The sequence below is a fragment of the Streptomyces sp. AC602_WCS936 genome (assembly GCF_019049125.1).
Lineage (GTDB): Bacteria > Actinomycetota > Actinomycetes > Streptomycetales > Streptomycetaceae > Streptomyces.
On record NZ_JAGMUF010000047.1, the window covers coordinates 1 to 57,671 of the forward strand.

49 protein-coding genes and 1 pseudogene (1 of these 50 running past the window's edge) are annotated in these 57,671 nt (G+C 72.5%); 41 read left to right on the top strand and 9 right to left on the bottom strand.

The window, feature by feature from the left end:
* The 7 genes and pseudogenes from KUM03_RS39240 to KUM03_RS16580 all read left to right on the top strand — a co-directional run.
* Positions 1-91 (top strand): annotated as a pseudogene (locus KUM03_RS39240) (IS5/IS1182 family transposase); the annotation flags it as partial.
* Positions 92-612: 521 nt separating this feature from the next.
* Positions 613-1,851: a CdaR family transcriptional regulator gene (locus tag KUM03_RS16555; RefSeq protein ID WP_217249327.1), complete on the top strand. Its 1,239-nt coding sequence runs from the start codon at positions 613-615 to the stop codon at positions 1,849-1,851.
* 403 nt (positions 1,852-2,254) lie between these two features.
* On the top strand, positions 2,255-3,376 hold the full coding sequence (locus KUM03_RS16560; protein WP_374225328.1) for a tyrosine-type recombinase/integrase: 1,122 nt from the start codon (positions 2,255-2,257) through the stop codon (positions 3,374-3,376).
* A gap of 20 nt (positions 3,377-3,396) precedes the next feature.
* Positions 3,397-4,728: a 4-carboxymuconolactone decarboxylase gene (gene pcaC / locus KUM03_RS16565; protein WP_374225330.1), complete on the top strand. Its 1,332-nt coding sequence runs from the start codon at positions 3,397-3,399 to the stop codon at positions 4,726-4,728.
* A 44-nt stretch (positions 4,729-4,772) separates the two neighbouring features.
* Entirely contained in the window at positions 4,773-5,408 is a 636-nt protein-coding gene (locus KUM03_RS16570) for an MBL fold metallo-hydrolase (protein WP_217249329.1), read from the top strand.
* Positions 5,409-5,505: 97 nt separating this feature from the next.
* On the top strand, positions 5,506-6,285 hold the full coding sequence (locus KUM03_RS16575) for an exodeoxyribonuclease III (RefSeq protein WP_217249330.1): 780 nt from the start codon (positions 5,506-5,508) through the stop codon (positions 6,283-6,285).
* 77 nt (positions 6,286-6,362) lie between these two features.
* Positions 6,363-6,770 carry a DUF6278 family protein gene (locus KUM03_RS16580; protein WP_217249331.1) on the top strand — a complete coding sequence of 136 codons (408 nt, stop codon included), beginning with the start codon at positions 6,363-6,365 and terminating at the stop codon, positions 6,768-6,770.
* Between the two features lie 199 nt (positions 6,771-6,969).
* Here KUM03_RS16580 and KUM03_RS16585 read toward each other — a convergent pair whose 3' ends face one another.
* The gene (locus tag KUM03_RS16585; RefSeq protein WP_217249337.1) at positions 6,970-7,737 is read right to left on the bottom strand and encodes a hypothetical protein; all 768 of its coding nucleotides are present in this window, start codon (positions 7,735-7,737) and stop codon (positions 6,970-6,972) included.
* Between the two features lie 141 nt (positions 7,738-7,878).
* Between KUM03_RS16585 and ggt the strand changes: the two genes are divergently transcribed.
* Positions 7,879-9,687: a gamma-glutamyltransferase gene (gene ggt / locus KUM03_RS16590; RefSeq protein ID WP_217249339.1), complete on the top strand. Its 1,809-nt coding sequence runs from the start codon at positions 7,879-7,881 to the stop codon at positions 9,685-9,687.
* Between the two features lie 6 nt (positions 9,688-9,693).
* Here the strand turns inward: ggt and KUM03_RS16595 are convergent, their stop codons facing one another.
* Together KUM03_RS16595 and map are read right to left on the bottom strand one after the other, a co-directional pair.
* Positions 9,694-12,225 carry an ATP-dependent Clp protease ATP-binding subunit gene (locus KUM03_RS16595; RefSeq protein WP_217249341.1) on the bottom strand — a complete coding sequence of 844 codons (2,532 nt, stop codon included), beginning with the start codon at positions 12,223-12,225 and terminating at the stop codon, positions 9,694-9,696.
* A gap of 943 nt (positions 12,226-13,168) precedes the next feature.
* A complete protein-coding gene (map, locus tag KUM03_RS16600) occupies positions 13,169-13,945 on the bottom strand; it encodes a type I methionyl aminopeptidase (protein WP_217249344.1) in 777 nt (258 codons plus the stop codon).
* 63 nt (positions 13,946-14,008) lie between these two features.
* On the opposite strand from map, the gene KUM03_RS16605 reads away from it, so the two are divergent.
* The 8 genes from KUM03_RS16605 to KUM03_RS16640 all read left to right on the top strand — a co-directional run bounded on the left by KUM03_RS16605 (position 14,009) and on the right by KUM03_RS16640 (position 23,266).
* Positions 14,009-14,263 (top strand): helix-turn-helix domain-containing protein, encoded by a 255-nt coding sequence (locus tag KUM03_RS16605; RefSeq protein ID WP_217249347.1) that lies wholly within the window; start codon positions 14,009-14,011, stop codon positions 14,261-14,263.
* 163 nt (positions 14,264-14,426) lie between these two features.
* Positions 14,427-15,269 (top strand): nitrilase-related carbon-nitrogen hydrolase, encoded by an 843-nt coding sequence (locus KUM03_RS16610; RefSeq protein WP_073730463.1) that lies wholly within the window; start codon positions 14,427-14,429, stop codon positions 15,267-15,269.
* Positions 15,266-16,549: an aspartate aminotransferase family protein gene (locus KUM03_RS16615; protein ID WP_217249349.1), complete on the top strand. Its 1,284-nt coding sequence runs from the start codon at positions 15,266-15,268 to the stop codon at positions 16,547-16,549. Before KUM03_RS16610 ends, KUM03_RS16615 begins: the two co-directional genes overlap by 4 nt.
* A gap of 31 nt (positions 16,550-16,580) precedes the next feature.
* A complete protein-coding gene (locus KUM03_RS16620; RefSeq protein WP_217249351.1) occupies positions 16,581-18,203 on the top strand; it encodes a PucR family transcriptional regulator in 1,623 nt (540 codons plus the stop codon).
* A 114-nt stretch (positions 18,204-18,317) separates the two neighbouring features.
* A complete protein-coding gene (locus tag KUM03_RS16625; RefSeq protein WP_217249353.1) occupies positions 18,318-19,160 on the top strand; it encodes a nitrilase-related carbon-nitrogen hydrolase in 843 nt (280 codons plus the stop codon).
* A 34-nt stretch (positions 19,161-19,194) separates the two neighbouring features.
* Positions 19,195-20,598 (top strand): dihydropyrimidinase, encoded by a 1,404-nt coding sequence (hydA, locus tag KUM03_RS16630; RefSeq protein ID WP_217249355.1) that lies wholly within the window; start codon positions 19,195-19,197, stop codon positions 20,596-20,598.
* Between the two features lie 11 nt (positions 20,599-20,609).
* Positions 20,610-21,632 (top strand): TIGR03842 family LLM class F420-dependent oxidoreductase, encoded by a 1,023-nt coding sequence (locus KUM03_RS16635; protein WP_217249357.1) that lies wholly within the window; start codon positions 20,610-20,612, stop codon positions 21,630-21,632.
* Positions 21,633-21,739: 107 nt separating this feature from the next.
* Positions 21,740-23,266: an NCS1 family nucleobase:cation symporter-1 gene (locus KUM03_RS16640; protein ID WP_217249359.1), complete on the top strand. Its 1,527-nt coding sequence runs from the start codon at positions 21,740-21,742 to the stop codon at positions 23,264-23,266.
* Here the strand turns inward: KUM03_RS16640 and KUM03_RS16645 are convergent.
* From KUM03_RS16645 to KUM03_RS16655, 3 genes are all read right to left on the bottom strand, one after another.
* On the bottom strand, positions 23,263-23,919 hold the full coding sequence (locus KUM03_RS16645; RefSeq protein ID WP_217249360.1) for a hypothetical protein: 657 nt from the start codon (positions 23,917-23,919) through the stop codon (positions 23,263-23,265). The genes KUM03_RS16640 and KUM03_RS16645 overlap by 4 nt on opposite strands.
* Before the next feature lie 180 nt (positions 23,920-24,099).
* A complete protein-coding gene (locus tag KUM03_RS16650) occupies positions 24,100-24,780 on the bottom strand; it encodes a class I SAM-dependent methyltransferase (protein WP_217249361.1) in 681 nt (226 codons plus the stop codon).
* The gene (locus KUM03_RS16655; protein WP_217249366.1) at positions 24,777-25,778 is read right to left on the bottom strand and encodes a carboxymuconolactone decarboxylase family protein; all 1,002 of its coding nucleotides are present in this window, start codon (positions 25,776-25,778) and stop codon (positions 24,777-24,779) included. Before KUM03_RS16655 ends, KUM03_RS16650 begins: the two co-directional genes overlap by 4 nt.
* Here KUM03_RS16655 and KUM03_RS16660 point away from each other — a divergent pair.
* From KUM03_RS16660 to KUM03_RS16670, 3 genes are read left to right on the top strand one after another with little or no spacing between them, the layout of a single operon-like run.
* A complete protein-coding gene (locus tag KUM03_RS16660; protein ID WP_217249368.1) occupies positions 25,777-25,935 on the top strand; it encodes a hypothetical protein in 159 nt (52 codons plus the stop codon). The genes KUM03_RS16655 and KUM03_RS16660 overlap by 2 nt on opposite strands.
* A gap of 9 nt (positions 25,936-25,944) precedes the next feature.
* On the top strand, positions 25,945-27,057 hold the full coding sequence (locus KUM03_RS16665; protein ID WP_217249370.1) for a sensor histidine kinase: 1,113 nt from the start codon (positions 25,945-25,947) through the stop codon (positions 27,055-27,057).
* Positions 27,054-27,728, top strand: a complete 675-nt coding sequence (locus KUM03_RS16670) for a response regulator transcription factor (RefSeq protein ID WP_217249372.1) — start codon at positions 27,054-27,056, stop codon at positions 27,726-27,728. The genes KUM03_RS16665 and KUM03_RS16670 overlap by 4 nt, the downstream gene beginning before the upstream one ends.
* A gap of 20 nt (positions 27,729-27,748) precedes the next feature.
* Here KUM03_RS16670 and KUM03_RS16675 read toward each other — a convergent pair whose 3' ends face one another.
* The gene (locus tag KUM03_RS16675) at positions 27,749-28,813 is read right to left on the bottom strand and encodes a biotin/lipoate A/B protein ligase family protein (RefSeq protein WP_217249374.1); all 1,065 of its coding nucleotides are present in this window, start codon (positions 28,811-28,813) and stop codon (positions 27,749-27,751) included.
* Positions 28,814-28,935: 122 nt separating this feature from the next.
* On the opposite strand from KUM03_RS16675, the gene KUM03_RS16680 reads away from it, so the two are divergent.
* From KUM03_RS16680 to KUM03_RS16720, 9 genes are all read left to right on the top strand, one after another.
* The gene (locus tag KUM03_RS16680; RefSeq protein ID WP_217249376.1) at positions 28,936-29,706 is read left to right on the top strand and encodes a helix-turn-helix domain-containing protein; all 771 of its coding nucleotides are present in this window, start codon (positions 28,936-28,938) and stop codon (positions 29,704-29,706) included.
* Between the two features lie 164 nt (positions 29,707-29,870).
* Positions 29,871-30,923, top strand: coding sequence for an iron-siderophore ABC transporter substrate-binding protein (locus KUM03_RS16685; RefSeq protein ID WP_217249378.1), 1,053 nt, complete (start codon positions 29,871-29,873; stop codon positions 30,921-30,923).
* Complete coding sequence (locus KUM03_RS16690) at positions 30,920-31,963, top strand: iron ABC transporter permease (protein ID WP_217249380.1); 1,044 nt, start codon at positions 30,920-30,922, stop codon at positions 31,961-31,963. The genes KUM03_RS16685 and KUM03_RS16690 overlap by 4 nt, the downstream gene beginning before the upstream one ends.
* The gene (locus tag KUM03_RS16695) at positions 31,960-33,012 is read left to right on the top strand and encodes an iron chelate uptake ABC transporter family permease subunit (protein WP_217249382.1); all 1,053 of its coding nucleotides are present in this window, start codon (positions 31,960-31,962) and stop codon (positions 33,010-33,012) included. The genes KUM03_RS16690 and KUM03_RS16695 overlap by 4 nt, the downstream gene beginning before the upstream one ends.
* Positions 33,009-33,875, top strand: a complete 867-nt coding sequence (locus KUM03_RS16700; RefSeq protein ID WP_217249384.1) for an ABC transporter ATP-binding protein — start codon at positions 33,009-33,011, stop codon at positions 33,873-33,875. Before KUM03_RS16695 ends, KUM03_RS16700 begins: the two co-directional genes overlap by 4 nt.
* 3 nt (positions 33,876-33,878) lie before the next feature.
* Positions 33,879-35,168 carry an MFS transporter gene (locus KUM03_RS16705; protein WP_217249386.1) on the top strand — a complete coding sequence of 430 codons (1,290 nt, stop codon included), beginning with the start codon at positions 33,879-33,881 and terminating at the stop codon, positions 35,166-35,168.
* Between the two features lie 72 nt (positions 35,169-35,240).
* Positions 35,241-37,079: a gamma-glutamyltransferase family protein gene (locus KUM03_RS16710; RefSeq protein WP_217249388.1), complete on the top strand. Its 1,839-nt coding sequence runs from the start codon at positions 35,241-35,243 to the stop codon at positions 37,077-37,079.
* A gap of 84 nt (positions 37,080-37,163) precedes the next feature.
* Complete coding sequence (locus tag KUM03_RS16715; RefSeq protein ID WP_217249390.1) at positions 37,164-38,009, top strand: inositol monophosphatase family protein; 846 nt, start codon at positions 37,164-37,166, stop codon at positions 38,007-38,009.
* 120 nt (positions 38,010-38,129) lie between these two features.
* Positions 38,130-39,020, top strand: a complete 891-nt coding sequence (locus KUM03_RS16720; protein WP_217249393.1) for a GNAT family N-acetyltransferase — start codon at positions 38,130-38,132, stop codon at positions 39,018-39,020.
* Between the two features lie 46 nt (positions 39,021-39,066).
* Here KUM03_RS16720 and KUM03_RS16725 read toward each other — a convergent pair whose 3' ends face one another.
* A complete protein-coding gene (locus tag KUM03_RS16725; protein ID WP_217249395.1) occupies positions 39,067-39,747 on the bottom strand; it encodes an NAD(P)H oxidoreductase in 681 nt (226 codons plus the stop codon).
* A gap of 119 nt (positions 39,748-39,866) precedes the next feature.
* Between KUM03_RS16725 and KUM03_RS16730 the strand changes: the two genes are divergently transcribed.
* The 12 genes from KUM03_RS16730 to KUM03_RS16785 all read left to right on the top strand — a co-directional run bounded on the left by KUM03_RS16730 (position 39,867) and on the right by KUM03_RS16785 (position 55,458).
* Positions 39,867-40,808: an AraC family transcriptional regulator gene (locus KUM03_RS16730; RefSeq protein ID WP_217249397.1), complete on the top strand. Its 942-nt coding sequence runs from the start codon at positions 39,867-39,869 to the stop codon at positions 40,806-40,808.
* 89 nt (positions 40,809-40,897) lie between these two features.
* A complete protein-coding gene (locus tag KUM03_RS16735; RefSeq protein WP_217249398.1) occupies positions 40,898-42,307 on the top strand; it encodes an NAD(P)/FAD-dependent oxidoreductase in 1,410 nt (469 codons plus the stop codon).
* A 47-nt stretch (positions 42,308-42,354) separates the two neighbouring features.
* On the top strand, positions 42,355-42,864 hold the full coding sequence (locus KUM03_RS16740; RefSeq protein WP_217249399.1) for an O-acetyl-ADP-ribose deacetylase: 510 nt from the start codon (positions 42,355-42,357) through the stop codon (positions 42,862-42,864).
* Positions 42,865-42,879: 15 nt separating this feature from the next.
* Complete coding sequence (locus tag KUM03_RS16745) at positions 42,880-43,410, top strand: hypothetical protein (protein WP_217249401.1); 531 nt, start codon at positions 42,880-42,882, stop codon at positions 43,408-43,410.
* A gap of 149 nt (positions 43,411-43,559) precedes the next feature.
* A complete protein-coding gene (locus KUM03_RS16750; protein ID WP_254399437.1) occupies positions 43,560-45,119 on the top strand; it encodes an ABC transporter substrate-binding protein in 1,560 nt (519 codons plus the stop codon).
* A gap of 32 nt (positions 45,120-45,151) precedes the next feature.
* Positions 45,152-46,120, top strand: coding sequence for an ABC transporter permease (locus KUM03_RS16755; RefSeq protein ID WP_217249406.1), 969 nt, complete (start codon positions 45,152-45,154; stop codon positions 46,118-46,120).
* A gap of 5 nt (positions 46,121-46,125) precedes the next feature.
* Positions 46,126-47,043, top strand: a complete 918-nt coding sequence (locus KUM03_RS16760) for an ABC transporter permease (RefSeq protein WP_217249408.1) — start codon at positions 46,126-46,128, stop codon at positions 47,041-47,043.
* The gene (locus KUM03_RS16765) at positions 47,040-48,026 is read left to right on the top strand and encodes an ABC transporter ATP-binding protein (RefSeq protein WP_217249410.1); all 987 of its coding nucleotides are present in this window, start codon (positions 47,040-47,042) and stop codon (positions 48,024-48,026) included. Before KUM03_RS16760 ends, KUM03_RS16765 begins: the two co-directional genes overlap by 4 nt.
* Complete coding sequence (locus KUM03_RS16770) at positions 48,019-48,678, top strand: ABC transporter ATP-binding protein (RefSeq protein ID WP_217249412.1); 660 nt, start codon at positions 48,019-48,021, stop codon at positions 48,676-48,678. The genes KUM03_RS16765 and KUM03_RS16770 overlap by 8 nt, the downstream gene beginning before the upstream one ends.
* A gap of 161 nt (positions 48,679-48,839) precedes the next feature.
* The gene (locus KUM03_RS16775; RefSeq protein WP_217249414.1) at positions 48,840-50,435 is read left to right on the top strand and encodes an alkaline phosphatase; all 1,596 of its coding nucleotides are present in this window, start codon (positions 48,840-48,842) and stop codon (positions 50,433-50,435) included.
* Positions 50,436-50,620: 185 nt separating this feature from the next.
* A complete protein-coding gene (locus KUM03_RS16780) occupies positions 50,621-54,538 on the top strand; it encodes a glycoside hydrolase family 2 TIM barrel-domain containing protein (protein ID WP_217249416.1) in 3,918 nt (1,305 codons plus the stop codon).
* Between the two features lie 38 nt (positions 54,539-54,576).
* On the top strand, positions 54,577-55,458 hold the full coding sequence (locus tag KUM03_RS16785; RefSeq protein WP_217249418.1) for a DUF72 domain-containing protein: 882 nt from the start codon (positions 54,577-54,579) through the stop codon (positions 55,456-55,458).
* Here the strand turns inward: KUM03_RS16785 and KUM03_RS16790 are convergent.
* Positions 55,439-55,801, bottom strand: a complete 363-nt coding sequence (locus KUM03_RS16790; RefSeq protein ID WP_019328613.1) for a metalloregulator ArsR/SmtB family transcription factor — start codon at positions 55,799-55,801, stop codon at positions 55,439-55,441. The two genes, KUM03_RS16785 and KUM03_RS16790, sit on opposite strands and share 20 nt — an antisense overlap.
* A gap of 30 nt (positions 55,802-55,831) precedes the next feature.
* Here KUM03_RS16790 and KUM03_RS16795 point away from each other — a divergent pair, with 30 nt between their 5' ends.
* Positions 55,832-57,671: the 5' portion of a heavy metal translocating P-type ATPase gene (locus KUM03_RS16795; protein WP_254399438.1), read on the top strand. Its footprint extends 98 nt past the window's final position; only the first 1,840 of its 1,938 coding nucleotides appear in the window; it begins with the start codon at positions 55,832-55,834; its stop codon lies beyond the right edge, outside the window.

A 57,671-nucleotide genomic window follows, 5' to 3' on the forward strand; every position in this document is an offset into this window, starting at 1 on the left:
CCGCTGGGAACGACGCGACGACATCCACGAAGCCTTCCTCAGCCTCGCCATCTGCCTGATCACCCACCGCCACGTCCAACGCCTTTGTTAGGACCTCTAAGGCATGCGCGTCACGGGCAGCTGGTGTGCCCCTGCCCGGACAACGGCGCAGAGTCCCTTGCAGCGCCATCGACGACCTGATAGACCTGCCGTCGTTTAGTAACGCTAAACACGTCCACAGTTCTTGGAGCCCATGTGCGCGGTTGTTCTCCGGAGACCCGGCCACGCCTGTCGAGGCGGCGGATGTCGACCTCACGGATCCGCGGACGGGCGAAGTCGGGGTTCACATCACCGTGGCGGGATGTGCCAAGCGGAGCGGGTGCGTCTGAATCGGGGCACGGCCTCGATGAGCACGCGCGCAAGCATGTCATGAGCCAGGTCGATGCCGACCGCTGACGAGCGAAAGAGCGGACGATGAGCATTCAGCTTCTCCGGCCTGCCGAGTGCACGGCAGTCTCGGGCAGCCACTGCCGCACGTTGGGGGCGACCCGATGCCGGCGGCCGGCTACTCCTCTGCCGGTGACACGGCATGTCGGGGGCGTCGGCACCTCGAATTCAGGGGGACACTGAGACATGGACGAGCTGTGGCCGGCGCCCTCCCGCGAGGTCGCTGACGCGATCAGGTCACTGTGCCAGCGCCTGCTGACGGAAACGGACGCCCTGGTCGACACCTTTGCAAGGCCCTCTCTCGTGGCCCAGAACGATCCCGCCCTCCTCGCCGATGCCTCGCTGGTCGAGGAGGATTGGGAACTCAACCGCTCCGATCTCGTCCAATGGCTGACCGCGAATGTCCAGCAACCGGGGCGGCGGGTGGAGCCCTACGTCGGCCCGAGAGCCATGGCGTACATCAACGATCTCGTCTCCCGGGGCATTGCGCCCGACTTCGCCGGCGCGTGGCGTGTGGCGCTGGGGATCGGCTGGCGGCGGTGGCTGGAGGAATGCGTGGCGCGCTGCGCCGACCCCGACCTTCTCGTGGGGGTCCTGGACGTCACGGCGCAGTCGATGGTGCAGTACGCCCTCGACTCGGTCGCAGCCCTGCGCCAAGTCGGCCTGAACGCTGCGGTGGGCAACGCGGATGCCGAGGGGATCGCACTGATCCAGCTGATCGCCAGCGGGGCGCCGATGGCGGAGGATCTCGCCGAGGGGCGCCTGCGTTACCGGATGGCACGGTGGCACACGGGTCTTGTGTTGTGGATCGATGATCCTCAGCAGGTCGATGCTCTGGACGAGGCGACGCTGGCCGTGCGCTCCGCAGCCACCGGCCGAACCGCTCTGGTGGCACGCGCCAGTGCGACGTCGCGGTGGATCTGGCTCTCGGGGGCGGGTGCCGTCCCGGACCTTCACCACGTGGAGCAGGTCATGGCGACTGCTGACGGGGTCCGCGTGGCGGTGGGAAGGCCGGGGCATGGGCTCCAAGGGTTCAGGACCAGCCACCAGGACGCCCTCGCGGCACAGGCGCTGGTCATCCGGCTCGGGTCCGACCGGCGATTCACGGCGTACGCCGACGTCGAGCTGATCGACGCGCTCACGAAGGACCGTGCCGGCGCACGTCGGTTCGTCGTCAACACGTTGGGGTCGTTGGCCGAGGCTGACACGGCACTGCGGGAGGCGCTCCTCACCTACGTGCAGTGCGGATTCAACGCCACCCGGGCGGCCGCCCACCTCTACGCCCACCGAAACACCGTCGAGCGGCGCGTCTCGCGCGCCAACGAACTCTCGGCCGTCAAGGTGGAGGACAACCCGACCCATGTGGCGGCGGCGCTCCTGGTGTTGGACATCGTGCCTGACATCGTGGCGACCAATCCAAGCTGAGCTCCGGGCGCGGCGCTCGGCGATTCCAGGGCAGGACCCCGGCGTGTGCGTCGGCGTCCGCAGCATCGGTCTCAGGGCGCACCTCACGCTGGACCGCTGGCGGATACAGCTCCGGATCAGGTCGAACACGTACACCATGCCGCAGGACACAACCGAGCGGAACATAGACCGTGATCGCCGGTTGGCCAAACCGGCGATCACGGCAACCCTTGGAGTGGTTTGTCAATCTCTGGGCGTGGACGCCCCATCGACTTCTCAGTTCGGGAGAAGCGCCCGGACTGGAGGAAAGCGAGTAGTCCTGTCTTATCCGATCAAGAAGCTCGCCCCCAATGCCAAGGGGAAGGTTCGGTACCGGTTCGTGGTCGATGCGGGCCCCGATCCGGTCACGGGGAAGCGTAAGCAGGTGACCCGTACGTTCGGGACGCTGAGGGAGGCGAAGGCGGAGTACGCGAGCATCGTGCATCGTCGCTACGAGGCAGCGCGCGCACCGCTCAGTCAGGTCACGGTGGACGAGTGGCTCGATCAGTGGCTGTCCATGAAGGCGGAGGATCTGGAAGAGAGCACTGCCTACAGCTACACCATGACCCTGGCCCGGGTCCGCGGAAGGCTCGGGCACATCCGTCTTCCGGACCTCACCGAGGAACATGTGGCGGCATGGATGCGATGGGCGCTCCAGGACGGGCGTGGGCGGGGAGGGAGGCCGGGCACCGGCCTGGGGGCGACCTCGGTCGAGATGTCGCTGGCCCGGTTGAAAGAAGCGCTAGACCGGGCGGTGACACGGGGCCTGGTCGAGGTGAACGTCGCACGTGAGGTGACCGTTCCCCGTAAGGCACGCAAGGCAGAACGCAGGGCCAGGGCGGCAGTGCTGCCGTGGAGCGTCACGGAAGTACGCGCCTTCGTTCGTGCGATCGCAGGTGACCGTCTGCAGGCACCCTTCCTCCTGGCTCTGATGGGTCTTCGGCCGGCGGAGATCTGTGGCATGCGCTGGGCGGACGTCGACCTGGACGAAGCCACGGTGTCCATCACCAACACCCGGACGGTCATGGGGAACGACATCGTGGTGGAGAAGGACGCCAAGTCGCTTGCCGGTGAGCGGCAGCTTCCTCTGCCGGCTCCGGTTGTGGCTGCCTTGACCGCGTTCCGGGATGCTCAGGCAGACGAGAAGACGGCGGCGGGGCAGGGGTACCAAGACAGCGGCTACGTTCTCGTGGACGCTGGGGGCAGGGCGCTCAACGGACGTCAGCTGCGTGAGCGGGCCTACAAGGTCATGGACCGCAGCGGGCTGCGTCGGGTCCGTCTGTACGACGCCCGTGCGAGCTGCCTGACGTACCTGGCGAACCACGGGGTCCCGGACCATCTCCTCGCCCGGTGGGCCGGCCACGCCGACGCCCGGACCACGAAGCGCTGGTACGTGAAGCCGGATGTGGAGGACCTGCGGCCGGCGGCGGACACGTGGGGAGGTCTGGCGAGTGGCTCCGCCCCCGTTCACGAAGAGAATGTGAGATGTGGGAGCGTGAACGGGTGAGTGAGAAGAACGTCGACAGCATGCAATACCGCTTTGACGGGCCGGAACAGGCCCCGGTACTGGTCATGGGGCCGTCCCTCGGTGCTACATGGCACATGTGGGACCGGCAGGTGCCCGAGCTGGCGCAGCAGTGGCGGGTCTTCCGTTTCGACCTGCCCGGGCACGGCGGCGCCCCCGCTCACCCGGCGGGTTCCGTCGCCGACCTCACCTCGCGCCTGCTGGCCACCCTCGACGGGCTCGGCGTGCAGCGCTTCGGGTACGCGGGCTGCGCGTTCGGCGGCGCCGTCGGTATCGAGCTGGCCCTGCGCCACCCCGAGCGCCTCGCCTCCCTCGCGCTGATCGCCGCCTCGCCCCGCTTCGGCACCGCCGACGAGTTCCGCCAGCGCGGCGTGATCGTCCGTACGAACGGGCTCGACCCCATCGCCCGCAGCTCGCCGGAGAGGTGGTTCACCGGAGGCTTCGCCGCCGCCCAGCCCGCGATCACCGAGTGGGCCGTGCAGATGGTGCGGACCACCGACCCCGGCTGCTACATCGCCGCCTGCGAGGCGCTCGCCGCCTTCGACGTGCGCGGCGAGCTCGGGCAGGTCGGTGTGCCCGCCCTGGTCCTCGTCGGCTCCGACGACCAGGTCACCGGCCCCGCCGAGGCCCGGACGCTGGTCGCCGGCATCCCGGACGCCCGCCTCGCCGTCGTCCCGGGCGCCTCCCACCTGGTCCCGGTCGAGCAGCCCGGAGCCGTCACCGACCTGCTGGTGCGGCACTTCTCCACGGCCTGGCAGAGCGCCCACGACGCCTCCACCGGCCAGGTCGCCGTCCCGGCCGCCCACCCGGCCGTTCCCGCCGCCCCCGTGGCCGTGCCGCCCGCCCCCGTGGCCTCCGCCGCCCCCGTCCAGCCGGCCATGGCGCCGCCCCCGCCGCAGGCCGCGCCCATCGCCGAGATCGCCCCGGCCCCCGCGGTACCGGCGCAGGGTCGGCCCGATCCGTACGACGCCGGACTCAAGGTGCGCCGCGAAGTGCTCGGCGACGCGCACGTCGACCAGGCCCTGGCGGAGGCGGACGAGTTCTCGGGAGACTTCCAGGAGTTCCTCACCCGGTACGCCTGGGGCGAGGTCTGGGACCGTCCGGGCCTGGACCGGCGCACCCGCAGCTGCGTCACCCTCACCGCCCTGATCGCCGGCGGTCACCTCGAGGAATTGCCGCACCACATCCGGGCCGCCCTGCGCAACGGCCTCACTCCGGCCGAGATCAAGGAAGTCCTGCTCCAGGCGGCCGTCTACTGTGGCGTACCGGCCGCGAACGGCGCCTTCCGGGTGGCGCAGCAGGTCATCCGGGAGGAGACCACGCCGCCCGAGTGAGTCCCGGCGAGCCGGGGGACGGCGTGCGGCGGCAGGATGGAGTCATGAAGCTCACCAAGAAGTCGCACGCCTGCGTCCGCCTCGAGAAGGACGGGCAGACGCTCGTCCTGGACCCCGGTGGATTCAGCGAGGAGGACGCGGCCCTCGGCGCGGACGCGATCCTCGTCACCCACGAGCACCCCGACCACTTCGACGAGCTGCGGCTGCGCGCCGCGATGGAGAACAACCCGGCAGCCGGGATCTGGACGCTGAAGTCGGTCGCCGAGAAGATCTCCGCGGCCTTCCCCGGCCGCGTGCACACCGTCGGCCACGGCGACACCTTCACCGCCGCCGGCTTCGACGTGCGGGTGCACGGCGAACTGCACGCGGTGATCCACCCGGACATCCCGCGCGTCACCAACATCGGGTTCCTCGTCGACGGCGGCAAGGTCTTCCACCCCGGCGACGCCCTCACCGTCCCCGACCACCCGGTCGAGACGCTGATGCTCCCCGTCATGGCGCCGTGGAACAAGATCTCCGAAGTCATCGACTACGTCCGCGAGGTGAAGCCGCAGCGCGCCTACGACATCCACGACGCGCTCCTCACCGACCTGGCCCGCCCGGTCTACGACCGCCAGATCGGCGAGCTGGGCGGGGCCGAGCACCTGCGGCTGACCCCGGGGGACTCCGCGCGGGTCTGAGGCGCGCGGGTGAGAACCGCGGGTGTGAGAACACCGACGTCCGGGCCGGCCCGGGACCGGGGCCGCGTTGTCAGTCCCGCCCGGTAGGTTGTGGGACATGCGCATCGCGACCTGGAACGTGAACTCGATCACCGCCCGCCTCCCGAGGCTGCTCGCCTGGCTGGAGAGCAGCGGCACCGACGTGCTGTGCCTCCAGGAGGCCAAGGTCGCCGAGGAGCAGTTCCCCTTCGACGAGCTGCGCGAGAAGGGCTACGAGGCGGCCGTCCACGCCACCGGCCGGTGGAACGGGGTGGCGGTGCTCTCCCGCGTCGGCCTCGAGGACGTCGTCAAGGGCCTGCCCGGCGACCCCGGCTACGAAGGCGTCCAGGAGCCCCGCGCGATCTCCGCCACCTGCGGCCCGGTCCGCGTCTGGTCGGTGTACGTGCCCAACGGCCGCGAGGTGGAGCACGCGCACTACGCCTACAAGCTCCAGTGGTTCGAGGCGCTGCGCGCCGCCGTCGAGGGCGACGCGGCCGGCGGCCGCCCGTTCGCGGTGATGGGGGACTACAACGTCGCGCCGACGGACGACGACGTCCACGACCGCGCCGCCTTCGAGGGCTCCACCCATGTCACCCCCGCCGAGCGCGCCGCCCTCGCCTCGTTGCGCGGTGCCGGCCTGTCCGACGTGGTGCCGCGCCCGCTGAAGTACGACCACCCCTTCACCTACTGGGACTACCGCCAGCTCTGCTTCCCCAAGAACCGCGGCATGCGCATCGACCTGGTCTACGGCAACGAGCCCTTCGCCAAGGCCGTCACCGACTCCTACGTCGACCGCGAGGAGCGCAAGGGCAAGGGCGCCTCGGACCACGCACCGGTCGTGGTGGACCTGGAGGTGTAGCCACCCGCCCTGCCCGCCGCCCGGCGTTTCCGCGCGCCCTGTGGTGCGCACCGGGGCACGAATGACAATCTGGAGGTATGAACATCCCCTTCCTCGGCAGACGGCGCGAAGATCCACGGGCTCACGACGCCGAGGGAATCGGCGACCTGCTCGCCGACTGCGACCTGCTGCGCTCGCAGGCGCTGCGGGAGGGTGTCCGACTCGACGACTCCGAGCTTTCCTTGGAGCGTCTCGACCAGATGCTGCCCCGGTGGCGCGGCGACGCCGAGATCCTGGACTGGCTCGGCAACGACGCCGGTCTGTACCTCGGCACCGTGATCGTGCGCACCGTGCCGGGCGCCGCCTGGTCCATCCGGTCCGACGGGCAGCCCGTCGTCCGGCTGGCCTCCGGCCGGGAGTTCGACGTGGTGGCCTCCGGCCACGCCTGGGCGGCGGACGGCGCTCCCGAACTCTCGCAGCTGTACGGCGAAGTCGCGGAAGCGTGAACTGCCGTAAATAGGGCTATTGCCCGGAAGGTGCGTGTCGTCAGCAAAGGTGCCTTTCGTCCCGGTACGTTGCGGTCGTCGGGTCACACACGAACGCACAGGGGCACTCACAAGGTGCAGCCGGAGATCACTGCTCGCGCGCAACGGACACCACGACGGCGTGTCCGCGGCCGAGGAGAAGGTCAGCTGCACACCGGGTTCAGGAAGCCCGGTGGGAGTTGCGGGTCGCCTGCGTCTGTGCCGGCGCCGGCAGGGGGCTCGTCGCCGCCCGGGTCACGTCTCCGACGAGTTCGACGACGTCCGGGCCGTACGCCTGAGAGTTGACCACCTTCAGCAGCAGCACGAAGGAGTTGGTGCCGTGCTTGCGCGCCAGCTTCTCGTGGTGACGGGCGAGATAGCGGGTGGCGGCCTGGTTGGTGATGGCGCGCTGCCCGCAGAACAGGAACGCGGGCCGCGCCTCGCGCCGGTCCCCGGCCGTCAGCCGGGCCAGCAGGACGTACTCGGTGATGCCCGCGTCCATGCGGTAGCGCTCGGCGCCGATCTGGAAGGCGCCGCGGTCCGGACCGGGTTCGGGATCGACGTTGACCCGCACACCGGGCAGCATGGCCGCCATGTGGGCCACCATCCGGCGGTTCGACCCGGGCCCGCCCACGCAGAACTCCGTCCGCTCGCCGAAGCCCTGGTGGACCATGTCCTGGGTCACCACCTGCAGATGCGCGCCGCAGTCCTTGATCAGGGCGGCCAGCTCCAGCAGCGCGAAGACGTCGAAGCGGTGGACCGCCGGTTCGGAGGCGGCCGGGTCCCGGTTGACGACGAGCAGCGACTCGGAGCTGTCCGGCAGCCCGAAGAACGCCTGCTTGCGGCGGAGTCTGCGCTTCCACAGGTAGGTGCGGGCCAGCCAGCCCAGCGCGGCACTGGTGCCCGCCGCGACCACGCCCAGGACGATGTTGCGTACGTCGTCAGTCATGGGCGCGCATGCTAGCGGGCGTCGGCGTACCGGTGTTCGACGGGTCGTGTCGGGACCGTGTCGTACGCGTTCTCCACGCATTCCTGACGCGACCATGACGATCAACTAAGCTGCCCGAACGGCCCTTCCCTGGAGGTGCGGATGCGTCGCCCTGTCGCACGGAATCTGACGGTCCTGGCGGTCTCGGCCGCCGTGGTGTCGGTGGGGGCGGCGGCGCCACCCGCCGCGCAGAGCAGACCCGCCGTGCCCAAGTCCCCGGTCGCCGTCGGGTACGGCGGCGCGGTCGCCAGCGTCGACCCGGACGCGTCCGCCGCCGGCATCGAGGTGCTGCGCAAGGGCGGCAACGCCGTCGACGCGGCCGTGGCCACCGCGGCCGCCCTCGGCGTCACCGAGCCCTACTCCGCCGGCATCGGCGGGGGCGGCTACTTCGTCTACTACGACGCCAAGTCCCGTACCGTACGCACGATCGACGGCCGCGAGACCGCGCCGCTGAGCGCCGGCGAGGACCTCTTCACGGAGAACGGCGAGCCCATCCCCTTCGCCGACGCCGCCAGCAGCGGCCTCGCCGTCGGCACCCCGGGCACGCCCGCCACTTGGCAGACCGCCCTGGACAAGTGGGGCAGCCGGAAGCTGTCCTCGGTGCTCAGGCCCGCCGAGCGCCTGGCCCGGCACGGCTTCACCGTCGACGAGACCTTCCGCTCCCAGACCGCCGCCAACGAGCAGCGGTTCCGCTACTTCCCGGACACCGCCGAGCTTTTCCTCCCCGGCGGCGAACTCCCCGTAGTCGGCTCCACGTTCAAGAACCCGGACCTCGCGCGCACCTACCGGGAACTCGGCCGCGAAGGCGTCGACGCGATCTACCACGGCGAACTCGGCGAGGACATCGTCGAGACCGTCAACGAGCCGCCCGTCGACCCGGAATCCGGCTGGAACGCCCGCCCCGGCGACCTCACCGCCAAGGACCTCGCGGCCTACGAGACCAAGCTCCAGGCGCCCACGCGCACCTCGTACCGCGGCCTGAACGTCTACTCCATCGCACCGTCCTCCTCCGGCGGCACCACGGTCGGCGAGGCCCTCAACATCCTGGAGCGCACCGACCTTTCCAAGGCGAGCAAGGCCCGCTACCTGCACCGCTTCATCGAGGCCAGCCGCATCGCCTTCGCCGACCGCGGCCGCTGGGTCGGCGACCCGGCCTTCGAGGACGTACCGGCGAAGGAGCTGCTGTCGCAGCGGTACGCCGACTCCCGCGCGTGCCTGATCAAGGACGACGCGGTCCTCACCAGCCCCCTCGCACCCGGCGACCCCCGCGACCCCGCCCCCTGCGCGGACGGCGGCACGGCGGCGCCGACGACGTACGAGGGCGAGAGCACCACGCACCTGACCGTGGCCGACAAGTGGGGCAACGTCGTCGCCTACACGCTCACCATCGAGCAGACCGGCGGCAGCGGCATCACCGTGCCAGGCCGCGGCTTCCTGCTCAACAACGAGCTGACCGACTTCTCCTTCGCCCCCGCCAACCCGGCCGTCCACGACCCGAACCTGCCCGGCCCCGGCAAGCGCCCGCGCTCCTCCATCGCGCCGACGATCGTGCTGGACCAGCACCACAAGCCGGTCGTGGCCGTCGGTTCGCCCGGCGGCGCCACCATCATCACCACCGTGCTCCAGACCCTCACCGGCGTCATCGACCGCGGCCTCCCGCTCGTCGACGCGATCGCCGCCCCGCGCGCCAGCCAGCGCAACGCCGCGCAGACGGACCTCGAACCCGGGCTCTACGACAGCGGCCTGCGCGAGGAACTGGAGGCCATCGGGCACTCCTTCAAACGCAACCCCGAGATCGGCGCGGCGACCGGAGTGCAGCGGCTGCCGAACGGCAAGTGGCTGGCCGCCGCCGAGAAGGAACGACGCGGCGGCGGCTCGGCGATGGTGGTGTGGCCCACGGGGCAGCGGTAGCGGGTCTCACAGCTCGGGGACGGGCTGCTGCGGCGTCCGGAACGCCAGCCGCCCGTCCTCGACGTCGACCGTCACCCGGCCGCCCTCCGCGATGCGGCCGTCGAGGAGCAGCCGGGACAGCTCGTTGTCGACCTCGCGCTGGATGGTGCGGCGCAGCGGACGGGCGCCGTACTCGGGCTGGTAGCCGCGCTCGGCGATCCAGTCCACGGCCGCGTCCGTGAAGTCGGCCGTGACGCCCTGCGCGTGCACCATGCGCCGGGTCTCTTCCAGCAGCAGGCTGGTGATCTGCCGCAGCTGTTCGCCGCTGAGCTGGCGGAAGACGACGATCTCGTCGATGCGGTTGAGGAACTCGGGGCGGAAGTGCTCACGCAGCGGGCGCAGCACCTGCTCGCGCCTGGCCTCCTCGTCCGCCTCCGAGCCGCCGGAGCCGAAGCCGATGCCCGCTCCGCGCCGGGTGATCACGTCGGAGCCCAGGTTGCTGGTCATCACGACGACCGTGTTGCTGAAGTCCACCGTGCGGCCCTGCGAGTCGGTCAGCCGCCCGTCGTCCAGCACCTGGAGCAGGATGTTGAAGACGTCCGGGTGCGCCTTCTCCACCTCGTCCAGCAGGAGCAGCGAGTACGGGTGCCGGCGCACCACCTCGGTGAGCTGGCCGGCCTCCTCGTGCCCGACGTAGCCGGGCGGGGCGCCGACCAGACGGCTGACCGTGTGCCGCTCCTGGTACTCGCTCATATCGAGCCGCACCATCCGGTCCTCGCTCCCGAACAGCGCCTCCGCGAGCGCCCGCGCCAGTTCGGTCTTGCCGACGCCGGTCGGGCCGAGGAAGAGGAAGCTGCCGATGGGCCGGTCGGCGCTGGAGAGGCCGGCGCGGGAGCGGAGCACGGCGTCGGAGACGACCCGTACGGCCTCGTCCTGGCCGACCACCCGCTCGTGCAGGTGGGACTCCAGGCCCAGCAGCCGGTCCTTCTCCTCCTGGGTGAGGCTGGCGACCGGGATGCCGGTCTGCCGGGACACCACCTCGGCGATGGACTCGGTGCCGACCACGAGGTTCAGGCCCTCGTCGGCCTCGCCGCCGCCGTCGGCCTCGGTGATCCGCTGCTTCAGCTCGACGATCCGGTCGCGCAGCTGCGTGGCCTGCTCGTACTGCTCGTCCGCGACCGCCTGGTCCTTGTCCCGGACCAGCTGGTCGACCTCGCGCTCCATGGCCCGTACGTCCGTGCCCTTGGTGCGCGCCCGCAGCCGCACCCGGGCGCCGGCCTGGTCGATCAGGTCGATGGCCTTGTCCGGCAGCCGGCGGTCGGTGAGGTAGCGGTCGGACATCTCCACGGCCGCCACCAGCGCCTCGTCGGTGTAGCGGACCTGGTGGTGGGCCTCGTAGCGGTCGCGCAGGCCGCGCAGGATCTCGATCGCGTCCGCGGTGGTGGGCTCCGGGACCAGGATCGGCTGGAAGCGGCGGGCGAGCGCCGCGTCCTTCTCGATCCGGCGGTACTCCTCCAGCGTGGTGGCGCCCACGATGTGCAGTTCGCCGCGGGCCAGGGCCGGCTTGAGGATGTTGCCGGCGTCCATCGAGCCGCTCTCGCCGCCACCGCCCGCGCCGACGACGGTGTGCAGCTCGTCGATGAAGATGATCAGCTGGTCGGAGTGGGCGCGGATCTCGCCCACGATGTTGTTCATCCGCTCCTCGAAGTCACCCCGGTAGCGGGTGCCCGCGACCACGCCGGTCAGGTCGAGCGCGACCACCCGGCGCCCGATCAGTACGTCGGGCACGTCGCCGTCGGTGATGCGCTGGGCCAGCCCTTCCACGACGGCGGTCTTGCCGACGCCCGCGTCACCGATCAGCACCGGGTTGTTCTTGCCGCGCCGGGAGAGCACCTCGACGGTCTGCTCGATCTCGTCCTCGCGCCCGATCACCGGGTCGATCCGGCCCTGCTGGGCCAGCTCGGTGAGGTCGCGGCCGTACTTGTCGAGGGTCGGCGTGTTGGTGGCCTGCGGTCCCTCGGTGCGGCCCTTCGCCGCGTCCGGCGTCTCCGTCGGCAGACCCGACGACGGTGCGAACCGGGCCGCGTTCAGGATGTGCCCGGCGGCCGAGTCAGGGTTGGCGGCCAGGGCGCTGAGCACGTGCTCCGGGCCGATGTAGCCGGTGCCGGTCGACCGGGCCAGTTCGTGCGCGTCCAGCAGGGCGCGCTTGACGGCCGGGGTCAGGGACAGCGAGGTGGGCGGCGGCACCTCGCCCGGCGGGTGCTGCACCGGGCCGCTGCGCTCGTCGATCTGCGACGCCAGCGAGTCCGGGTCGGCGCCGGCGCGGCTGAGCAGGCCCCGGGTCGGTTCGGTGGAGAGCGCCGCCCGCAGCAGGTGCTCGGTGTCCAGGTCCCGGCTGCCGTGCTCGGCGGCGTACTGCGCGGCCCCGCGCACCAGCTCCCGGGCGGGCTGGCTGAGCAGCCGGCCGATGTCGATCTGCCTCGGCCTGGGCCCGCCGAAGAAGCGTGCCAGGAATTCCGCGAACGGGTCGCCCTCCGGGCCCATGTAGCCGCTGGTCATCGTGTACGGACCTCCGCTGCATCGCTGTCGACGTGCCGGAGCCGGGTAACCCGGTCGGGGCGCGGTCATGCCCAACATGACACGTTCTGTTCCGCCGGGCATGTCCGGCAACCCGGGCGGGCGGAGGGCCTCACGGCCGGGCACGTGACGTGCTGTGCGGACGCTGCGGACGCCCGGTGCGGGGGCTGCGGACGCCCTGGTGCCGGGTGGCGGGGCTGGTCCGGCCCTGGATCGTGGGGCCCATCTCGCGTCGGGGTCGCGTGCTGTCTTGTGCCGGGTGACGGGGTTCGTGTCGTTCCGGGCCGCGGGGCTGTCCCGTGCCGGGCTGCGTGGTTGTTCGGCGCCGGGTGGCGGGGGACGTCTCGTTCCCGGCACGTGGTTGCCCCGTGCCGGGCTGTGTGGCTGTTCGGCGCCGGGTGGCGGGGTTCGTCTCGTGTCGGCTCGCGTGGTTGTCCCGCGTCGGGCTGCGTGGTTATCCCGCGCCGAGCTGCGTGGCTGTCCCGTGCCGGGTGGCGGGGCTCGTCTCGTCCCGGGCCGCCTCGTTGTCCCGCGCCGGGCTGCCTGGTTGTCTCGCGCCAGGCCGCGCGGCTGTCCCGTGCCGGGGCACGAGGCCGTCTCGCGCCGGGGGCTTTCGGCTGTCCCCCATCGGGTCACGGAGCCGCTTCCGTCCCGGCCGTGGTGCCGCGTTCCGCGCCGGCCGGCATCGGACTGAGGCGCGCATCGGGCGCCCGGTGCTACGTCCCGTACCGGCCACGGGGCTGCGTCCCGTACCGGCCACGGGGCTGCGTCCCGTACCGGCCACGGGGCTGCGTCCCGTACCGGCCACGGTGCTGCGTCTCCTGGCGGCCCCGGTGCCGCGTCCCGTCGGGTCACGGAGCCACGGGGCCGCTGTCCGCCCCCCACGCCCTCGTGAACGTTCCGCGGCGCCCGGGTCACGGCATCCTCAGAGGCCTTCCCGTGACGTCAGGACGCGGGGGCCGGCGTCCGTGATCGCCACCGTGTGTTCCACGTGGGCCGCACGCGAGCCGTCGTTGGTGCGCAGGGTCCAGCCGTCCGGGGCCGGGTGGTAGTCGTCCCGTCCGCTGCTGATCAGCATCGGCTCGATGGCGATGACCATGCCGTGCCGCAGGGGGAGCCCGCGCCCCGGCCGGCCCTCGTTGGGCACCCCCGGGTCCTCGTGCATGTGCCGGCCGATGCCGTGGCCGCCGAAGTCCTCCATGATGCCGTAGCCCGCCGACCGGCACACCGTGCCGATGGCGTGCGCGATGTCGCCGACGCGGTTGCCGACGACGGCCGCCCCGACGCCCGCCGCGAGGGCGCGCTCGGCGGTCTCGATCAGCGTCACGTCCGCCGCGCGCGGGGCGCCCACGATGAAGCTGACCGCCGAGTCACCGGCCCAGCCGTCCAGCGTCGCCCCGCAGTCGATCGAGACCAGGTCGCCGTCGCGCAGCCGGTAGCCGTCCGGGATGCCGTGCACGATCGCGTCGTTCACCGACGCGCAGATGACACCGGGGAAGGGCGTCGGCGCGAAGGAGGGACGGTAGCCGAGGAACGGCGACCCGGCGCCCGCCTCCCGCAGCACCTCGCGCGCCACCGCGTCCAGCTCCAGCAGGGACACGCCCACGTCCGCGCACCGCCGTACGGCGGTCAGGGCGCGCGCGACGACCTGGCCCGCCGCGTGCATGGCGTCGATCGATGTGTCTGTCTTCAGTTCCACCATACCAATTACTATACCGGTATTTGAATTGGGGCGGTCACGCGGGACCGGTATTAGAATGACGGCATGGTGCGCACCCCCCTGACCCCCGAAGAGCGCGAGCGCGGCGAACAGCTCGGCCGCCTGCTCCGCGCTGCCCGCGGCGAACGGAGCATGACGGAGGTCGCCGCCGTGGCCGGCGTCTCCGCCGAGACCCTGCGCAAGATCGAGACCGGCCGGGCGCCCACCCCGGCGTTCTTCACCGTGGCCGCGCTGGCCGCCGCGCTGGGGCTGTCCATGGACGACCTGGTCGGGAGGTGCGAGCCCGCGGCGGCGGCCTGAGACACCCGCACTCACCCACAGGAGTGCGAAACGCGATCGACACCGCGCCTTGACGACGATGGTCTTGGCAAGCCCCTCCGGCCAGGCATACGTTCGTCCCTCTACGGCCGCTCTACGGGCGTAGAGGCTCTGACGTCGTGACGTCGTGTCGAAGGAGCAGCTCATGGCCAACGTCGTACGCGCCGCTCTGGTCCAGGCCACCTGGACCGGCGACACCGAGTCCATGGTGGCGAAACACGAGGAGCACGCCCGCGAGGCCGCCCGGCGGGGCGCCCGGGTCATCGGCTTCCAGGAAGTCTTCAACGCCCCCTACTTCTGCCAGGTCCAGGACCCCGAGCACTACCGCTGGGCCGAGCCCGTGCCCGACGGTCCGACCACCCGCCGCATGCAGGCCCTCGCCCGCGAGACCGGCATGGTGATCGTCGTCCCCGTCTTCGAGGTCGAGCAGTCCGGCTTCTACTACAACACCGCGGCCGTGATCGACGCCGACGGCACCGTCCTCGGCACGTACCGCAAGCATCACATCCCGCAGGTCAAGGGCTTCTGGGAGAAGTTCTACTTCCGACCCGGCAACCTCGGCTGGCCCGTCTTCGACACCGCCGTCGGCAAGGTCGGCGTCTACATCTGCTACGACCGGCACTTCCCGGAGGGCTGGCGCCAACTCGGCCTCGGCGGCGCCCAGCTCGTCTACAACCCCTCCGCCACCCACCGCGGCCTCTCCGCCCACCTGTGGCGTCTGGAGCAGCCCGCGGCGGCCGTCGCCAACGAGTACTTCGTCGCCGCGATCAACCGGGTCGGGCAGGAGGAGTACGGCGACAACGACTTCTACGGCACGTCGTACTTCGTCGACCCGCGCGGCCAGTTCGTCGGCGACGTCGCCAGCGACACCAAGGAGGAACTCGTCGTCCGCGACCTGGACTTCGACCTCATCGAGCAGGTGCGGCAGCAGTGGGCCTTCTACCGCGACCGCCGCCCCGACGCCTACGAAGGGCTGGTGCAGCCGTGACCAAGGACCTCTACGCCCGGCACCGCTCCGTCCTGCCCGACTGGCTCGCCCTCTACTACGAGGACCCGCTGGAGATCACCCACGGCGAGGGCCGGCACGTCTGGGACTCCGCAGGCAACAAGTACCTCGACTTCTTCGGCGGCATCCTCACCACCATGACCGCGCACGCCCTGCCCGAGGTGACCAAGGCGGTCGGCGAGCAGGCCGGGCGGATCATCCACTCCTCGACCCTGTACCTCAACCGGCCCATGGTCGAACTCGCCGAGCGGATCGCCCACGTCTCCGGCATCCCCGACGCCCGCGTCTTCTTCACCACCTCCGGCACCGAGGCCAACGACACCGCCCTGCTGCTCGCCACCGCCCACCGGCGCAGCAACACGATCCTGGCGATGCGCAACAGCTACCACGGCCGCAGCTTCAGCTCCGTCGGCATCACCGGCAACCGAGGCTGGTCCCCGACCTCGCTCTCCCCGCTCCAGACGCTCTACGTCCACGGCGGCGTCCGCACCCGCGGCCCCTACGCGCACCTCGACGACCGCGACTTCATCGACGCCTGTGTCGCCGACCTCAAGGACATCCTCGGTCACACCCGCCCGCCCGCCGCGCTGATCGCCGAACCCGTCCAGGGCGTCGGCGGCTTCACCTCCCCGCCGGACGGCCTGTACGCCGCCTTCCGCGAGGTGCTGCACGAGCGGGGCATCCTGTGGATCGCCGACGAGGTGCAGACCGGCTGGGGCCGAACCGGCGAGCACTTCTGGGGCTGGCAGGCCCACGCACGCAGCGGCCCGCCGGACATCGTGACCTTCGCCAAGGGCATCGGCAACGGCATGTCCGTCGGCGGCGTCATCGCCCGCGCCGAGATCATGAACTGCCTCGACGCCAACAGCATCTCCACCTTCGGCGGCACCCAGGTCACCATGGCCGCGGGCCTCGCCAACCTCTCCTACCTGCTGGAGCACGACCTCCAGGGCAACGCACGGCGCGTCGGCGGACTGCTCATCGAACGGCTGCGGGCCGTCGCCGCCCAGGTGCCGCACGTACGGGAGGTGCGCGGACGCGGGCTGATGATCGGCGTCGAGCTGACCCGGCCCGGCACCGGCGAGGCCGCCCCCGAGGCGGCGTCCGCGGTCCTGGAGGAGGCCCGCGCGGGCGGGCTGCTCGTCGGCAAGGGCGGCGGCCACAGCACCAGCGTCCTGCGCGTCGCCCCGCCGCTGTCCCTCACCGTCGCGGAGGCCGAGGAGGGCGCCGCGATCCTGGAGCGCGCTCTGCGGAGCATCTGACAGCAGCGTCCCGAGCGGAGGAAACGCCGCCATGACCTCCACCGTGGAGACCTCCGGGCAGCAGCCCTGGGAACCCGCTCTGACGGTCCGCCAGGTCCTCGGGCTGGAGCGGGTGCTCGCCGGGCAGCCCGAGGTGGTGGCCGGCGCCCACCGGCTCGACCGGCCCGTGCGATGGGTGCACGTCGCCGAGGCGGCCGACGTCGGCGTGATGCTCAGCGGCGGCGAGATGGTCCTCACCACCGGGGTGCTGCTCGCCGGTGACGAGGACAAGCAGGGCGAGTACGTCCGCTCCCTGCACCGCGCCGAGGCCTCGGCCGTCGTGCTGGGCCTCGGCCGGGCCTTCCCCGCCCCGCCCGACGGGATGCGCGCGGCGGCCGAGCGGTGCGGACTGCCCATGGTCGTCCTGCACCGGCCCTTCCCCTTCGCCGAACTCACCGAGGAGGTCCAGTCCCGGCTGCTGCGGCGCAAGTTCGCCGCCGTCAGCCTCTCCGAGGCCGTACGCACCGAACTGACCGGCCTGATCACCGCCGGCGCCCCCGTGCAGCGCCTGCTCGACGAGGTCGCCCGGCACGGCGGCTGCCCCGTCGTCGTCACCAACCTCGCCCACCGCGTCCTCGCCACGGCGGGGGAGCGGGCGGCCGTCGACGACGTGCTGCGGGACTGGGAGCGCATCGCCCGCCAGGCGGGTGCCGGGTCGGCCGACGGCTGGATCCGCGCCGACTTGAGCTGCCGCGGGGAACGCTGGGGCCGGCTGGTGCTGTGCGGCTACCGGGGCGAGAGGGCCGCCGGGCGCCTGCTCGCCGACCGGGCCGCCGAGGCCCTGGTCCTGCACCGCATGCTCGCCGGTGACGGGACTCACGCCCAGAACTCCGGCGGCTCCTGGGACTCCTGGGCGGAGCAGTCCGCGCGGAGCCTGCTCACCGACCTGGACACCGGCGCCGTACCGGCACGGCAACTGCTGCCCCGGGCGCGGGCCGCCGGGCTGCCGGTCAACCGGCGGATCTTCGTCCCGCTGGTCGTGCGCGGCGGCCGCGACGGCCACGGTGGTGAACCGGCCCGCCTGGACCGCGTACTGCGGCTGCTCGGCCTGCCGGGGATCGCCGCCGGGCTCGACGACGACCGCGTCGCCGTCCTGCTCAGTCTCGCCCCCGACCAGGACGCCAGGGCACTCACCGCCCACCTCGCCGCCCGGCTGCGCTCCGAGCCGGAGTCCTCCCGCGCCGTGGTCGCGGCGGCCGACGCCCGTAGCTGGGACGACGTCCCCGCCGGTCTGCGCGAGGCCCGGCACGTCGCCGACGCCGTCGCCGACTCGGCGCCCGGCCTCGACCCGCCGCCCGTCGTACGGCTGCGCGACATCCACCTGCGCGGACTGGTACGGCTGCTGCGCGACGACCCGCACGTGCAGTCCTTCGCCGAACGCGAGCTGGACGGGCTGCTCGCCGGCCCCGACGAGGACCTGCTCGCCGTCCTGCGCACCTACCTCGCCACCGGCCGCAACAAGTCCCGCACCGCCCAGCTCCACCACGTCTCCCGCCCCGCCCTCTACCGCCGCCTGGAAGCGATACAGAGCCGGCTCGGCGTCGACCTCGACGACTTCGAGCAGGCCGCCTCCGTACACATCGCGCTCCTCGCCCACGACGCCCAACAGGGGTGACACCGTGCAATGCCCGACCCCGACAGACGTGACACCGTGCCACTCAATCCGGCCGCCCGCCGCCCCTAATCTCGCCGTACACCGAGCGCCACACCGAGCGAGTGGAGGCCGAAGATGAGCCGAGTGATCCGTGCCGCGCTCTTCCAGACCGCCTGGACGGGCGACAAGGAATCCATGATCCAGGTCCACGAGCAGGCGGTGCGCGACGCCGCCGCCCAGGGCGCACAGGTCCTGTGCTTCCAGGAGCTGTTCTACGGACCGTACTTCTGCCAGGTCCAGGACCCCGAGTTCTACGCCTACGCCGAACGCGTCCCCGACGGCCCCGTGGTCGAACGCTTCCAGCGGCTCGCCCGCGAGCACGGCATCGTCCTGGTCCTTCCGATGTACGAGGAGGAGCAGCCCGGCGTCCTCTACAACACCGCCGCCGTCATCGACGCCGACGGCTCCTACCTCGGCAAGTACCGCAAGACGCACATCCCGCAGGTGCGCGGCTTCTGGGAGAAGTTCTACTTCCGCCCCGGCAACTCCGGCTGGCCGGTCTTCGACACCGCCGTCGGCAAGGTCGGCGTCTACATCTGCTACGACCGGCACTTCCCGGAGGGCTGGCGGGCACTGGGACTGGAAGGCGCCGAGATCGTCTTCAACCCGTCGGCCACCTCACGCGGCCTGTCCGGCTACCTGTGGCAGCTGGAGCAGCCGGCGGCGGCCGTCGCCAACGAGTACTTCGTCGGCGCCATCAACCGCGTCGGCGTCGAGGAGTACGGCGACAACGACTTCTACGGCACCTCGTACTTCGTCGACCCCGAGGCACAGTTCGTCGGCGAGGTCGCGAGCGACAAGGAGACCGAACTCGTCGTCCGCGACCTCGACATGGGCAAACTGCGCGAGGTCCGCGACCGCTGGCAGTTCTACCGCGACCGCGCGCCCGGCGCGTACTCGCCGCTGACCGCGCCCTGACCGGGCGGGGCCCCCGACAGGAGGGAAGAGCAGCATGAGCAGCCGTACCGTCATCCGCGGTGGCCTCGTCGTCACCGCGTCCGACGAGATCCACGCCGACGTCCTGATCGAGGACGGCCGCATCGCCGCCCTCGCCGCGACCGGCACGCCCGCCGCCGAGGCGTTCTCGGCCGAGCGGGCCATCGACGCGCGCGGCAAGTACGTCATCCCGGGCGGCGTCGACGGCCACACCCACATGGAGATGCCCTTCGGCGGCACCTACGCCGCCGACACCTTCGAGACCGGCACCCGGGCCGCCGCCTGGGGCGGGACGACGACGATCGTCGACTTCGCCATCCAGAGCGTCGGGCACTCCCTGCGCTCCGGGCTGGACGCCTGGCACGCCAAGGCCGAGGGCAACTGCGCGATCGACTACGCCTTCCACATGATCGTCTCGGACGTCAACGAGAAGACGCTGAAGGAGATGGACCTGCTGGTGGAGGAGGGGGTGACCTCCTTCAAGCAGTTCATGGCCTACCCGGGCGTCTTCTACTCCGACGACGGCCAGATCCTGCGGGCCATGCAGCGCGCCGCCGGCAACGGCGGACTGATCATGATGCACGCCGAGAACGGCATCGCGATCGACGTCCTCGTGGAGCAGGCCCTCGCCCGGGGCGAGACCGATCCCCGCTACCACGGCGAGGTACGCAAGGCGCTGCTGGAGGCCGAGGCCACGCACCGGGCCATCCGGCTCGCGCAGGTCGCCGGGGCGCCGCTGTACGTCGTGCACGTCTCGGCGACGGAGGCGGTGGCGGAGCTGACCCGCGCCCGCGACGAGGGGCTGCCCGTCTTCGGCGAGACCTGCCCCCAGTACCTGTTCCTGTCCACCGACAACCTCGCCGAGCCCGACTTCGAGGGCGCCAAGTACGTGTGCAGCACCCCGCTCAGGCCGAAGGACCACCAGGCCGCCCTGTGGCGGGGCCTCAGGACCAACGACCTCCAGGTGGTCTCCACCGACCACTGCCCCTTCTGCTTCACCGGGCAGAAGGAGCTGGGCCGCGGCGACTTCTCCAAGATCCCCAACGGGATGCCGGGCGTCGAGAACCGCATGGACCTGCTCCACCAGGCCGTCGTCGACGGGCACATCAGCCGCCGCCGCTGGATCGAGATCGCCTGCGCCACCCCGGCCCGCATGTTCGGCCTGTACCCGAAGAAGGGCACCATCGCGCCCGGCGCCGACGCCGACGTGGTCGTCTACGACCCGCACGCCGAGCAGGTCATCTCCGCCGAGACCCACCACATGAACGTCGACTACTCGGCGTACGAGGGCAAGCGGATCACCGGCCGGGTGGAGACCGTGCTCTCACGCGGCGTGCCGGTCGTCACCGAGCGGGAGTACACCGGGCGCAAGGGCCACGGCGTCTACACCCCGCGCGCCACCTGTCAGTACCTGAACTAGGAGCGGTGCCCATGGACTTCGGACTCGTCCTGCAGACCGACCCGCCGGCCTCCCGCGTCGTCGACCTGATGAAGCGGGCGGAGCACAACGGCTTCCGCTACGGCTGGACCTTCGACTCCGCCGTGCTGTGGCAGGAACCGTTCGTGATCTACAGCCAGATCCTGGCCCACACCTCGGAACTCAAGGTCGGCCCGATGGTCACCAACCCGGGCACCCGCACCTGGGAGGTGACCGCCTCCACCTTCGCCACCCTCAACGACATGTTCGGCAACCGCACCGTCTGCGGCATCGGACGCGGCGACTCCGCGATGCGCGTCGCCGGCCGCAAGCCCAACACCCTCGCCCGCATAAGCGAAGCCATCAAGGTCATCCGGGCGCTGGGCAGGGGAGAGGAGGCCGACCTCGGCGGCGGCACCGTCGTCCGCTTCCCCTGGATCCAGCCGGGCGCCGAAGTCCCCGTGTGGATGGCCGCGTACGGCCCGAAGGCCCTGAAGATGACCGGTGAGGAGGCCGACGGCTTCATCCTCCAGCTCGCCGACCTCTACCTCACCCAGTACATGGTCAAGGCCGTGAAGGACGCCGCCGTCGCCGCAGGCCGGGACCCGTCCGAGGTGACGATCTGCGTCGCCGCCCCGGCCTACGTCACCGCCGACGACTCGCCCGAGGCGCTCGCCCACGCGCGCGAGCAGTGCCGCTGGTTCGGCGGCATGGTCGGCAACCACGTCGCCGACCTCGTCGACAAGTACGGCGCCCACACCGGCGCGGTCCCCGACGAACTCACCGACTACATCAAGGCCCGCGAGGGCTACGACTACGCCCACCACGGGCGCAGCGGCAACCCGGACACGCAGTTCGTGCCGGACGAGATCGTCGACCGGTTCTGCCTGATCGGACCGGCCGAGAAGCACATCGAGAAGCTCAGGGCCCTGCGCGCCCTCGGCGTCGACCAGTTCGCGCTGTACGACATGCACGACGCGCAGGAGTCCGTGATCGACGCCTACGGCACGCGGATCATCCCGGCCGTCAACGCCTGACCGACCCCCTCCCTCCCCCTCGGGGGAGGGCCCCAGGGCGCACCCGCGCACCCCCCTCGGCACCGCACGCACGGCCTCTCCCGTCCCACCGCACGATTGGCCTGCCCATGACCGACACCGCGCCCACGGCGATACCGCCGTCCGCCCAAGTCACCCTCCCCGACGGGCGCGTGGAGCTCGCCCCGGGCTCCCCGCCGCCGAGCGGCCCCTACGCCAACGAGGACCTGCTGCCCGTCCCCGTCGAGAAGCGCACCTGGACCACGTACAACTTCTCCGCCCTGTGGGTCGGCATGGCCCACAACACCGCCTCCTGGACCCTCGCCTCCGGTCTGATCGCCGTCGGCATGGACTGGAAGCAGGCGGTGCTCACCATCGCCCTGGCCAACGTGATCGTGCTCGTCCCGATGCTCCTCACCGGGCACGCGGGACCCAAGTACGGCATCCCCTTCCCAGTGTTCGCCCGCGCCTCCTTCGGCATCCGCGGCGCCAACCTGCCCGCCGTGGTGCGGGCGCTGGTGGCGTGCGGCTGGTTCGGCATCCAGACCTGGATCGGCGGCGAGGCGATCTACTTCCTGGCCGGCAAGCTGATCGGCGACGGCTGGACGGGCGCGGCGACGTTCGGCGGCCACGCCTGGACGATGTGGCTGTCGTTCGCGATCTTCTGGGCCATCCAGGTCGCCATCATCTACCGGGGCATGGAGACGATCCGCCGGTTCGAGAACTGGGCGGCGCCCTTCGTCCTGGTCGGCGCCTTCGTGATGCTGTGGTGGATGGCCGACAAGGCGGGCGGCTTCGGCCCGCTCTTCGACCAGCCGTCGCGGCTGGGCTGGGGCGGCGACTTCTGGAAGCTCTTCTGGCCCTCCCTCATGGGCATGATCGGCTTCTGGTCCACGCTGTCCCTCAACATCCCCGACTTCACCCGCTACGGGAAGAGCCAGAAGGCCCAGACCCGCGGCCAGGCCCTCGGCCTGCCGACCACGATGACCCTGTTCGCGTTCCTCTCCGTGATGGTCACCTCCGGCTCGCAGGCGGTCTACGGGGAGCCGATCTGGGACCCGGTGAAGCTCGCCGCGAAGACGGACAACGTCGTCGGGCTGCTCTTCGCCCTCGTCACCGTCCTGGTGGCGACCCTGTCCGTGAACATCGCGGCCAACCTCGTCTCACCGGCCTTCGACTTCTCCAACGTCGCGCCGCGCAAGGTCAGTTTCCGGGCCGGCGCGATCGTCACCTGCGTCCTCGCCGTGCTGATCTTCCCGTGGAAGCTGTACTCCGACCCGCAGGGCTACATCTTCACCTGGCTCGGCCTGGTCGGCGGCCTGCTCGGCACGGTCGCCGGCATCCTCATCGCGGACTACTGGGTGCTGCGCCGCGCCCGCCTCGACCTCGTGGACCTGTACCGCGCGGGCGGGCGGTACTGGTACGGCGGCGGCTGGAACTGGCGCGCGGTCGTCGCCTTCCTGGTCGGCGGCGTCCTGGCCATCGGCGGCGCCGACTTCCACCCGCTGGTCGACGGCCGTCCCGTGCCCTTCCTCGAACCGCTGGCCGACTACGGCTGGGCGGTGGGCCTCGGCACCTCCATGGTGCTGTACCTGGCGCTGATGCTGCTGCCCGCCACGCGTCCGGCTCGGCGCTAGCCTTCCTCCAGGGCGGCCACCGCTTCCTTGGCCGCCTTGATGGCCCCCTTGTTGATCGTCTCCGTACTCGGCGCCTTCTTCGACTCGAAGTCGCTGCCGTTGTACGTGATCATCACCAGGGCGTTGGAGGCGCGGACCAGCACGGTGCCCTCGCGGGTCTGCTGCTTGTCCTCGGTGGTGAGGTTCACGACGGAGTAGGCCTCGTCGCCGAGCCCCGGCACCGCGCCTCCGCCGCTCCGGTCGGCGACCCGCTCCTTGTACGACTTCTGCGCCGCCTCGTCCGACTCCATCACCTCGAAGGAGACGTCGAGCCAGCGGTAGTCGTAGCCCTTGAGCGCGTTCCAGGAACAGGTGCGGCGGACCTTGGTGTCCGTCGACGGGATCTCCTTGCCGGCCGCCTTGGCGCCCGGGACCAGCGAGGTGACCGTCTTCCGGTCCAGGCTCTCGCAGGGTGCCGGGGCGGAGGCGTACGTCTGGGTCACCGCCTCGGTCGCCGGGGCGGAGGCGGACCGGTTCGTGGTGTCGGGCGGTGTCTCGTCCTTGGCGGCCGGTGTCGTGTCCGGCCCGGACGACAGGGCCCAGCCCGCCGTGGCGAGCACGGCGACCGGCGCCAGACGCGCGGTCAGGGCGAACGGCAGGGGAAGAGGACGCACGGCGCACTTCTCGTGGGGGATGGTGCGGAGGAGGTCCGCACTGCGGACGGGACGCCAGTGTCACACGAGTGACTGTGAGGCGGAAGGGCGAACTCGGTGCGTGGCCGGGCGGTGACGCAGACGTACCGGTGGGCCGGAGGGCGGGGGCGTGCGGCGGCCGCCGTCACGGCCGGACGGCCGTCACGGCCGGACGGCCGTCACCAGCCACACGCCCGCCCGTATCCGCACGCCCGTGCGCGTGGCGAAGGGGAGCAGCACCTCCTCCAGGCCGGTCAGCCGCGAGGCGGGAAGTGCGCCGCCCGGCAACGGCGACAGCAGGAACTCGACGGTGTCCGGCACGTCCCGGCACCGGGCCGCCTCCACGGTGACCGGTTCGACCGTCACCTCCTCGAACCCGGCCAGGACCTCCCGGACGCGCTCCGGGCCCTCCCAGTGCGGCCCCGGCGGCCGCGTGCAGACGAACGCGAGCCGGCCTCCCGGCCGCAGCGCCCGCGCGAGATTGCGGAAGACGGCGGCGTGGCCGGCGAACGACAGCACCCCGCCCCGGCTGACGACCACGTCGTACCCACCGGCCGGAAAGGGGCGCACCCGCGCGTCGGCGCACACGTAGGTGACGTTCTCGATCCCCTCGGGGGCGGTGCTCGCGCGGGCCCGCTCCAGCAGCGGCGCGGAGACGTCGACGCCCACCGCGTGCCCGGGGGCGGCCAGCCGCGCCGCGATCCGGGTCGTGGTGCCGGCCCCGCAGCCGACGTCCAGGACGCGGTCGCCCGGGGCGACGGCCGCCGCGTCGAACAGGGCGTCGTTCACACCGGCGAGCATCGCGTCGTACCGGGTCTGGTGAGGGCCGGCGACAAAGGTCATGAGGTCTCCTCCACGGAGGGTGCGGTCAGGGCGCTTTCGACGCGGTCCACGGCGGCGAACGCGCCGTACGCCACGAGGTGCACCAGGCAGTGGTCGGTGTGCTCGGGCCGGCGCCACGCCGCGACGTCCGCCTCCGAGATCCGGGACGGCGCGAGGGCGGCCAACAGCGCCAGACGGGCGCCGGGCCTCTCCCGGCGGTCGGGGAACGGGTCCGGGTCGACGGGCGGGTGGGACCCGTCCCAGTCACGCAGGGCGGTGCGTACGAGGGCCTGGTCGCCGGCGTCGAGGAGGCCCGCGCCCATCGTGGCGGCCGTGCGCAGGGCCGCGTACGCCGGGCCGACCGGCGTGCCCCCCGCCCACGCCGGTCCCGGGCCGGGGTCGTCGAGCAGGGGCAGGGACGCGCCGGGCACGGCCGGGCGGCGCACGGTGCGGGACAGCGACCGGCCCGCCAGGCTGCGCACCGCGCGCAGCCGCTGCGCGTCGGCCGGGAGCAGCCTCTCGGTCACCAGCGCCGACACGATCCGGTTGATGAAGTGGAAGGCCAGCGCGGTGCCCAGATAGCCGGGCGTCTCCTCGCGCGGGAACGGGTAAGGCTCCCGCGCGGCGCCCGGAATGCGGGTGCGCCGCGCCCAGTCGAGCACGCGCGCGTGCCGCTCGTCCTCGGGTTCCCGGCCTCGGACGAGCCGCTCGGCCAGGGCGTGGTCGCCGGTCGCGTGCAGCAGCATCGTGTGCGCGTCCACGCAGAACCGGCACCCGTTGGCCTGCGACACCCCGAAGGCGGCGACCTCCTTGCCGGTCCGGTCGCCGGGGCCGGCGATCAGGGACTCGCGCATCAGCGCCCAGGCGGGGGCGATGAGCGCGGGAGCGGAGGAGAGGACCACGAAGGGGGCGGGTTCGGGGATGCCGAAGTCCCGCGCCATCTGCTCGTAGAGCTCCGCGACGCGGCCGGTGGCCGCTTTCGGGGGCAGCGGGTCGGTGTGACGGAAGGTGGTAGGCATGGACAGCAGAGTGCGCTCCCGGGGTGCCCGCGGTCGTCGTACGGCCGGATGCAGTCGGCGCTGCGCCACCGAGGCCGGTCCGGCAGCGCACTACTTCACCGGGAGTAGTGCGCAAGCCGTCCACAGGGCCGACGCGACCGTCGTCGAGGCCGTCTAGGGTGCGGGCATGAGTGGGCGTCAGTTCGATCGCAGATGGCTCGCCGACGCGACCCTCGCGGTCGTCGTCGGCGCGCTCGGCATGACCGTCGCGGCCTTCGACGACGACACCACCGTCCTCGACCATGCGCTCATCGCCCTCGCCTCGGCGACCCTCGCCTTCCACCGCGCCGCCCCGCGCGCGGTGCTGGCCGTCGCCACCGTGCTCGGCACGGTGTACGTGGTGCACGCCCACCCGGGGCCGCTGTCCGCGCTGCCCGTCCTGGCCGCCGTGCACACCGCGGCCCGGGTCGGCCACCGGGGCGTCGCGGCGGCCGGCGGCGCGGTGTTCCTGGCGGGATACACGGCGACCGGGCCCGGGACGCAGGGCGTGGCCGAGCGGGCCGGGCTGCTGGCCGGCTGGTTCCTGTGCGCGGTGGTGACCGGGCTCGCCGACCGCAACTGGCAGGCGTACCTGCGCCAGACCGAGCAGCGCGCCCTGGAGGCCGAGCGCACCCGGGAGGAGGCGGCTCTGCGCCGGGCCGGCGAGGAACGCCTGCGCATCGCCCGGGAGTTGCACGACTCGCTCACCCACAGCATCTCCATCGTCAAGCTCCAGGCGGGCGTCGCCGTCCACCTCGCCCGCAAACGGGGCGAGGAGGCGCCGCCCGCGCTGCTCGCCATCCAGGAGGCGAGCGGCGAGGCGATGCGCGAGCTGCGCTCCGCCCTCCAGGTGCTGCGCGCCGACGAACCGGCCGGCACTCCGGCGCTGCTCGTGGAGCGGGCCCGCGCGGCCGGCCTCGCCGTCGACCTGACGGTGACCGGTGCGGAGCGCCCGCTGCCACAGGCCGTCGAACGGGCCGCCTACCGCATCGTCCAGGAGGCCCTCACCAACGCGGCACGGCACGCGGGACCGGCGAAGGTGTCGGTGCGGATCGACCACGGCACGGGAAACGAGGGGGAGTTGGCGATAGACGTGGAGGACGACGGCGCCGGCGACCCGGCCCGGCCGCCCACCCCGGGCACCGGCCTGACCGGCATGGACGAACGCGTCACGGCTCTCGGCGGCACCCTGCGCGCCGCCCCGCGCGCGGAGGGCGGCTTCTCGGTGCGGGCCCGGCTCCCGCTGGAGGAGCGGGGATGAGCGAGCAAGTCCTCCGGGTGGCGCTCGTCGACGACCAGGCGCTGATGCGGGCCGGCTTCCGGGCCCTCCTCGACGCCGAGGACGGCATCGAGGTGGTCGGCGAGGCCGCCGACGGGGAGCAAGGGGTCGCGCTGGTGCGGGCCCAGGTGCCCGACATCGCGCTCGTCGATGTCCAGATGCCCGTGATGTCGGGCATCGAGGCCACCCGCCGTATCGCCTCCGACCCCGCCCTCACCGCCGTACGCGTGGTCATCCTCACCAACTACGGCCTGGACGAGTACGTCTTCGAGGCGCTGCGGGCGGGCGCGAGCGGCTTCCTCCTGAAGGACACCGAGCCGGCCGACCTGCTCCAGGCCATCGAGGTGGTGGCGCGCGGCGAGGCCCTGCTCTCCCCGTCCGTCACCCGCACGCTGATCGGCGAGTTCGTGGCCCGGCCCCCGGACCGGGCCACCGCCCCCGGCCTGGACTGCCTCACCCGCCGCGAACGCGAGGTCACCGCGCTCGCCGCACGCGGACTGAGCAACGAGGAGATCGCCGCGCACATGGTGATCAGCCCGCTGACCGCCAAGACGCACATCAGCCGGGCGATGACCAAGCTGGGCGCCCGGGACCGGGCACAGCTGGTGGTCTTCGCCTACGAGTCGGGGCTGGTGGAGGCGCGGCGGCGCTAGGTGCGTCACCCCCTGGGGTCTCAAGGCACCCGCGCGGTCCACTCCGCGGAGCCGAACTTGGTGCGCGCCAGCTCCCGCGCCCGGGCCAGCTCCTCGTCGGTCACCTTGCCCTGGGTGAGGCCGTAGCGGCCGCCGAAGGAGGTGATCATGCGGTCGATCACGGCCTCGCGTGGCAGACCGGTCTGCCGGCGCAGCGGGTCCACCCGCTTCTTCGCGCTCCTGGTGCCCTTGTCGGACATCTTCTCCCGGCCGATGCGGAGCACCTCCAGCATCTTGTCGGCGTCGATGTCGTACGACATGGTCACGTGGTGCAGCACGGCGCCGGGGCCGCCCCCGGGCCCGACCACGCGCTTCTGCGCGGCGCCCGCGATCTTGCCCTGGTCGGTGGCGATGTCGTTCAGCGGCTGGTACCAGGCGCGGATTCCCATCTCGCCGAGCGCGCCGAGCACCCAGTCGTCGAGGTAGGCGTAGCTGTCCTGGAAGGAGAGGCCCTGGACCAGCGCGTCCGGCACCGACAGCGAGTAGGTGATCGTGTTGCCGGGCTCCACGAACATCGCGCCGCCGCCGGAGATCCGGCGCACCACCTCGATGCCGTGGCGGGCGGCGCCCTCGGCGTCCACCTCGTTGCGCAGCGACTGGAAGCTGCCGATGATCACCGCCGGGGCGCCCCACTCCCACACCCGCAGCGTCGGCGGACGCCGGCCCGCGGCGACCTCGGCGGTCAGCACCTCGTCCAGCGCCATGTGCAGGGCGGGCGGCTGCGGGCCCTCGTGGATCAGCTGCCAGTCGTAGTCCGTCCAGTCGGTGGCGTGCGCGAGCGCGCGGCGCACGGCGATCCCGACGCCCTCCGGGGTCAGCCCGTACATTACGGTGCCCTCGGGCAGCGCCGCGTCGATCCGGGCGGCCAGTCCCGCCGCGTCGGTGTCGGCCGGGGCGCCCTCCAGCGCACGGTTCACGGCGTCCAGCGCCTCGTCCGGCTCGAGGAAGAAGTCGCCCGCCACGCGCACGTGCCGCAGCACGCCCGCCTCGGCCTCCACGTCCACCACGACCAGCTTGCCGCCGGGGATCTTGTATTCACCGTGCACCGATTTGCCTCCGTTTCCGTACGTCGGGGCCAACAGCGGCACGGGCCGTGCTGTTCCCCGGGGCGGGCGCGGCCCCGGACACGGGCAGCCGACCGCGGACCCGCTCCGGCTAGCCTGACCGCATGCGTGTCACCAGGGACCTGCCGACGCTCGCCGCGGGCGAGGTGGACGTGTCCTTCGTCATCAAGGCGTACGAGGAGGTCGTCGCCACCGACACGGCGTGGAACGAGCACTCCCACCCGTGGCACGAGCTCCTCTGGAACGAGCACGGCACCTCGACGGCCGTGGTGGGCTCCCAGGTGTGGTGCATCACGCCGACGCTTGGGCTGTGGATGCCGGCCGGGCAGCTGCACTCCGCCTCCGCGGTCGCCGGCACCGCCTACCGCGCCCACTTCTTCCGCCACGGCACGGTCTCGGCCCTGCCCGACGTGCCGGTGGCCGTCGAGATCACTCCGCTGCTCCGGCTCCTCATGGAGCGGCTCGAGGAGCCGGACCTGTCGACGGCCTCACGGGCCGTGACCGAGGCGATGGTCCTCGACGTACTGCGGCCGTCGCCCCGGGCGCTGCTGGTGCAGCTGCCCACCTCGTCGTTGCTGCGGCCCATCGTGGACGTGGTGCGCGCCGACCCCGCCGACCAGCGGACGCTGACCGGCTGGGCGACGGCGCTCGGGTGCAGCACGCGCACGCTGACCCGTGCGTTCCGGGCGGAGACGGGCACGACGTTCGCCCGCTGGGTCGCCTCGGTACGCGCCCAGCACGCCGTCCGGCTCCTGGCCCAGGGTTTCGAGGTCGACGTGGTGGCCGAAGCGGTCGGTTTCCGATCGGCGAGTGCCTTCGGCGCGGCCTTCCGGCGGACGACCGGCATGACGCCCGGCAGGTTCCGGGCGATCTGAAGCACGCGGGCGGCGGAATGGGGACATGTACGGGTACGGGCACGTCCTGGCTGTCCCGATCGCTACAAGGGCTGTCGAAAAGGCTCGATTGATCAGGCCGACCCCGCTCCATACGCTATGCAGGCAAGCCTTACCTAACTTCCGACGAAAGTGGAACCGGGTCGATGAGAACCCCACGCCTGCGTGTACTCGCCCTCGCGGCGGCCCTCCTGTTCGGACTCACCGCGTGCGGTGGCGAGTCCGGTGACAAGGACGACGGCGCTGCCGCCGCCGGCGCGGGCGCCGACGGCACCGGCCAGTTCCCCATGACGATCGAGCACGCCCTCGGGACCACCGTCATTCCCGAGAAGCCCGAACGCGTCGCCACCGTCAACTGGGCCAACGACGAAGTGCCGCTCGCCCTCGGCGTCGTCCCCGTCGGCATGGCCAAGGCCAACTTCGGCGACGACGACGGGGACGGCGTGCTCCCCTGGGTGGAGAAGCGGCTCAAGGAACTCGACGCCAAGACGCCGGTCCTCTTCGACGAGACCGACGGCATCGACTTCGAGGCGGTCGCCGACACCCGGCCGGACGTCATCCTCGCCTCGTACTCCGGACTGACCGAGCAGGACTACGAGACCCTCAGCCAGATCGCCCCCGTCGTCGCCTACCCCGAGGCCGCCTGGGCGACCCCGTGGCGCGACATCATCCGCCTCAACAGCAAGGCCATCGGACTCGCCGACGAGGGCGACGAGCTGATCACCGACCTGGAGGGGCGGATCGAGCAGACCGTCGCCGAACACCCCCAGCTCAAGGGGAAGTCGGCGATGTTCATGACGCACGTGTCGGCCAAGGACGTCAGCCAGGTCGGCTTCTACACCACCCACGACACCCGCACCCAGTTCTTCACCGACCTCGGCATGAAGATCCCCGCCAGCGTCTCCGGGCCGTCCGGGTCGACGAAGAAGTTCGTCCTCACCAAGAGCGCCGAGCGCATCGACGACTTCAACGACGTCGACATCATCGTCGGCTACGGGGACGACAAGGGCGAACTGCTCAAGGCGCTCAAGGGTGACCCGCTCACCTCCAAGCTGGCCGCCGTGAAGCGGGGCTCCGTCTACCTGCTGCCCGGCAGCACCCCGCTCGCCACCGCCGCCAACCCGACCCCGCTGTCCATCCCGTACGTCCTGGACGACTACGTGACGGCGCTCGCCGAGGCCGCGGACAAGGTCAAGTGACGCTCACCCAAACCCCGTCCGCGCCGGACGCCGCCCAGCTACGGCGTCCGGCGCGCACGCGCGTGGCCTGGCTCCTCGTGGCCGTCGCCGTCCTCGCCGCCGCCATGACGGCCTCCCTCGCCCTCGGCTCCCGCGACGTCGCCTGGGCCGACGTGTGGTCGGCGCTCGGCGGGGCGGAACGGACGCTGGAGGAGGCGGCGGTCGCCAAACGCATACCGCGCACCCTCCTGGCCGTCGTCGTGGGCGCCGCCCTCGGGCTCTCCGGCGCGGTCATGCAGGGGGTGACCCGCAACCCGCTGGCCGACCCCGGCATCCTCGGCGTCAACATGGGCGCCTCACTGGCCGTGGTCACGGGCATCGCGTACTTCGGCCTGTCGTCGGCGTCGGGATACATCTGGGTGGCGATGACCGGGGCGGCCCTGACCGCCGGCTTCGTCTACGCCGTCGGCTCGCTGGGACGCGGCGGCGCCACCCCGCTGAAGCTGGCCCTCGCCGGAGCCGCCATCTCGGCCGCCCTCGCCTCCCTGGTCAGCGCCGTGGTCCTGCCGCGCAGCGACATCTCCGGCACCTTCCGGATGTGGCAGATCGGCGGCGTCGGAGGCGCCTCCTACGCGCAGCTCGGCAGCGTCGTACCGTTCCTCGCCGCCGGGTTCCTGATCTGCCTGGCCGCCGCCCGCGCGCTCAACTCGCTGGCCCTCGGCGACGACCTCGCCGCCGGCCTCGGCGAACGGGTGGCCCTCGTCCGGGCCGGCGCCGCGCTCGGCGCGGTCGTCCTGTGCGGCGCGTCCACCGCCGTCGCCGGACCGATCGTCTTCGTCGGACTCGTCGTACCCCACACCTTCCGGCTGCTGGTCGGCGTGGACCACCGCTGGCTGCTGCCGTTCTCCGCGCTGGGCGGCGCCGTCCTGCTGACGGCCGCGGACGTGGTGGGCCGGATCGTGGCCCGGCCGGCGGAGATCGACGTGGGCATCGTCACCGCCATCGTCGGCGCCCCCTTCTTCATCCACATCGTCCGCCGGCAGAAGGTCAGATCCCTGTGAGCGCCCCCGCCGTCCCCGCCTCGCCCACGCTGCGCGCCGTCACGCGCGCCCGGGTCCGCCGCGCGTACCGGCGACGGCTGCTCGTCCTGACGCTGCTGCTCCTCGTCGCCGCCGCCTTCGTCACGACACTCATGGCCGGGCACACCTTCTACCCGCCCGGCGACGTGCTGCGGGTCGTCATGGGCGAGCGGGTGCCCGGCGCGTCGTTCACCGTCGGCACGCTGCGGCTGCCGCGGGCGGTGCTCGCGCTGATCGCCGGGTTCAGCTTCGGCATGGCCGGCGTCACCTTCCAGACGATGCTCCGCAACCCGCTCGCCAGCCCCGACATCATCGGCATCAGCGCGGGAGCGAGCGCGGCGGCGGCCATCGGCATCGTCACCTTCTCGCTGAGCGGGACCGAGGTGTCCGCCCTCGCGATCGCCGCCGCGCTCGGGGTGGCCCTGCTCGTCTACACCCTCGCCTTCCGCGACGGGGTCGCCGGCACCCGGCTCATCCTGATCGGCATCGGCGTCGCCGCCCTGCTCGACAGCGTCACCTCCTACGTCCTGTCGCAGGCCGCCCAATGGGACCTCCAGGAGGCGATGCGCTGGCTCACCGGCAGCCTCAACGGCACCACCTGGGAGGAGACCGTGCCCGCCGTCCTGGCCGTGCTCGTCCTCGCCCCGGTACTGCTGTCCCAGGGCCGCAACCTGAGCGCCCTCGGCCTCGGCGACGACACGGCGTCCGCGCTCGGCGTCCGCGTCGAACGCACCCGCCTCACGGTCATCGTCGCGGCCGTCGGCCTGATCGCCTTCGCCACGGCGGCCGCCGGACCGATCGCCTTCGTCGCGTTCCTCTCCGGCCCGATCGCCGCCCGGCTCACCGGAACCGGCGGCTCCCTGCTGGTCCCCGCCGGTCTGGTCGGCGCCCTGCTCGTCCTGGTCGCCGACTTCACCGGCCAGTACGCCTTCGACACCCGCTACCCGGTCGGCGTCGTCACCGGCGTCCTCGGCGCTCCCTACCTCGTCCACCTGATCGTCCGCACCAACCGGGCCGGAGGCTCACTGTGACCGCGTCCCACACCCTCGCCACCGAGGACCTGACGCTCGGCTACGGCGACCGTGCCGTCATCGAGGGCCTGGACCTGACCCTGACGGCCGGGAGCATCACCGTGATCGTCGGTGCCAACGCCTGCGGCAAGTCGACGCTGCTGCGCTCGATGTCCCGGCTCCTCGTCCCGCGCGCCGGCCGGGTGGTCCTGGACGGCAAGGAGGTGCACCGCACCCCCGCCAAGGAACTCGCCCGCACCCTGGGCCTGTTGCCGCAGTCACCGGTCACCCCCGAGGGCATCACGGTCCTCGACCTGGTCGGCCGCGGCCGCCACCCCCACCAGCGCGCCTTCGCCCGCTGGACGGCGAAGGACGACGCCGCGGTCGCCGCCGCACTGGAGGCCACCCGCACGACCGACCTGATGGACCGGTCGGTCGACGAACTCTCCGGCGGCCAGCGCCAGCGCGTGTGGATCGCGATGGCCCTGGCCCAGCAGACCGACCTGCTGCTGCTCGACGAGCCCACCACGTTCCTCGACGTCAGCCACCAGATCGAGGTCCTCGACCTGCTGACCGACCTCAACCGGACCCGCGGCACCACGATCGTCATGGTCCTGCACGACCTCAACCTGGCCGCACGCTACGCGGACCGCCTCGTCGCCCTGGCCTCCGGACGCCTGCACGCCGCCGGCACGCCCGCCGAGGTGATGACCGAGGACACCGTACGGGCCGTGTACGGCATGGACAGCCGCGTCATCGAGGACCCCGTCTCGGGCAAACCCCTCGTCCTGCCGATCGGCCGCCACCACTCGACCGCCCGGGAAGCAGGTGCGGCCGCACAGCCGGTGCCGTCCCCCGCGTCCCGGCCCGCCGGGAGCCGCTGAACCATGACCGCCAAGCTCGCCGCGGTGCTGCCCGACCTGGCACCCTGGCGCTCCTCCCGCGACTTCCGCCTCCTGTGGGTGCAGGGCCTGGTCACCTACCTCGGCAGCGTGATGGCGCTGATCGCGCTGCCGCTCCAGATCAAGGAGCTGACCGGCTCACCCCTCGCGGTGGGCGCCATGGGAGCCGTCGAACTCGTTCCGCTCGTGGTTTTCGGCCTGTACGGCGGCGCGCTCGCGGACGCGGTGGACCGCCGCAAGGTCATCGTGCTGACCGAGGCGGGACTCGGCCTGCTCGCCCTGATCCTGCTGCTGAACACCCTGCTGCCGAGCCCCATGCTCTGGCCGCTGTACGTGGTCGCCGCCGGCGTCGCCGCCCTCGCCGGACTCCAACGGCCCGCCATGGACTCGCTGCTGGCCCGCATCGTCCCGCACGACCAGCTCGCCGCGGCCGCCGCCCTGAACGCCCTGCGCTGGCAGGCCGGTGCCATCGCCGGACCCGCGCTGGCCGGGCTGGTCGTGGCGTACGCGGGCAACGGCCCCGCGTACGCCACCACCGTGGTCTGCTTCGCCGCGTCGGTCCTGATGTGCCGCCGCCTCTCACCCGTGCCGCCGCGCGAGAAGGCGGCCCGGCCCTCCCTGCGCGGCATCGTCGAAGGCGCCCGCTACGCCTGGTCCAGGCCGGTGCTGCTGGGCACGTACGCCATCGACCTCGCCGCGATGTTCTTCGCCTTCCCCAACACCATCTTCCCGTTCCTCGCCGACGAACTGGACGCCGACTGGTCGCTGGGCCTGATGTACGCGGCTGGCTCCGTCGGCTCCCTGCTGGTCAGCCTGACCAGCGGCTGGGTGTCCCGCACCCGGCGGCACGGCCTGCTCGTGGTGTTCGGCGCCACCGGCTGGGGCCTGGCCATGGCGGCGGCCGGCTGGACGTCGAACGTGTGGCTGGTGCTGGCGTGCCTCGGCCTCGCGGGAGCGGGGGACATGCTGAGCGGACTGGGCCGCTCCACCATCTGGAACCAGACCATCCCCGACCGGCTGCGCGGCCGGCTCGCCGGCATCGAGGTCCTCTCCTACAGCGTCGGTCCGCAGCTCGGCCAGGTCCGCGCCGGAGCGATGGCCGGCTGGACCGGCGCCCGCCCGGCGATCTGGACCGGCGGACTCGCCTGCGTCGCCGCGGTGGGCCTGCTCACCGCCGCCCTGCCCCGGCTCGTCGCCTACGACGCCCGCACCGACGAGGACGCCCGCCGCCGCGCCGCCGAGGCCGTCGCGGGGGAGGAACCGTCACGATCCTGACCCGGCCGGTGTCCGGACACCCAAGTGGGTACGGAAGACCAGTGCGACCCGACGACGCACCAGAGGTGAGAAATGCAGCACACCACCCGCCCCACCCTCCAGGGCACCTTCGGCATGGTCTCCTCCACCCACTGGCTGGCCTCGCAGTCGGCCATGGCGGTGCTGGAGGACGGCGGCAACGCCTACGACGCCGCCGTGGCCGGCGCCTTCGCGCTGCACGTCGTCGAGCCGCACCTGAACGGGCCCGCCGGGGAGGTGCCGATCCTGCTCGCACCGGCGGGCGGCGAGGTACGGGTGTTGTGCGGACAGGGCGTGGCACCGGCCGGGGCGACGGTCGCGCACTACAAAGGGCTCGGCCTCGACCTCGTCCCCGGCACCGGCCCGCTCGCCGCAGCCGTCCCCGGCGCCTTCGACGCCTGGATGACACTGCTGCGCGACCACGGCACCAAGCCGCTCGCCGACGTGCTGAAGTACGCCATCGGCTACGCCGAACACGGGCACCCGCCCGTGGAGCGCATGACGGAGACCGTCGAGACCGTGCGAGAACTCTTCGAGACGGAGTGGACGACCTCGGCCGACATCTACCTCCCGGACGGCCGCCCGCCCCGCCTCGGCGTGCCCTTCCGCAACCCCGCCCTCGCCGCCACCTGGAAACGGCTGCTCGCCGAGACCGCCGGCGCGGGGGACCGCGAGGCGCGGATCGACGCGGCACGGGAGGTCTGGCGCACCGGGTTCGTTGCCGAGGCCCTCGTACGGCAGGCCGGCCGGCCCACCATGGACACCAGCGGCGTCCGCCACACCGGCACCCTCACGGCCGCCGACCTCGCCGGCTGGTCCGCGCACTACGAGGCTCCCGCCACGTACGACTGGAACGGCTGGACCCTGTGCAAGGCCGGCCCCTGGAGCCAGGGCCCCGTCCTGCTCCAGCAACTGGCACTGCTCCCGCCCGAGCTGCCGCGGTACGGCTCCGCGGACTACGTCCACCTGCTGATCGAGGGCTGCAAGCTCGCCATGGCCGACCGGGAGGCCTGGTACGGGGACGCGGACGGCGCGGAGGGGGTGCCGCTCGACGACCTGCTGTCGCCCGAGTACAACGCGGCACGGCGGGCGCTCGTCGGCGAGAAGGCCTCCTTCGAGCTGCGGCCCGGCAGCCCGGGCGGGCGCGTCCCGCGGCTCAGCGCGCACGCGCGCGTGGCGGCCGTTGAGGGGGAGGGCTTCGACGCCCTGGGCGTCGGTGAGCCGACGGTGGCCAAGAGCCCGACGTCGCCGGTGCCGGGCGAACCGGACGTCGCCGCCGACGGGGGCACCCGTGGCGACACCTGCCACCTGGACATAGTCGACCGCTGGGGCAACATGGTCTCGGCCACCCCCAGCGGCGGCTGGCTCCAGTCCAACCCGGTCGTGCCCGAACTCGGCTTCCCGCTCGGCACCCGGCTCCAGATGACCTGGCTGGAGGAGGGCCTGCCCAACTCGCTCACGCCGGGCCGCCGGCCGCGCACCACGCTCACGCCCTCCGTCGCGCTGCGCGACGGGGTGCCGGTCATGGCCTTCGGCACCCCCGGCGGCGACCAGCAGGACCAGTGGCAGACGCACTTCTTCCTGGCCGTCGCCCTGCGCGCGCACGTGCGCGGCGGCCTCGACCTCCAGGGCGCCATCGACGCCCCGAACTGGCACAACGACAGCTTCCCCGGCTCCTTCTTCCCGCGCGGCATGCGGGCGGGCAGCGTCACCGTGGAGTCCCGCACGCCGGCGGAGGTCGTCGAGGAGCTGCGGCGGCGCGGACACGACGTGACGGTCGGCGAGGCCTGGTCGGAGGGCCGGCTGTGCGCCGTCGCGCGGGACCCGGAGACGGGCGTGTTCTCGGCGGCGGCGAACCCGCGCGGCATGCAGGGGTACGCGGTGGGGCGCTGACCCCGCACCGCCTGTTCGCGCCGATTCCACCCGGAGTACACCACCCGGGTGGGGATTGTCAGTGGCGCGTGCTCTCATGGAGTCATGATCGAGACCAACGAAACCATCGACGAGTTTCTCGCCCGGCACGCCGACGACGTGGCGGAGGCCGTCCGCAAGGCCGCCGCCCAGGAGATCATGCCGCGCCGGCGCCGGCTGGCGTCCCACGAGATCGACGAGAAGGCCGGCCCGCACGACCTGGTCACGGACGCCGACCGGCAGGCCGAGCTCTTCCTCACCGACGCCCTGTCCGCACTGCTGCCCGGCTCCGTGGTGGTCGGCGAGGAGGCGGTGCACGCCAACCCCGCGTCGTACGAGGCGATACACGGCGAGGCGCCGGTGTGGATCGTCGACCCGGTCGACGGGACGCGGCAGTTCGTGCACGGCGACCCGGGCTTCTGCACCCTGGTCGCCCTCGCCCACCACGGGGTCGTACGGGCCTCGTGGACCTACGCCCCGGTCCACGACCAGCTGGCCACGGCGGTACGGGGCCAGGGCGCCTTCCTGGACGGCGAGCGCCTGCACGCCGGACCGCCCGGGCCCGGCCGCGAGCTGAATGTCGCCACCTCCCACCCGGACTACACGACCGACGAGCAGAAGCACGCCCTGCTCGGCCTGCGCACCCCGGGCGTGGCCCCCCGCCCCTGCGGCTCGGCGGGCCTGGAGTACCTGGCCGTGGCCCGCGGCGAGCTGGACGCCACGGCGTTCAGCTGGGAAGCGGCGTGGGACCACGCGGCCGGCCTGCTCCTGGTGGAAGAGGCGGGCGGCACCCACCTCACCCGCACCGGCGAACCCTTCCGCATCACGGGCGGCAACGAGCTGCCGTTCACCGCGGCCCGCGACGCGGCCACGGCCCGCCGTGTGGTGGCACTGCTGGCGGGCGAGGCCTGACCACCGGGGGAGGAGTTCGGGGAGGAGTTCCCCTCCGCACGGCAAAACCCGTGCCCCGGTGACCCGCCGCGTGATCGACTGTCGGCCCAGGCAGTCATCATCGGACGGACCGGAGTCACCTTGCCCATACACGTCACCGCCCTCACCGACCCCGACCGCACCCCGTCCGGCCATCGCCTCGCATGGCTGGCCTGCGGGGACGACGGCGACCCGCTCGGGTACGCGTTCCTGCGCCTGTTCACCAAGGAAGGCCAGGAACACCTGGCCGAGCTGCGCCTGCACGTGCACGCGGCGGAGCGGCGCGGGCGGGTCGGGACCCGGCTCCTGGACGCGGCGGTGGCCGCCGCGCGGGAGGACGGCCGGCGGTCGGTGGTCGCGCAGGCCGACGCGGACACGCCCGGCGACCACTTCCTCGCCGCAAGCGGCTTCCGCGTGGTCCTGGGCCTGACCTACGCCCGGCTCGCCCTGGACGAGCTCGACGCCCGCCGGGCCGACGAGATCCACGCGATCGCCGACCGGCCGCACCCTGGCTACCGCCTCGCGTCATGGCGCGGCACCGTCCCCGACGAGCTCGCGCAGACCTTCGCCGCGTCACGCCGCGCGCTGGACGACATGCCGATGGGGGACACCGACTACGGCGTCGTCGTCTGGGACGTCGAACGGGTGCTGGCCGCCGCCAAGGCCGTCGCCGACCGCGGCGACCTGCTCACCACGGTGGCCGCCGTCGACGAGGCGGACGGCTCGATCGCCGGCTTCTCGGAGCTCGTCGTGCCGGGCGACGGCAAGGGCGACGGGCTCCACTACGGCACCGGCGTGCTGCCCGAGCACCGCGGCCACGGCCTCGGCCGCTGGATGAAGGCAGAGTCGATCCGCCTCGCCCGCACCCGGCACCCCGGACTCGCCGGCCTGGTCACCGACACGGCCGACGGCAACACCCAGATGCGGCGCATCAACGACGCGCTGGGCTACGTCCCCACTCACAAGGCCCTGGAGTACCAGCTCGACCTGTGACGGCCGATGCCGGTGCCCGGCCACCACCGGCCGGGCACCGGCCCCGTCAGGCCGCCACCACCTCCTCGGCGAGGAACTTCTCCACGAACTCCCGCGCGCGACGGTCGAAATCGGCGTACTGCGCCTCCCGCTCGGCGCCCGCGACCGCGTCGCCGACCAGCAGGTTGCCCTCGGCGTCGATGCGCTGCGGGCGCTCCTCCGCGTCGGTGAGCAGGCCGACGGTGGAGCGGGAGAAGCCGCAGTAGTAGGCGATGCCTTCACTCAGGTTGGCCTCCAGGACGGACCGCATGCCCTCCACGACGACGTCGTCGGCGGGGGCGCCGGCCAGTCCCAGCCACAGGATGCGCTTGCCCGCGAGGCGGGGCTTGCTGCGGCCGTAGGCGAAGCCGTAGTTCCACACGCGGTCGATCCACCCCTTGAGGATGGCGGGCACGCTCTGCCAGTACACCGGGAAGACGGCGACGACGACCTCGGCGGCGAGGATGCGCCGCATGTGGGCGTGCGTCTCGTCCGAGTACTGCTTCTCCCGGTTGCCCCAGTCCGGCTGGTCCGCCACGTTCATCCGCGGGTCGAACCCCTCGGCGTGCAGGTCGAGCACGTCGACCTGGTACCCGGCGGCCTCGAGCCGGTCGGCGGTGCGACGGGCGGTGTGCGCGGTCAGGGAGTCGGCGCGGTGGTGGGCGACGACAACGAGGGCCGTCCTGGCGTCACTGCTGTGCTGCGTCACGGTGTCTCCCGGCTGTTCGCGATCAGTTGGTTCTCGATCAGTTCGACGAGTCCAGTACAGCCGCGGTCACGTAGATGATCCATGGGAGAAACTCTCCGAAACATAGGAGATCGTCTACGATGTCGCCCATGGATCCCCTGAGTTCGCTGCTGAGCGGCATCCGGGCCGAAGGCTCGGTCGTCAGTCACGCCGTGCTGACAGCGCCCTGGACCATCCGCTTCGCCGACGGCGCGCCGCTCACCATGGTCAGCGTGCTGCGCGGCGGCGGCACCCTGCTGCTGGCCGACGGCACCGAACGGGCCGTCGGCGTGGGCGACACGGCCGTCGTGCGCGGTCCCGCACCGTTCTGCCTCGCGGACCGTCCCGGCACCGTCCACCGCCCGCACGCCGCGTACGAGATCGCCTGCTTCACCCCGGAAGCCGAATGCACGGCCCAGGAACTCGGCGGTATCCGCTGGGGCACCGACCCGGACGGGGCGACCGCGCTGATCGTGGGCGCCTACCGCGCCTCGGGCCACCGCCACGAACGGCTCCTGCGCGCCCTGCCGCCCGTCCTGGTGATCAACGAGGACGTCGAGGTCTGCGCCTGGCTGGAGACGGCCGCCGCCGACGCCGCCCAGCGCACGGCCGGTTCCCAGGCGCTGATGGACCGGCTCCTGGACTGGGCTCTGGTGTGCACCCTGCGCAACTGGTTCGACCAGGCCGGCGCCGCCGCGCCCAGCTGGTACCGGGGCCTCGCCGACCCGGTCCTCGCCCCCGCCCTCCAGGCCTTCCACGACCGGCCCGCCGAGCCCTGGACGGTGGCGTCGCTGGCCACGCGGGCCGGCGTCTCCCGGGCGCTGTTCGCCAAGCGCTTCACCCAGGTGATGGACCGGCCGCCCCTCGCCTACCTCACCGAATGCCGCATGGCCGACGCCGAGACGCTGCTGGCCGACACCGACCTCGGCATCGCCGAGATCGCCAAGTCCGTCGGTTACGCCGACGCCTTCGGCTTCAGCGCCGCCTTCAAACGCCACAGGGGACTGAGCCCCAGCGGGTTCCGGGCCGCCGCGGCGGCGTGAGCCCACCCGCGGCCGCGGGCTGTCGGACCCCGGGCATATCCTGATCCCCAGTGGCCATCGGCTGACGAAGGAGTCCGAAGGTGCCGTCGATGCTCGATGCGGTCGTGGTGGGAGCGGGGCCGAACGGGCTGACCGCTGCCGTGGAGCTGGCCCGCCGCGGCTTCTCGGTGGCCGTGTTCGAGGCTCAGGGCGCCGTGGGCGGCGGAGCCCGCACCGAGGAACTGACCCTGCCGGGCTTCCGGCACGACCCGTGCTCCGCCGCGCACCCGCTCGGGATCAACTCACCCGCCTTCCGCGACCTGCCCCTTCAGCGGTACGGACTCCAGTGGCTGCACGCTCCGCTGCCCATGGCGCACCCCTTCCTGGACGGTTCGGCGGCCGTGCTCTCCCGGTCGGTCGGCGAGACGGCCGCCTCCTTCGGAGCGCGCGACGCCGGCGCCTACCGCAGACTCGTCGAGCGCTTCCTGCCCCACTGGGACACCCTGGCCCGCGACTTCATGTCCCTGCCGCTCACCGCGCTGCCCCGCGACCCCGTCACCCTCGCCCGCTTCGGCCTGATCGGCCTGCCCCCGTCCACGTGGCTGATGCGCCGCTTCCGCGACGACAAGGCCAAGACTCTCTTCGCCGGGCTCGTCGCGCACGTCATGGCGCCGCTGGGCGGCTTCGCCACCGGCGCCATAGGCATGGTCTTCGCCCTCGCCGCGCACGCCCGCGGCTGGCCCGTGGCCCGCGGCGGCTCCCAGGCCATCTCGGACGCCCTCGCCGCCTACCTCATGGACCTCGGCGGCACCGTCCACACCGACTACGAGGTCAAGCGCCTCGACGACCTGCCGCCCGCCCGCGCCTACGTCTTCGACACCTCGCCCACCGCCCTGGCCCGCATCGCCGGCCTCGGCAACCACTACGCCGGCTATCGGTACGGGCCCGGCGTCTTCAAGATCGACTACGCGCTGGACGGCCCGGTCCCGTGGACCGCCGAGGAGCCCCGCACCGCCGGCACCGTGCAGATCGGCGCCAACAGCGCGGAGATCGGCGCCGCACTGAACGCCGCCTCCCGCGACGGCCGCGCCCCCGACGCGCCGTTCCTCATCACCACGCAGCCCAGCGTCGCCGACCCCACCCGGGCCCCCGAGGGCAAGCACGTCTTCTGGGCGTACGGACACGTCCCCAACGGCTGGACCGGCGACCTCACCGACGCCATCGAACGCCAGCTGGAGCGCTTCGCCCCCGGCTTCCGCGACCGGGTCCTGGCCCGCGCCACCGCCGGACCGCCCCAACTGGCCGCCCGCAACGCCAACTACGTCGGCGGGGACATCGCGGCCGGCGCCGTCTCCGGCCTCCAGCTCCTGCTGCGCCCCAAGCTCTCCCTGTTCCCGTACGCCACCCCGCACCCGGCCGTCTACATCTGCTCGTCGGCCACCCCGCCGGGCCCCGGCGTGCACGGCATGTCGGGGCACAACGCGGCGAAGGCCGTGTGGCGCAGGCTGCGGCAGACCTGACCGCGGACCGGAGCCGATCGGAGACCGCCCATGACCGGGGACCGGACATGACCACCATCACCCTCGTCCAGGGCGACATCACCCGCGAGAGCGCCGACGCGATCGTCAACGCGGCCAACTCCTCACTCCTCGGCGGAGGCGGCGTCGACGGCGCCATCCACCGGCGCGGCGGCCCCGCCATCCTCACGGAGTGCCGCAGACTCCGCGCCTCGCACTACGGCAAGGGCCTCCCCACCGGCCAGGCGGTCGCCACCACCGCGGGCGACCTGGACGCCCGCTGGGTGATCCACACGGTCGGCCCGGTGCACCAGGCCTCAGGCGGCGATCCCGAGCTGCTCGCCTCCTGCTACCGGGAGTCGCTGCGGGTGGCCGACGAGCTGGGTGCCCGTACGGTCGCGTTCCCGGCGATCTCCACCGGCGTGTACCGGTGGCCGATGGACGACGCGGCCCGCATCGCCGTCGAAACGGTGCGGCGCACGCCGACCGCCGTCGAAGAGGTGAGGTTCGTGCTCTTCGACGACCGGGCGTACGAGGCGTTCTCCCGGCGACTCGGCTGACGGGAAGGTGCCTTGATGAGCCCCGTACGGACACGTGCCGGCGTCCCGTCGGCTCTGCTGATGCTCGCCCTGTCCGGCTGCTCCTCGCACTGGGGCGACTGTACCGACACGTCGGCGGAGCGTGGCGAGGCCGGTGTCAGGGTGCAGGTCGAGGACGTGTCCGGGCGGGCACTCGGCGTCTTCGCCGAGGTCGTCGACTGGCGCCTGGAGCCCCACCCGCAGGTGCCCTCGGAAGGTGACCAGGTCAACTTCCGCTACCGGTTCGACGGCACCGACGGCATGTCCGAGCCGGCGGTGGACGCCTGCGCGGTCGACGAGGAGCGCGTGGCGTTGGGGTGCCAGACGGTCGATTCGGTCCTGGCGTCCGGGCCGGAGGGCGACCTCACGGGCGATGACTGGCTCGCCGTCGAGCACCCTGAGCAGGTCGCCGGAGTGCTGTTCATCCCCAACGACCGGTCCTACATCGGTCAGACCTGCGAAGACGACATAAAGGACGGCGGCGGGCTGCATCCTCCGGAACCGGCCCGCGTCGGGGACCAGCTGTAGGAGGTCGCGGCGCCCGCACGTCCCCCGCATGCTTCCCCACCTGGCTTGACGCTTCTGTTGCGACTGATGTGCAATAACCCCGCACCAACAACAAGCGTGGGGGAGACATGACAACCCGTCGGACCCGTCGGATACGAAGTGCCGCTGCCATGGTGGCGTTTGCCGCGGGCGTCACCGCCTGCTCCGCGCCCGGGGGCGGTGGGGCGGGCGGCGACGCCGAGGCGGCCGAGTCCGTGGTGATCGGGGTGGCCTCCGAGCCGGACACCCTCAGCCCGCTGCTGGGCTACGGCAAGGACGGAAACTCCAAGATCTTCGACGGGCTGCTGGCCCGCGACACCGACCTGAAGCTGAAGCCCGCGCTCGCGACCGCGCTGCCGAAGATCGCCGACGGCGGCAAGACCTACACGTACACCCTGCGCGACGGCGTGAAGTTCAGCGACGGCGAACCGCTGACGGCCCAGGACGTGGTCTACACGTACCGCACCGTCCTCGACGAGAAGACCAACAACACCGCCCGCAGCGAACTGGACGCCATCAAGAGCGTCAGCGCGAAGGGCGACGACACCGTCGTCTTCTCCCTCAAGTACCCCTACGCGGCCTTCGCCGCCCGCACGGTGCTGCCCATCGTCCCCGAGCACGTCGCGGGCGGCCAGGACCCCAACACCGGCGACTTCAACACCGAGCCGGTCGGCACCGGGCCGTACGTCCTCGCCGACTGGCGCAAGGGCGAGAAGCTCACCTTCAAGGCCAACCCGCACTACTGGGGCGGCGAGCCCGCGGTGAAGTCGTTCACCATGGCGATCGTCGCCGACGACAACGTGCGCGCCACCCGGCTGCGCTCCGGCGACCTCGACGGCGCCGTCCTGCCGCCCAACCTCGCCGCCACCTTCGAGAAGGACGACGACAAGCGCACCTACCAGGCCCGGTCGTACGACTTCCGTGCCGTCACCCTGCCCACCGCGAACAAGGTCACCGGCGACCGCGCGATCCGGCGGGCCCTGGACGCCGCCGTGGACCGCCAGGCCATGGTCGACAAGATCCTGAACGGCGCGGGCCGGCCGGCGTACGGACCGCTGCCCGTCGACGACCCCTGGTACAAGCGCGGCATCGAGCGCCCGCACGACCTCGCCAAGGCCGAGCGCATCCTGGACGAGGCCGGCTGGAAGACCGGCTCCGACGGCATCCGCGCCAAGGACGGGCAGCGGGCCACCTTCACCCTCTACTACCCCACGGGCGACAAGGTCCGCCAGGACCACGCCCTCGCCTACGCCTCCGACGCCAAGAAGGCCGGCATCGAGGTGAAGGTGGAGGGCGCCACCTGGGAGGTCATCGAGCCGCGGATGAAGCACGACGCCGTCCTGGCGGGCCTCGGCAGCGTCGGCGACCCGGACTTCGGCCTCTACACGATGCTGCACTCCTCCCTTGCCTACGACGGCTTCAACAACATGGCCGGCTACGACAACCCGGTGGTGGACGAGGCGCTGGACGCCGGCCGCCGCACCCAGGACCCGGAGCGGCGCGCGGCCGCCTACGACAAGGTCCAGCAGGCCCTGGTCGAGGACCCCGGCTACACCTTCCTCACCCACATCGACCACCTCTACGTCCTCGCCGACCGCTGGGACGGGCTGACCACGCAGCTGGAGCCGCACGAGCACGGCTTCGCCAGCGGGCCCTGGTGGAACCTCGAGGACTGGCAGCCGAAGAAGTGACCCGATCCCCCCGGAGGCTGCCCTGGGGAGCGATGGCACGGCTGGCGGGGCGGCGGGCGCTGTTCGCCGTCCCCGCCGTCCTCGTCGTCACCTTCGGCGTCTTCGCCATCGCCGCCGCCTCCCCGTTCGACCCCGTCAAGGCCTACGCCGGCACCGCCGCGCTCCGCGCCGATCAGGAGACCCTGGACCGGCTGCGCGACAACCTCGGCGTGGACCAGTCGTTCGTGGCCCGCTGGTGGGACTGGCTGACCGCCGCCCTCACCGGCGACCTCGGCCACTCCCCGGTGATGCGGCAGCCGGTGGCCGAGGTGATCGGCGAGCGCCTCGTCTGGTCCGCCCTGCTGTGCGCCGTCGCCTTCGCCGTCGCCGTCCTGGCCGGCACGCTCCTCGGCGTGCTGGCCGCCCGCCGCCCCGGCTCGATGCTCGACCGGGCGGTCACCTCCCTCGCGTACATCCTGGAGGCGGCGCCGGTCTTCTGGATCGCGCTGCTCGCGGTGTGGCTGTTCGCCCTCCAGTGGGACGTCCTGCCCGCGGGCGGACTGACGGACACCGCCAGCGCCCAGGTCACCTTCGGACAGGTCGCGAGCCACCTCGTGCTGCCCGCCGGCGTGCTCGCCGTCTCCCAACTGCCCTGGTTCACGCTGTACGTGCGCCAAGGCGTCGGCGACGCCCTCGCCGAGGACCCGGTGCGCGGCGCGCGGGCCCGCGGCATCGGCGAGGGCACCGTCCTGTTCGGGCACGCCCTGCGCTCCGGCCTGCTGCCGGTGCTCACCCTGATCGGCTCCCGCGTCCCCGAACTCATCACCGGCGCCCTGCTGGTGGAGACCGTCTTCAGCTGGCCGGGCATCGCCGCGGCCACCGTCGAGGCGGCCACCGCCGTCGACTTCCCGCTGCTGGCCGCCCTGACCGTCCTCGCCACCGCAGCCGTCCTCGCCGGCAACCTGCTCGCCGACCTGCTCTACGGACTGTTCGACCCGAGGGTGAAGCTCAGTGAAATGTGACTCCCATGGCTGACGTCGCCGCACAGAAGGCCGAGAGGTCCGAGAAGGCCGACAAGAACCCCGGCACCGTGTGGCGCGCCCACGGCACCGACCGCCGCTCCACCCGCACCCTGCGCCTGCGCGTCTGTGCCGCCCTGCTGACCCTGACGGTCCTCGCCGTGCTGCTCGTGCCGCCGCTGGTGCAGCTCGACCAGCAGGCCGTCGACCTCGCCGCCAAGCTCCAGGCCCCCAGCTGGGCCCACCCCTTCGGCACCGACGACGTCGGCCGGGACCTGCTGCTGCGCTGCGTCTACGGTCTGCGCGTCTCGCTGCTCGTCGGGGTCGCCGCGGCCCTGACGGCGACGGTCGTCGGCACCGCGGTGGGCGCCACCGCCGGGGCGCTGGGCGGCTGGGTCGACCGCGCCGTCATGCGGGTCGTCGACACCATCTCCTCCGTGCCCCACTTGCTCCTCGGTATCTTCATCGTCGCGATGTTCCGGCCGGGCGTGTGGCCCGTGGTGATCTCCGTGGCCCTCACCCACTGGCTGTCCACCGCCCGCATCGTCCGCGCCGAGGTGCTGTCCCTGCGCTCGCGCCCCTACGTCGACGCGGCCGTCTCCGGCGGCGCCTCCCGGTGGCGGGTGGCCGTACGGCACCTGCTGCCGGGCGTGCTGCCCCAGGCCGCGCTGGCCGCCGTACTGATGGTGCCGCACGCCATGTGGCACGAGTCGGCGCTGTCCTTCCTCGGCCTCGGCCTGCCCACCCACACCGCGAGCCTCGGCAACCTCATCCAGGAGGCGCGCGGTTCGCTGCTCGCCGGGCAGTGGTGGCCGACCCTCTTCCCGGGCCTGTTCCTCATCGTCCCCACCCTCGCCGTCGCCGGTCTCGCGGGCGCCTGGCGGGAGCGGATCAACCCCCGTCGCCGATCGGAGCTGATGCTGTGACCGAGCGAGCCCCCGTGCTGTCGGTGCGCGGTCTGTCGGTGCGCTTCCTGATGCCGGGCGGGCGCCGTGTCGCCGCCGTCACCGACGCGCACTTCGACGTGGCGGCCGGCGAGTGCCTGGCCCTGATCGGCGAGAGCGGCTGCGGCAAGTCCGTCCTCGCCTCCGCCCTGCTGGGCCTGCTGCCCGGCAACGCCCGGACCGCGGGCGCCGCCCACCTCGGCGACCTCGACCTGCTCACCGCCGACGAGCGGACCTTCGCCCGCACCGTACGGGGCCGGCTCATCGGCCTCGTACCGCAGAGCCCGGCCGCCCACCTCACCCCCGTACGCACCATCCGCTCCCAACTGGAGGAGACGGTCGCGGAGCTCACCGACGTCCGCGGCCGCACCGCCCTGCGCAGCGCCGCCGAGGCCGCCGCCGAGCGCGCCGCCTTCCCGGTGGACCACCTCGACCACCACCCGCACGAACTCTCCGGCGGCCTCGCCCAGCGCGCCGCCACCGCCATGGCCCTCGTCGGCGACGCCCCGCTGCTGCTCGCCGACGAGCCGACCACCGGACTCGACCGGGACCTGGTGGACCGCACCGTCGACGAGCTACGGCGACATGTCGACAAGAAGACGGACGACCAGAGCCACGCCCTGCTGATGATCACCCACGACCTCGCCGCCGCCGAACGCATCGCCGACCGGATCGCCGTGATGTACGCGGGCCGCATCGTCGAACTCGCCGATGCGGCGGACTTCTTCGGCACCCCCGGCCCTCGCCACCCCTACAGCCGGGGCCTGCTCGACGCCCTGCCCGACCGCGCCTTCACCCCCATCCCCGGCCTGCCGCCGGAACTCGGAGCCCTCCCCGAAGGCTGCGCCTTCGCCGCCCGCTGCGACCGCGCCACCGACACCTGCGCCGCGCTGCCCCCGCTGGCCACCACCGTCGCCTGCCACCACCCGCACGCCGCGCTCACGGAGGCCGCCGACCGTGCTTGAACTGAGCGCCATCACCGCCGGCTACGCCAGGAACGTGCCCGTGTTCCGGGATGTCTCCCTGTCCGTCGAGCCGGGCGAGGCCGTCGGCCTGCTCGGCCCCAGCGGCTGCGGCAAGTCCACCCTCGCCCGCGTCGCCGCCCTGCTCCACCACCCCGACGCCGGTGCACTCGTGGTCGACGGCACCCCCGTGCGCCGCTGGCGCCACCGCGCCCCGCGCGCCCAGCGCACCGCCTTCGGCGTCGTCTTCCAGCAGGCCCGCCTCTCCGCCGACCCCCGCCTCACGCTCACCGACCTGATCGCCGAGCCGCTGCGGGCGACCGGCCGGCGCGAGGAGGCCGCCGGCCGGGTCGCCGAACTCGCCGCCACCGTGGGCCTCACCGCCGACCTCCTCGGCAGGCGCCCGCACGAGGTCAGCGACGGCCAGTTGCAGCGCGCCTGCCTTGCCCGCGCCCTCGTGCTGCGCCCGCGCTGGCTGGTGTGCGACGAGATGACGGCGATGCTCGACGCCTCGACCACCGCCGCGCTGGTCCGCGTCGTGGAGGACTACCGCGCCGAGACCGGCGCGGGGCTGCTGGCCGTCGGCCACGACCGCGTCCTCCTCGACCGCTGGTGCGACCGCACCGTCGAATGGGGCACCCTGACACGCCCCTGACACACCACCCCTGACACACCACCCCTGACACACCCCTGAGCCCGAATCCGAGCCTCCGCTCGACATGTATCGGTCAAGCGCGGTCCACGAGCACAGCAGCCGGGGTTCACCCGGCGCCGTTTGCCTGGTTGTCGTCCGGCCGTCCGTCCACTGGAGGTTCGATGACCCCGCCGCGCACCAGCTCCCCGAACTCGCTGAAGAGAAGGGGCTTCCTCGGCATCGCGGGTGCCGCCGGCGCCGGTGCGGTGCTGCTCGGCACCGGTGCCGCGCCCGTCGCTTCCGCCGCACCGGGACGCGTCCCGGGCGACCCGTTCCAACTCGGCGTCGCGTCCGGCGACCCGCTCCCCGACGGCGTGGTGCTCTGGACCCGCCTCGCGCCCGAACCTCTCGACGAGGACGGCGGCATGCCCCGGCGTCCCGTCGCCGTGCGCTGGGAGATCGCCCTCGACGAGCGGTTCCGGAAGGTCGTCCGGCGCGGTGTCGAGCACGCCGTGCCCGCCGAGGCGCACACCGTCCACGCCGACGTACGGGGCCTGCGCCCGCACCACGAGTACTACTACCGCTTCCGCGCCGGAAACGCGGTCTCGCCCGTCGGCCGCACCCGCACCGCCCCGGCCCCCGGCACCTCGCCCACGGTCGACTTCGCCTTCGCCTCCTGCGCCAACTGGGAGCAGGGCCACTTCACGGTGTACCGGCACATGGCCGAGGAGCGCCCCGACGTGGTCTTCCACCTCGGCGACTACCTCTACGAGTACGCCGCCGGCGTCAACGGCAAGGTGCGCACCCACCACGGCGACGAGATGAACACCCTCGCCGAGTACCGGCAGCGCCACGCCCAGTACAAGACCGACCCCGACCTCAGGCTGCTGCACGCCACCGCACCCTTCGTCGTCACCTGGGACGACCACGAGACCGACAACAACTACGCCGACCTGAGCCCCGAGAACAACGACGCGGGCCAGGGCAACGACACCACCGCGCACTTCGCCGCCCGCCGCCGGGCCGCCTACCAGGCGTACTGGGAGCACATGCCGCTGCGCCGCTTCCGCAAGCCGGTGGACACGGCGCTGCCGCTGTACCGGCGCCTGGAGTACGGGTCCACCGCGACCTTCAGCGTGCTGGACACCCGCCAGTACCGCACCAACCAGCCCTACGGCGACAAGTGGCAGGTCTCCGGACCGGACCAGTGGGACCCGAAGGCCACCATCCTCGGTGACGAGCAGCACGCCTGGCTGGAGCGGAGCCTCGCCCGGTCGCGCTCCACCTGGAACGTGGTCCCGCAGCAGATCTACTTCGCCAACTGGGACGCCGTCGCCGGCCCGGACGACGGCGGCTACAACGACGGCTGGGACGGCTACCGCGCCTCCCGCGACCGGGTGCTCGGCTACGTCGAGGAACGCCGCGTCGACAACTTCGTGGTCCTCACCGGCGACGTGCACAACAACTGGACCAACGACCTGCGCCGCGACTTCGAGCGCCCCGAGACCCGGCTGCTGGGCAGCGAGTTCGTCACCACCTCGATCACCTCGGGCGGCGACGGCTCGGCCACCCACGACCCCGGCCAGGTGTACTGGGACGAGAACCCGCACACCAAGTACTACAGCAGCCGCCGCGGCTACGTCCGCTGCTCCGTCTCCAAGGAGCAGTACACGGCCGACTACCGCGTGGTCGACTACGTCACCCGGCCCGGCGCCCCGGTCCGCACCGACAAGTCGTTCGTGATCGAGGCGGGCGTGCCCGGCGTCCAGGACGCCTGAGCGCCGACCCTCCATCAGGAACCAACAAAGTCCGACGGGGTAATTGATTCGGTTGTGTTCGGGTTCTAGGGTGTGCCTGACTCAGTAGTCGCTGCGTCACCGGCAGTTGTGAACCATCCCCATGTCAACTGCTTCCACAGCACCGTGCGTTGAGCCGCCCCCGAAGCCCACGGAAGGCCACGGTCATGCCGCACTCGCCCGTGTCACCCGCCGGACTCCCGGCCCCCCGCCCTCGGCCGCTCGTCAGCCGCCGCCGCCTCCTGGAGGGCGGTGCCGCCGTCCTCGGCGCGCTCGCCCTGTCCGGAACGCCCGTCACGACCCGGGCGGCCGGCCGGCGGGCGGCGGCCGACGAGTCCCCGGAGTGGAACGACTTCGGCGTCTTCCGGGTCGGCACCGAGCCACCGCACACCACGCTCATGCCGTACGCCGGCGTGCGCCACGCCCTCGCCGCCGACCGCACCGACTCGCCGTACCGGCTCAGCCTCGACGGCAAGTGGAAGTTCGCCTACGCCGACCGCCCCGAGGACCGGGACGCCGACTTCCACCGCACGGACCTGGACGACGGCGACTGGGGGACCATCCCCGTGCCGTCCGTCTGGCAGTTGCACGGCCACGACTACCCGATCTACCTCAACATCACCTACCCGTACTGGGGCCCCAACGGCCGCGGCGAGGACCCCCAGCCGCCCGCCGCACCGACCCGCTACAGCCCGGTCGGCCAGTACCGGCGCACCTTCACCGTGCCCCGCGACTGGAAGGGCCGCCGCACCTTCCTCCACTTCGAGGGCGTCAAGTCCGCCCACTACGTGTGGATCAACGGCGAACTGGTCGGCTACGACGAGGACTCCTTCACCCCGTCCGAGTACGACATCACCGACCACCTGAGGCCCGGCACCAACCAGATCGCCGTCGAGGTCTACCGCTACGCCGACGGCGACTGGCTGGAGGACCAGGACATGATCCGGCTGAGCGGCATCTTCCGCTCGGTCCACCTCTACTCCACCCCGGCCGTGCACCTGCGCGACTTCAAGCTGGACACCCCGCTGAACGACACGTACACGGCCGCCGAACTGGCGGTCACCGCGAGCGTGCGGGCGTACGGCGACGCGGCGAAGGACGCCGGGCGGTACACCGTCGAGACCCAGCTGTACGACGCCCGCGGCCACGCCGTCTGGTCCCGGCCGCTGGAGCAGCCCGCCGACCTCACCGGGTCGGGCGCCGGCCAGGACGTCACCGTACGGGCGGCGAAGGCCGTACCGGAGCCGAAGCTGTGGTCGGCGGAGCACCCGCACCTCTACACGGCCGTCCTGCGCCTGCGCGACCCGGCCGGCAAGGTGGTCGAGACCCTGTCCCACCGCGTCGGCATCCGCGAGTTCGCCCTGAAGGACGGGCTGATGCGGATCAACGGCAAACCCGTCTCCTTCCGCGGCACCAATCGCCACGAGATGCACCCGGACCGCGGCACGGCGCTCACCCGCGAGGACATGATCGAGGACATCGAGATCATCAAGCGGATGAACATGAACAGCGTCCGCACCTCGCACTACCCGAACAATCCGCTGTGGTACGAACTCGCCGACGAGTACGGCCTCTACCTCGTCGACGAGACCAACCTGGAGACCCACGGCATCCGCGACGAGTACCCCGGCGACCACCCCGAGTGGACCAAGGCCTGCGTGGCCCGCGCCCAGAACATGGTCCACCGGGACAAGAACCACGCCTCGGTCGTCATCTGGTCGCTGGGCAACGAGGCGGGCGGCGGCTCCACCTTCACCGCCATGCACGACTGGATCCGCTCCTACGACCCCACCCGCGTCATCCAGTACGAGGGCGACGACCGCCCGGGCGTCAGCGACATCCGCTCCGAGATGTACGACACCCCGCAGCGCGTCGAGCAGCGGGCCAAGGACACCTCCGACACGCGGCCGTACGTGATGATCGAGTACGCCCACGCGATGGGGAACTCCAACGGCAACTTCAAGAAGTACTGGGACGTCATCCGCTCGTACGACGTGCTCCAGGGCGGCTGGATCTGGGACTTCGTCGACCAGTCGCTGACCTGGCCGGTCCCGCGGCGCACCCTGCTGACCGAGGAGGGGCCCGCCGGGCTGCACGGTGAGATCCTCGCCGCCTCCGGCACCTTCGAGCGCGGCAAGGGCCTGTCCGGCGGCACGGTCTTCGCCCGCGACGAGAGCCTGGACCTCACCGGCTCACTGACCCTGGAGGCCTGGGTCACCCCGCACTTCACCGGCTACCACCAGCCGATCATCGCCAAGGGCGACACCCAGTACGCCCTGAAGCAGAACAACCGCACCCTGGAGTTCTTCATCCACTCCGGCGGTCAGTGGATCACCGCCACCTGGACCGTGCCCGAGGACTGGACCGGCCGCGAGCACCACATCGCGGGCGTCTTCGACGCGGACTCCGGCACCCTCACCCTCTACGTCGACGGCGAGCGCCGGGCGACCCGCACCACCGACCGGCGGCCCACCAGCAACACGGCCTCCCTGTCCCTGGCCACCGACTCGGACAACCAGGTCCGCGAGTTCAGCGGCACCGTCCGCCGGGCCCGCGTCTACGCCCGTGCGCTGACCGCCGGTGAACTGGCCGACGCGGACCGGGAACCCGACGACGACGGCGTGCGGTTCTGGTTCGACGCGGAGAGCGTGGAGGTCGAGAGGGAGCGGACGAAGGAGAAGACCTTCTTCGCCTACGGCGGCGACTGGGGCGACAATCCCAACGACGGCAACTTCGTCGCCGACGGCATCGTCCTCGCCGACCGCGGCCACACCGGCAAGGCCGCCGAGGTCAAGCGCGTCTACCAGGCGGTCGGCGTCGAGCAGCGGTCCGGCGGCGCGGGCGCGGTCACCCTCGTCAACGAGTACCTGTTCACCAACCTCCGCGAGTTCGACGGCCACTGGGCACTCGTCGCCGACGGCAGGACCGTGCGGCGCGGGCGGCTCACCCGGGACCAGCTGGACGTGGAGCCGCTGTCCAGGAAGGACATCACCGTGCCCGTACGGCTGCCGGGCGACCCGGCGCCGGGCACCGAGTACTTCGTGGAGCTGTCCTTCACCACCAAGGACGACACCCCCTGGGCGAAGGCGGGCTTCGAGGTCGCCCGGCAGCAGCTCGCCCTCGACACGGACACCCCGGCCGTGACCCCCGTGCCCCTGGACCGCGCGCCGTTCCTGCGCCACCGGGAGCGCGACGACGAGGTCGACGTCGACGGCCGCGACTTCTCGGTCACCGTCGACAAGCGCACCGGCACCATCACCGCGTACGAGGCGCACGGCAGGCGGCTGATCACCTCCGGGCCCGTGCCCAACTTCTGGCGGGCGCCCACCGACAACGACCACGGCAACGGCCAGCACACCCGCAACCAGACCTGGCGCGACGCGGGCGCCCGGCGCCGGGTCACGGACGTCACCGTGCGGGACCTGGAAGACCGGGCCGTCGAGATCAAGGTCAGCGGCACGCTGCCCACCACGGTGGAGTCGGCGTACACCACCACGTACACCGTCTTCGGCAACGGCGAGATCAAGGTCGACAACACCCTGCACCCCGGCGCCGCGAACCTGCCCTACATCCCCGAGGTAGGGACGGTGCTGTTCCTGCCCCGCGGCCTGCACCGGATGCACTGGTACGGCCGCGGGCCCGAAGAGAACCACTGGGACCGCAAGACCGGGACCGACGTCGGCCTCCACTCCGGGACCGTCGCCGAGCAGTGGACGCCCTACATCCGCCCGCAGGAGAACGGCAACAAGACCGACGTCCGCTGGGTCGCCCTCACCGACCGGCACGGCGTGGGCCTGCTCGCCTCCGGTGAGCCGCTGCTGGAGGTCAACGCCTCGCACTTCACCCCGGAAGACCTGTCCGGCGGCGTGCGGCACGACTACCAGCTCACGCCGAGGGACGCGGTCGTACTGCGGCTCAACCACCGTCAGATGGGTGTCGGCGGTGACAACAGCTGGGGCGCGCACACGCACGACGAGTTCAAGCTCTTCGCCGACCGGGACTACTCCTACACCTACCGGCTGCGCCCGCTGACGGACGTGAAGGAGGCGACGGCGGCCTCGCGGCGGCCCACGGCGACCGAATAGCGGTTCCCTCTACCCGGGGCCCGGGTAACCGGGCCCCCATGGGTGACGTACTGGTCGGAGCGTGTTCCTGGACGGACCGGCAACTGGTCGCGAGCGGCTGGTACCCGCGCGGACGGCGGGACGCCGAGGGGCGGTTGCGGCACTACGCCTCGCGGCTGCCCGTCGTCGAGGTGGACGCCGGGTACTACGCGCTGCCGAGCCGGCGCAACAGCGAACTGTGGCTGGAGCGCACACCCGAGGACTTCCGCTTCGACGTCAAGGCCTTCTCCCTGCTGACCGGCCACCCCACCCGCCCCGAGGCGCTCCCCGCCGACCTGCGCGGAGCCGACTCCGGCGGCCGGCTGAGGCGCGGGCAGGCGAGCGACGGCGTGCTGGACGAGGTGTGGGGACGTTTCGCCGAGGCGGTCGAGCCGCTGCGGAAGGACGGGCGGCTCGGCACCGTGCTCTTCCAGTTCCCGCCGTGGTTCACACCCGGTTCCCCGGCCGAGGCGGCGCTCGAAGCGTGCGCCCGGCGCACGGAGGGCTGGCCGATCGCCGTGGAGTTCCGGCACCCCGGGTGGTGGGAGGCGGAACGGGCGGACACCACCCACGCCCTGCTGTCCGCACTGGGCGCCTCGGCCGTCGGCACCGACATGGCCCAGGGGCTGCCGTCGTCGCTGCCGCCCGTCGTGCCGGTCACCCGGCGGTCCCTCGCCGTGGTCCGCTTCCACGGGCGCAGCCCGGCGTGGGGGAGGGGAAGCAAGGAGGACCGCTTCAGGTACGACTACTCCGCCGCCGAACTGGGCGCCCGGACGCCCCGCTTGCGGCGCGCCGCCGCACAGGCCGACGAGCTGCATGTGCTCTTCAACAACTGCTGCGCCGACGCCGCCGTGCGCGCCGCCGAAACCATGCGGGAGCTGCTCACTCCGCCGCGTCGCTGATCCCCAGCCGCAGGTGCTCCACGTGGTACACGGCCTGGTCGAGCAGCCCGGCCACATGGTCGTCGTGCAGCGCGTACACCACCGAACGGCCGCGCCGCTCACCCACCACCAGGCCGAGGTTGCGCAGCAGCCGCAGCTGGTGCGAGCAGGCCGACTGCTCCATCCCGACCTCGGCCGCCAACTCGGTGGCGGGCAGCGGGCCTTCGCGCAGGCGGGCCAGGATCAGCAACCGGGAGGGCGTGGACAGGGCCTGGAGCGTGGTGGCGACCTTGGCGACGTTGTCCGCGTCCAGCCGCACGCGTGCGGCGGCGTCCTGCGCGGTGGTGGCGGCTCCGTGACCCATGCGCTCATCCTACTCACCACACATGAACGCATGAATGAGTCTTCATCTGTTCCTGTATGGTGTGCCGCGTGTCCACCACGCTCGCCCCCCGCACCCGTCCCCGCGCCCGTCAGCCGGGCGCCCCGCCGCCGCACCCGCGTCCTCGCCCTGCCCGAGGCCCGCTGGGCGCTCGTCTCGCTCGTCGCGTTCCTGCTGGCGCTCCCCCTCGACCTCGGCGGCGCCCCCGCCTGGACCTACGGCCCGCTGTACGTCGTCGCCTACGCAGCCGGCGGCTGGGAGCCCGCCCTGGAGGGCCTGCGGGCGCTGCGCGAGAAGACCCTGGACGTCGACCTGCTGATGATCGTCGCGGCACTCGGCGCGGCCTCCATCGGGCAGGTCCTCGACGGCGCCCTGCTGATCGTCATCTTCGCCACCTCCGGCGCCCTGGAAGCCCTGGCCACCGCCCGCACCGCCGACTCCGTGCGCGGCCTGCTCGACCTCGCGCCCACCACGGCGACCCGGGTCACCGGGGACCGAGAGGAGACCATCCCCACCGCCGACCTCGCCGTCGGTGACGTCCTCCTGGTCCGGCCGGGGGAACGGATCGGCGCCGACGGCACGGTCCTCGGCGGCGAGGGCGAGGTCGACCAGGCCACCATCACCGGCGAGTCCGTCCCCGTTCTCAAGCGCCCCGGCGACGACGTCTTCGCCGGCACCCTCAACGGCACCGGCGCCCTGCGCGTCCGCGTCGACCGCGACCCCGCCGACTCGGTCATCGCCCGCATCGTCACCCTCGTCGAGGAGGCGTCCCGCACCAAGGCGCCGACGCAGCTGTTCATCGAGAAGATCGAGCAGCGCTACGCGGTCGGCATCGTCGCCGCCACCCTCGCGGTCTTCGGCATCCCCCTCGCCTTCGGCGCCGACCTCACGGACGCCCTGCTGCGCGCCATGACCTTCATGATCGTCGCCTCCCCCTGCGCGGTCGTCCTCGCCACGATGCCGCCCCTGCTCTCCGCCATCGCCAACGCCGGCCGGCACGGCGTCCTGGTGAAATCGGCGGTCGCCATGGAACGCCTCGGCGAGATCGACGCCGCCGCCCTCGACAAGACCGGCACCCTCACCGAGGGCACCCCCGAGGTCACCGCCGTACGCCCGCTGCCCGGCACCGGCCTGGACGACGACGCCCTCCTCGCCCTCGCCGCGGCGGCCGAGCACCCCAGCGAGCATCCCCTGGCCCGCGCGATCGTGGCCGCCGCCCGCGCCCGAGGCCTGCGCATCGCCCCCGCGGAGGACTTCACGGCGACCCCGGGCCGCGGCGTCACCGCCGTCGTCGACGGCCACGAGGTGCACGTCGGCCGCGCCGAGAACCCCGAGGGCGCCGAGACCACCGTCCAGGTCACCCGCGACGGCACCCCCGTCGGCACCCTCGCCCTCACCGACCGCCTCCGCACCGACGCCGCCGGGGCCACCGCCGCGCTCACCGCCCTCACCGGCACCCCGCCCACCCTCCTCACCGGCGACAACGCCCCCGCCGCCGCCCGCGTCGCCGACGCGACCGGCATCACCGACGTCCGCGCCGGCCTGCTGCCCGAGGACAAGGTCGAGGCCGTACGGGAACTGGAGCGGGCCGGCCGCAAGGTGCTCTTCGTCGGCGACGGCGTCAACGACGCGCCCGCCCTCGCCGCCGCGCACGCCGGTGTCGCCATGGGCCGGGCAGGCTCCGACCTCGCCCTGGAGACGGCGGACGCGGTCGTGGTACGGGACGAGCTGACGGCCGTACCCGCCGTGCTGGACCTCTCCCGGCGGGCCCGCAGGCTGGTCGTCCAGAACCTGGTCATCGCCGGTACGTTCATCACCGTCCTCGTCCTGTGGGACCTGATCGGACACCTCC

Excerpts from the sequence above, each read along its gene's own strand:
- KUM03_RS16715 (WP_217249390.1), top strand. The coding sequence starts at position 37,164 with ATGATCGAGACCAACGAAACCATCGACGAGTTTCTCGCCCGGCACGCC.
- KUM03_RS16570 (WP_217249329.1), top strand. The coding sequence starts at position 4,773 with ATGAAGCTCACCAAGAAGTCGCACGCCTGCGTCCGCCTCGAGAAGGAC.
- KUM03_RS16775 (WP_217249414.1), top strand. The coding sequence starts at position 48,840 with ATGACCCCGCCGCGCACCAGCTCCCCGAACTCGCTGAAGAGAAGGGGC.
- KUM03_RS16760 (WP_217249408.1), top strand. The coding sequence starts at position 46,126 with ATGGCTGACGTCGCCGCACAGAAGGCCGAGAGGTCCGAGAAGGCCGAC.
- map (WP_217249344.1), bottom strand. The coding sequence starts at position 13,945 with ATGGTGGAACTGAAGACAGACACATCGATCGACGCCATGCACGCGGCG.
- KUM03_RS16785 (WP_217249418.1), top strand. The coding sequence starts at position 54,577 with ATGGGTGACGTACTGGTCGGAGCGTGTTCCTGGACGGACCGGCAACTG.
- KUM03_RS16670 (WP_217249372.1), top strand. The coding sequence starts at position 27,054 with ATGAGCGAGCAAGTCCTCCGGGTGGCGCTCGTCGACGACCAGGCGCTG.
- KUM03_RS16585 (WP_217249337.1), bottom strand. The coding sequence starts at position 7,737 with ATGACTGACGACGTACGCAACATCGTCCTGGGCGTGGTCGCGGCGGGC.
- ggt (WP_217249339.1), top strand. The coding sequence starts at position 7,879 with ATGCGTCGCCCTGTCGCACGGAATCTGACGGTCCTGGCGGTCTCGGCC.
- KUM03_RS16665 (WP_217249370.1), top strand. The coding sequence starts at position 25,945 with ATGAGTGGGCGTCAGTTCGATCGCAGATGGCTCGCCGACGCGACCCTC.
- KUM03_RS16595 (WP_217249341.1), bottom strand. The coding sequence starts at position 12,225 with ATGACCAGCGGCTACATGGGCCCGGAGGGCGACCCGTTCGCGGAATTC.
- KUM03_RS16635 (WP_217249357.1), top strand. The coding sequence starts at position 20,610 with ATGGACTTCGGACTCGTCCTGCAGACCGACCCGCCGGCCTCCCGCGTC.
- KUM03_RS16620 (WP_217249351.1), top strand. The coding sequence starts at position 16,581 with ATGACCTCCACCGTGGAGACCTCCGGGCAGCAGCCCTGGGAACCCGCT.
- KUM03_RS16735 (WP_217249398.1), top strand. The coding sequence starts at position 40,898 with ATGCTCGATGCGGTCGTGGTGGGAGCGGGGCCGAACGGGCTGACCGCT.
- KUM03_RS16780 (WP_217249416.1), top strand. The coding sequence starts at position 50,621 with ATGCCGCACTCGCCCGTGTCACCCGCCGGACTCCCGGCCCCCCGCCCT.
- KUM03_RS16555 (WP_217249327.1), top strand. The coding sequence starts at position 613 with ATGGACGAGCTGTGGCCGGCGCCCTCCCGCGAGGTCGCTGACGCGATC.
- KUM03_RS16610 (WP_073730463.1), top strand. The coding sequence starts at position 14,427 with ATGGCCAACGTCGTACGCGCCGCTCTGGTCCAGGCCACCTGGACCGGC.
- KUM03_RS16605 (WP_217249347.1), top strand. The coding sequence starts at position 14,009 with ATGGTGCGCACCCCCCTGACCCCCGAAGAGCGCGAGCGCGGCGAACAG.
- KUM03_RS16685 (WP_217249378.1), top strand. The coding sequence starts at position 29,871 with ATGAGAACCCCACGCCTGCGTGTACTCGCCCTCGCGGCGGCCCTCCTG.
- KUM03_RS16575 (WP_217249330.1), top strand. The coding sequence starts at position 5,506 with ATGCGCATCGCGACCTGGAACGTGAACTCGATCACCGCCCGCCTCCCG.
- KUM03_RS16655 (WP_217249366.1), bottom strand. The coding sequence starts at position 25,778 with ATGCCTACCACCTTCCGTCACACCGACCCGCTGCCCCCGAAAGCGGCC.
- KUM03_RS16750 (WP_254399437.1), top strand. The coding sequence starts at position 43,560 with ATGGTGGCGTTTGCCGCGGGCGTCACCGCCTGCTCCGCGCCCGGGGGC.
- KUM03_RS16580 (WP_217249331.1), top strand. The coding sequence starts at position 6,363 with ATGAACATCCCCTTCCTCGGCAGACGGCGCGAAGATCCACGGGCTCAC.
- KUM03_RS16650 (WP_217249361.1), bottom strand. The coding sequence starts at position 24,780 with ATGACCTTTGTCGCCGGCCCTCACCAGACCCGGTACGACGCGATGCTC.
- KUM03_RS16755 (WP_217249406.1), top strand. The coding sequence starts at position 45,152 with ATGGCACGGCTGGCGGGGCGGCGGGCGCTGTTCGCCGTCCCCGCCGTC.
- KUM03_RS16680 (WP_217249376.1), top strand. The coding sequence starts at position 28,936 with ATGCGTGTCACCAGGGACCTGCCGACGCTCGCCGCGGGCGAGGTGGAC.
- KUM03_RS16790 (WP_019328613.1), bottom strand. The coding sequence starts at position 55,801 with ATGGGTCACGGAGCCGCCACCACCGCGCAGGACGCCGCCGCACGCGTG.
- KUM03_RS16625 (WP_217249353.1), top strand. The coding sequence starts at position 18,318 with ATGAGCCGAGTGATCCGTGCCGCGCTCTTCCAGACCGCCTGGACGGGC.
- KUM03_RS16660 (WP_217249368.1), top strand. The coding sequence starts at position 25,777 with ATGGACAGCAGAGTGCGCTCCCGGGGTGCCCGCGGTCGTCGTACGGCC.
- KUM03_RS16710 (WP_217249388.1), top strand. The coding sequence starts at position 35,241 with ATGCAGCACACCACCCGCCCCACCCTCCAGGGCACCTTCGGCATGGTC.
- KUM03_RS16705 (WP_217249386.1), top strand. The coding sequence starts at position 33,879 with ATGACCGCCAAGCTCGCCGCGGTGCTGCCCGACCTGGCACCCTGGCGC.
- KUM03_RS16640 (WP_217249359.1), top strand. The coding sequence starts at position 21,740 with ATGACCGACACCGCGCCCACGGCGATACCGCCGTCCGCCCAAGTCACC.
- hydA (WP_217249355.1), top strand. The coding sequence starts at position 19,195 with ATGAGCAGCCGTACCGTCATCCGCGGTGGCCTCGTCGTCACCGCGTCC.
- KUM03_RS16745 (WP_217249401.1), top strand. The coding sequence starts at position 42,880 with ATGAGCCCCGTACGGACACGTGCCGGCGTCCCGTCGGCTCTGCTGATG.
- KUM03_RS16730 (WP_217249397.1), top strand. The coding sequence starts at position 39,867 with ATGTCGCCCATGGATCCCCTGAGTTCGCTGCTGAGCGGCATCCGGGCC.
- pcaC (WP_374225330.1), top strand. The coding sequence starts at position 3,397 with ATGCAATACCGCTTTGACGGGCCGGAACAGGCCCCGGTACTGGTCATG.
- KUM03_RS16740 (WP_217249399.1), top strand. The coding sequence starts at position 42,355 with ATGACCACCATCACCCTCGTCCAGGGCGACATCACCCGCGAGAGCGCC.